This is a genomic window from Alteromonas sp. R7, from assembly GCF_055755235.1.
Window position 1 is genome coordinate 1 of record NZ_JBVTQX010000011.1, and the last position, 57,671, is coordinate 57,671.

Annotated in this window: 42 protein-coding genes and 1 pseudogene (1 of these 43 running past the window's edge); 20 read left to right on the forward strand and 23 right to left on the reverse strand. The window is 45.0% G+C overall.

The window, feature by feature from the left end:
* Nucleotides 1–367 precede the first annotated feature (367 nt).
* The 3 genes from AC0J2X_RS16400 to AC0J2X_RS16410 form a co-directional block, all read right to left on the reverse strand.
* Nucleotides 368–2,107 (reverse strand): AMP-binding protein, encoded by a 1,740-nt coding sequence (locus AC0J2X_RS16400; protein WP_069944957.1) that lies wholly within the window; start codon nucleotides 2,105–2,107, stop codon nucleotides 368–370.
* A gap of 368 nt (nucleotides 2,108–2,475) precedes the next feature.
* The gene (locus AC0J2X_RS16405; protein WP_069944956.1) at nucleotides 2,476–3,054 is read right to left on the reverse strand and encodes an EF-hand domain-containing protein; all 579 of its coding nucleotides are present in this window, start codon (nucleotides 3,052–3,054) and stop codon (nucleotides 2,476–2,478) included.
* Between the two features lie 302 nt (nucleotides 3,055–3,356).
* Entirely contained in the window at nucleotides 3,357–5,726 is a 2,370-nt protein-coding gene (locus AC0J2X_RS16410; RefSeq protein WP_069944955.1) for a DNA polymerase II, read from the reverse strand.
* Between the two features lie 301 nt (nucleotides 5,727–6,027).
* Between AC0J2X_RS16410 and AC0J2X_RS16415 the strand changes: the two genes are divergently transcribed.
* On the forward strand, nucleotides 6,028–7,059 hold the full coding sequence (locus tag AC0J2X_RS16415) for an MBL fold metallo-hydrolase (RefSeq protein ID WP_069944954.1): 1,032 nt from the start codon (nucleotides 6,028–6,030) through the stop codon (nucleotides 7,057–7,059).
* A gap of 69 nt (nucleotides 7,060–7,128) precedes the next feature.
* Here AC0J2X_RS16415 and AC0J2X_RS16420 read toward each other — a convergent pair whose 3' ends face one another.
* The 6 genes from AC0J2X_RS16420 to AC0J2X_RS16445 all read right to left on the reverse strand — a co-directional run bounded on the left by AC0J2X_RS16420 (nucleotide 7,129) and on the right by AC0J2X_RS16445 (nucleotide 14,452).
* Complete coding sequence (locus tag AC0J2X_RS16420) at nucleotides 7,129–8,457, reverse strand: sensor histidine kinase (RefSeq protein WP_278346037.1); 1,329 nt, start codon at nucleotides 8,455–8,457, stop codon at nucleotides 7,129–7,131.
* Entirely contained in the window at nucleotides 8,457–9,041 is a 585-nt protein-coding gene (locus AC0J2X_RS16425) for a chemotaxis protein CheX (protein WP_014949492.1), read from the reverse strand. The genes AC0J2X_RS16420 and AC0J2X_RS16425 overlap by 1 nt, the downstream gene beginning before the upstream one ends.
* A complete protein-coding gene (locus AC0J2X_RS16430) occupies nucleotides 9,038–9,403 on the reverse strand; it encodes a response regulator (protein ID WP_014949491.1) in 366 nt (121 codons plus the stop codon). Before AC0J2X_RS16430 ends, AC0J2X_RS16425 begins: the two co-directional genes overlap by 4 nt.
* 267 nt (nucleotides 9,404–9,670) lie before the next feature.
* Nucleotides 9,671–10,846, reverse strand: coding sequence for a pyridoxal phosphate-dependent aminotransferase (locus AC0J2X_RS16435; RefSeq protein WP_014949490.1), 1,176 nt, complete (start codon nucleotides 10,844–10,846; stop codon nucleotides 9,671–9,673).
* A gap of 19 nt (nucleotides 10,847–10,865) precedes the next feature.
* Nucleotides 10,866–11,687, reverse strand: a complete 822-nt coding sequence (locus AC0J2X_RS16440) for a sulfite exporter TauE/SafE family protein (RefSeq protein WP_269350568.1) — start codon at nucleotides 11,685–11,687, stop codon at nucleotides 10,866–10,868.
* Between the two features lie 116 nt (nucleotides 11,688–11,803).
* A complete protein-coding gene (locus AC0J2X_RS16445; protein ID WP_049588944.1) occupies nucleotides 11,804–14,452 on the reverse strand; it encodes a TonB-dependent receptor plug domain-containing protein in 2,649 nt (882 codons plus the stop codon).
* A gap of 401 nt (nucleotides 14,453–14,853) precedes the next feature.
* Here AC0J2X_RS16445 and AC0J2X_RS16450 point away from each other — a divergent pair, with 401 nt between their 5' ends.
* The gene (locus tag AC0J2X_RS16450) at nucleotides 14,854–15,834 is read left to right on the forward strand and encodes a LysR family transcriptional regulator (RefSeq protein ID WP_014977398.1); all 981 of its coding nucleotides are present in this window, start codon (nucleotides 14,854–14,856) and stop codon (nucleotides 15,832–15,834) included.
* A gap of 80 nt (nucleotides 15,835–15,914) precedes the next feature.
* Here the strand turns inward: AC0J2X_RS16450 and AC0J2X_RS16455 are convergent, their stop codons facing one another.
* The gene (locus tag AC0J2X_RS16455; protein WP_239300407.1) at nucleotides 15,915–16,625 is read right to left on the reverse strand and encodes an endonuclease/exonuclease/phosphatase family protein; all 711 of its coding nucleotides are present in this window, start codon (nucleotides 16,623–16,625) and stop codon (nucleotides 15,915–15,917) included.
* Nucleotides 16,613–18,829: a VTT domain-containing protein gene (locus AC0J2X_RS16460; protein ID WP_014977396.1), complete on the reverse strand. Its 2,217-nt coding sequence runs from the start codon at nucleotides 18,827–18,829 to the stop codon at nucleotides 16,613–16,615. Before AC0J2X_RS16460 ends, AC0J2X_RS16455 begins: the two co-directional genes overlap by 13 nt.
* A 240-nt stretch (nucleotides 18,830–19,069) precedes the next feature.
* On the opposite strand from AC0J2X_RS16460, the pseudogene AC0J2X_RS16465 reads away from it, so the two are divergent.
* Nucleotides 19,070–19,246 (forward strand): annotated as a pseudogene (locus AC0J2X_RS16465) (methyl-accepting chemotaxis protein); the annotation flags it as partial.
* 84 nt (nucleotides 19,247–19,330) lie between these two features.
* Here AC0J2X_RS16465 and AC0J2X_RS16470 read toward each other — a convergent pair.
* Complete coding sequence (locus AC0J2X_RS16470; RefSeq protein WP_014949483.1) at nucleotides 19,331–19,927, reverse strand: porin family protein; 597 nt, start codon at nucleotides 19,925–19,927, stop codon at nucleotides 19,331–19,333.
* 514 nt (nucleotides 19,928–20,441) lie between these two features.
* Between AC0J2X_RS16470 and katG the strand changes: the two genes are divergently transcribed.
* Together katG and AC0J2X_RS16480 are read left to right on the forward strand one after the other, a co-directional pair.
* On the forward strand, nucleotides 20,442–22,742 hold the full coding sequence (gene katG / locus AC0J2X_RS16475; protein ID WP_472996216.1) for a catalase/peroxidase HPI: 2,301 nt from the start codon (nucleotides 20,442–20,444) through the stop codon (nucleotides 22,740–22,742).
* A 212-nt stretch (nucleotides 22,743–22,954) separates the two neighbouring features.
* The gene (locus AC0J2X_RS16480) at nucleotides 22,955–23,440 is read left to right on the forward strand and encodes a hypothetical protein (RefSeq protein WP_014949481.1); all 486 of its coding nucleotides are present in this window, start codon (nucleotides 22,955–22,957) and stop codon (nucleotides 23,438–23,440) included.
* Between the two features lie 48 nt (nucleotides 23,441–23,488).
* Here AC0J2X_RS16480 and AC0J2X_RS16485 read toward each other — a convergent pair whose 3' ends face one another.
* Nucleotides 23,489–24,814 carry a mechanosensitive ion channel family protein gene (locus AC0J2X_RS16485; protein WP_156078821.1) on the reverse strand — a complete coding sequence of 442 codons (1,326 nt, stop codon included), beginning with the start codon at nucleotides 24,812–24,814 and terminating at the stop codon, nucleotides 23,489–23,491.
* A 722-nt stretch (nucleotides 24,815–25,536) separates the two neighbouring features.
* On the opposite strand from AC0J2X_RS16485, the gene AC0J2X_RS16490 reads away from it, so the two are divergent.
* Nucleotides 25,537–26,988 carry a DEAD/DEAH box helicase gene (locus AC0J2X_RS16490; RefSeq protein WP_472996217.1) on the forward strand — a complete coding sequence of 484 codons (1,452 nt, stop codon included), beginning with the start codon at nucleotides 25,537–25,539 and terminating at the stop codon, nucleotides 26,986–26,988.
* 448 nt (nucleotides 26,989–27,436) lie between these two features.
* Here the strand turns inward: AC0J2X_RS16490 and AC0J2X_RS16495 are convergent, their stop codons facing one another.
* The 4 genes from AC0J2X_RS16495 to AC0J2X_RS16510 form a co-directional block, all read right to left on the reverse strand.
* The gene (locus tag AC0J2X_RS16495) at nucleotides 27,437–28,255 is read right to left on the reverse strand and encodes a thioredoxin family protein (protein WP_472996218.1); all 819 of its coding nucleotides are present in this window, start codon (nucleotides 28,253–28,255) and stop codon (nucleotides 27,437–27,439) included.
* A gap of 83 nt (nucleotides 28,256–28,338) precedes the next feature.
* A complete protein-coding gene (locus AC0J2X_RS16500) occupies nucleotides 28,339–29,904 on the reverse strand; it encodes an ATP-binding protein (RefSeq protein ID WP_472996219.1) in 1,566 nt (521 codons plus the stop codon).
* Nucleotides 29,904–30,560, reverse strand: coding sequence for a response regulator (locus AC0J2X_RS16505; protein WP_472996220.1), 657 nt, complete (start codon nucleotides 30,558–30,560; stop codon nucleotides 29,904–29,906). The genes AC0J2X_RS16500 and AC0J2X_RS16505 overlap by 1 nt, the downstream gene beginning before the upstream one ends.
* A 208-nt stretch (nucleotides 30,561–30,768) precedes the next feature.
* Nucleotides 30,769–33,288, reverse strand: coding sequence for a S8 family serine peptidase (locus AC0J2X_RS16510; protein ID WP_472996221.1), 2,520 nt, complete (start codon nucleotides 33,286–33,288; stop codon nucleotides 30,769–30,771).
* A 480-nt stretch (nucleotides 33,289–33,768) separates the two neighbouring features.
* Between AC0J2X_RS16510 and AC0J2X_RS16515 the strand changes: the two genes are divergently transcribed.
* The 5 genes from AC0J2X_RS16515 to AC0J2X_RS16535 are packed head-to-tail and all read left to right on the forward strand — an operon-like array spanning nucleotide 33,769 to nucleotide 37,423.
* On the forward strand, nucleotides 33,769–34,281 hold the full coding sequence (locus AC0J2X_RS16515) for a curlin subunit CsgB (RefSeq protein WP_472996222.1): 513 nt from the start codon (nucleotides 33,769–33,771) through the stop codon (nucleotides 34,279–34,281).
* 30 nt (nucleotides 34,282–34,311) lie between these two features.
* On the forward strand, nucleotides 34,312–35,757 hold the full coding sequence (locus tag AC0J2X_RS16520) for a curlin (protein ID WP_014950701.1): 1,446 nt from the start codon (nucleotides 34,312–34,314) through the stop codon (nucleotides 35,755–35,757).
* Between the two features lie 54 nt (nucleotides 35,758–35,811).
* Nucleotides 35,812–36,204, forward strand: a complete 393-nt coding sequence (locus tag AC0J2X_RS16525) for a CsgE family curli-type amyloid fiber assembly protein (RefSeq protein WP_014950700.1) — start codon at nucleotides 35,812–35,814, stop codon at nucleotides 36,202–36,204.
* Nucleotides 36,198–36,653, forward strand: a complete 456-nt coding sequence (locus AC0J2X_RS16530; RefSeq protein ID WP_014980266.1) for a curli assembly protein CsgF — start codon at nucleotides 36,198–36,200, stop codon at nucleotides 36,651–36,653. Before AC0J2X_RS16525 ends, AC0J2X_RS16530 begins: the two co-directional genes overlap by 7 nt.
* Before the next feature lie 8 nt (nucleotides 36,654–36,661).
* Entirely contained in the window at nucleotides 36,662–37,423 is a 762-nt protein-coding gene (locus AC0J2X_RS16535) for a CsgG/HfaB family protein (RefSeq protein ID WP_014950698.1), read from the forward strand.
* 35 nt (nucleotides 37,424–37,458) lie between these two features.
* On the opposite strand, the gene AC0J2X_RS16540 is transcribed toward AC0J2X_RS16535, so the two are convergent.
* The gene (locus AC0J2X_RS16540; RefSeq protein WP_039235555.1) at nucleotides 37,459–38,136 is read right to left on the reverse strand and encodes a helix-turn-helix transcriptional regulator; all 678 of its coding nucleotides are present in this window, start codon (nucleotides 38,134–38,136) and stop codon (nucleotides 37,459–37,461) included.
* A gap of 274 nt (nucleotides 38,137–38,410) precedes the next feature.
* Between AC0J2X_RS16540 and dld the strand changes: the two genes are divergently transcribed.
* Nucleotides 38,411–40,144: a D-lactate dehydrogenase gene (gene dld / locus AC0J2X_RS16545; protein WP_039235552.1), complete on the forward strand. Its 1,734-nt coding sequence runs from the start codon at nucleotides 38,411–38,413 to the stop codon at nucleotides 40,142–40,144.
* Between the two features lie 122 nt (nucleotides 40,145–40,266).
* Here the strand turns inward: dld and lldD are convergent, their stop codons facing one another.
* Nucleotides 40,267–41,400: an FMN-dependent L-lactate dehydrogenase LldD gene (lldD, locus tag AC0J2X_RS16550; protein ID WP_472996223.1), complete on the reverse strand. Its 1,134-nt coding sequence runs from the start codon at nucleotides 41,398–41,400 to the stop codon at nucleotides 40,267–40,269.
* A gap of 103 nt (nucleotides 41,401–41,503) precedes the next feature.
* Here lldD and AC0J2X_RS16555 point away from each other — a divergent pair, with 103 nt between their 5' ends.
* Both AC0J2X_RS16555 and AC0J2X_RS16560 read left to right on the forward strand, forming a co-directional pair.
* Complete coding sequence (locus AC0J2X_RS16555; protein ID WP_014950694.1) at nucleotides 41,504–42,403, forward strand: LysR family transcriptional regulator; 900 nt, start codon at nucleotides 41,504–41,506, stop codon at nucleotides 42,401–42,403.
* Nucleotides 42,404–42,618: 215 nt separating this feature from the next.
* Nucleotides 42,619–44,649, forward strand: coding sequence for a BCCT family transporter (locus AC0J2X_RS16560; RefSeq protein ID WP_342318053.1), 2,031 nt, complete (start codon nucleotides 42,619–42,621; stop codon nucleotides 44,647–44,649).
* Between the two features lie 74 nt (nucleotides 44,650–44,723).
* On the opposite strand, the gene AC0J2X_RS16565 is transcribed toward AC0J2X_RS16560, so the two are convergent.
* The 4 genes from AC0J2X_RS16565 to AC0J2X_RS16580 all read right to left on the reverse strand — a co-directional run bounded on the left by AC0J2X_RS16565 (nucleotide 44,724) and on the right by AC0J2X_RS16580 (nucleotide 49,201).
* Entirely contained in the window at nucleotides 44,724–45,488 is a 765-nt protein-coding gene (locus AC0J2X_RS16565; RefSeq protein ID WP_014950692.1) for a zinc-dependent metalloprotease family protein, read from the reverse strand.
* Between the two features lie 70 nt (nucleotides 45,489–45,558).
* The gene (locus tag AC0J2X_RS16570; RefSeq protein ID WP_171338531.1) at nucleotides 45,559–46,281 is read right to left on the reverse strand and encodes a lipocalin/fatty-acid binding family protein; all 723 of its coding nucleotides are present in this window, start codon (nucleotides 46,279–46,281) and stop codon (nucleotides 45,559–45,561) included.
* Between the two features lie 530 nt (nucleotides 46,282–46,811).
* On the reverse strand, nucleotides 46,812–47,687 hold the full coding sequence (gene mmsB / locus AC0J2X_RS16575; RefSeq protein WP_216600855.1) for a 3-hydroxyisobutyrate dehydrogenase: 876 nt from the start codon (nucleotides 47,685–47,687) through the stop codon (nucleotides 46,812–46,814).
* A 14-nt stretch (nucleotides 47,688–47,701) separates the two neighbouring features.
* Complete coding sequence (locus AC0J2X_RS16580) at nucleotides 47,702–49,201, reverse strand: CoA-acylating methylmalonate-semialdehyde dehydrogenase (protein WP_171338530.1); 1,500 nt, start codon at nucleotides 49,199–49,201, stop codon at nucleotides 47,702–47,704.
* A gap of 98 nt (nucleotides 49,202–49,299) precedes the next feature.
* Between AC0J2X_RS16580 and AC0J2X_RS16585 the strand changes: the two genes are divergently transcribed.
* The 6 genes from AC0J2X_RS16585 to AC0J2X_RS16610 form a co-directional block, all read left to right on the forward strand.
* Nucleotides 49,300–50,184, forward strand: a complete 885-nt coding sequence (locus AC0J2X_RS16585; RefSeq protein WP_014950688.1) for a LysR family transcriptional regulator — start codon at nucleotides 49,300–49,302, stop codon at nucleotides 50,182–50,184.
* Nucleotides 50,185–50,716: 532 nt separating this feature from the next.
* A complete protein-coding gene (locus tag AC0J2X_RS16590; protein ID WP_342318054.1) occupies nucleotides 50,717–52,033 on the forward strand; it encodes a methyl-accepting chemotaxis protein in 1,317 nt (438 codons plus the stop codon).
* Between the two features lie 180 nt (nucleotides 52,034–52,213).
* Nucleotides 52,214–53,473, forward strand: coding sequence for a sensor histidine kinase (locus AC0J2X_RS16595; protein WP_342318055.1), 1,260 nt, complete (start codon nucleotides 52,214–52,216; stop codon nucleotides 53,471–53,473).
* Complete coding sequence (locus tag AC0J2X_RS16600; protein ID WP_014950685.1) at nucleotides 53,470–54,147, forward strand: response regulator transcription factor; 678 nt, start codon at nucleotides 53,470–53,472, stop codon at nucleotides 54,145–54,147. The genes AC0J2X_RS16595 and AC0J2X_RS16600 overlap by 4 nt, the downstream gene beginning before the upstream one ends.
* 142 nt (nucleotides 54,148–54,289) lie before the next feature.
* Nucleotides 54,290–55,807 carry an acetaldehyde dehydrogenase ExaC gene (exaC, locus tag AC0J2X_RS16605; protein ID WP_014950684.1) on the forward strand — a complete coding sequence of 506 codons (1,518 nt, stop codon included), beginning with the start codon at nucleotides 54,290–54,292 and terminating at the stop codon, nucleotides 55,805–55,807.
* Nucleotides 55,808–55,847: 40 nt separating this feature from the next.
* A protein-coding gene (locus tag AC0J2X_RS16610; RefSeq protein WP_342318056.1) for a 4Fe-4S binding protein crosses the window boundary here: on the forward strand, nucleotides 55,848–57,671 show its 5' portion. The gene runs 273 nt beyond the window's last position; only the first 1,824 of its 2,097 coding nucleotides appear in the window; it begins with the start codon at nucleotides 55,848–55,850; the stop codon falls past the right edge of the window.

A 57,671-nucleotide genomic window follows, 5' to 3' on the forward strand; every position in this document is an offset into this window, starting at 1 on the left:
AAAGAAACCCGCCTAACGGCGGGTTTTTTGCGTTTGGAAGAAAGAAAAATAATGGGGTCAGAGTACATTAATCCCCAATCCCCTCAGCAAAACCGCAAATTTGGGGCAGAATACTTTTTGGCTCTCACTCTCGTTAAAAAAAGAAATGTACTCTGACCCCATTATTGTGGGCTAACTAAATAATCCGAGCTCTTTAACTCTCTAGGGTATATAACAGGCAGTTTGAAAATACGGTAGATAGGTACAGACTGTAGGTGCAAGCGTTGGAAATACGAATGTAGGGTTAGTGTACTTTAAAGCGCTATCTTTTAAAAAGTACTCTGACCCCAATTTTCGAAATGTACTCTGACCCCACTATTTGCTGGGATTATGCTTCGGTTTGTAGGGCTTGCTTCTTCAGTGTTTCTATCATGTATTCGCGCATTTTAAACTTCTGAAGCTTCCCTGTTACCGTCATGGGGTACTCTTTCACTACGCTGATGTATTTGGGTACTTTAAAGTAGGCTAGTTTGGATTTCAGGTAGTCGCGTATCTGATCTTCGTCTATATGTCGATTTTCCTTTGCCTTAATCCATAGGCATACTTGCTCGCCATATTTGTTGTCAGGAATACCAAAGACAGCGGCGTCTGACACATCCGCATGTTGATACAAGACTTCTTCAATTTCTCGTGGATAAATGTTTTCGCCGCCGCGAATAATCATGTCCTTTATTCTACCAACTATTGTGACGTAGCCTTCTTCATCCATTTCTCCGAGATCACCAGAATGGAGCCAACCTTCATCGTCTATGGTGGCTTTTGTCTTAACCTCATCACCCCAATAACCTTTCATTACACAGTAGCCTCTCGCGCAAATCTCACCCGGCTCTCCAATAGGCACCGTATTGCCTTGGGGATCTATGATCTTCACTTCTGTATGGGGCATAGCGCGTCCAACAGTTTTGACCTGCTTTTCAAATGGCGAGTCAATGTCAGTAATATGATTGATAGGGCTACACTCTGTCTGACCATAACCTATGACGACTTCTGTCATATGAAATTCACTATGGACCTTTCGCATGAGCTCTTCTGGACAGGTACTACCTGCCATAACGCCGGTTCTTAGTGTTGATAGATCAAAGCTCTTAAAGTTGGATAGTTCGAGTTCGGCAATAAACATGGTTGGTACGCCATGTAATCCCGTGCACTTTTCTTTTTCTACTGTACGGAGTGTTGTCTCAGGGTCGAATGACTCCCCGGGGAATACTGCGCATGCACCTGATGCTAAGCAAACTAAGTTGCCCAATACCATTCCAAAGCAGTGGTAAAGCGGAACGGGAATACAAAGTTTGTCTTTGTGTGTGAACCTCATTGCTTGTGATACTAATAGCCCATTATTTAGAATGTTTCGGTGCGTTAACGTTGCGCCTTTCGGATTTCCCGTCGTGCCAGAGGTAAACTGAATATTGATGTTATCATCCGCGCTAAGGTTCGATTCAACGGCCTCCAACTGAGATTTAAGCGCTTCCGTTGGTTCTATTTGTAATGCAGAAAAAGCCTGTAATCCTTCTACAGGCTTATCGCCAATAGTGTATACATATTTAAGTGAAGGCAACTTAGAAAGCGTTAGAGGACGCCTTGGTGTGTTCTTAACTTGGCTGTCTATTTCTGGCGCAAGCTCTTTCAACATGGCGACGTAATTTGACTGCTTGAATGACTGCGCCATGACTAAGTATTTTACGGAAACGTTATTAATAGCAAACGCTAATTCAGCAGGACGATAAGCAGGGTTCAGGCATACCATGATCGCCCCGATCCGCGCAGTGGCCATCTGTACGATCGACCATTCGATATTGTTCGGAGACCATATACCCACACGGTCGCCAGGTTCTACACCGTTTGCAAGTAAGCCGCAAGCAACACGTTCTACTTCATACCAATACTGCTGATAGGTCCAGCTAACGTCTTGATGTTTTACAATAATCGCTGGGTTATCGCCATAATTGTCGACAACATTTTTGAAATACTGACCGATAGTGAGCGACGTCAGCTCAGCGTCATCAGAGCCAGTAAACTCACTTTTCTGAAGAGGGAGTAGTGAGTTCGGTGTAAATTTTGATTCCATCATATCTTGCCTCCATGCGCGTACGCATCTGATTTATATATAAATAATAGAGTTGGCTGTTTCGGCTTTTGGTTCCAAATAACCAATGGCAACAATTGCAGTAAATGCTGAATACGCAACGAATAAAACAAATAATTCAATCTTTATTAACAATATTGTTGCAAACGGGTTTTGTCGACAAGATGTTAGTCGTATATGGGGTTATTCAACGATGAATTTGTGTGACTCGTCGTACACGCTGAAAGGAGAGTAATAACCAAAAGTGACAATGTATTTGATGTCTAAAGAAAATTTTCTCGACTTTAATGAAACAAAAAAGCCTCCGACGAAGGAGGCTTCCTAAAAATTTTTACTTTACGAGAGGTGAGCGTCTATTCAGACTCAATACCTTCGAAGTAGGCACGATATTCCATACGGGTAACGTAAGAATCGCCATTTTCGTCCATCATCTCAAAGTCACCTTCGACATGTGCAACCTTTAACTCCTCGGCTGTAAGCTTACCGTCGCTGTCTACATCGATTTCAGTAAACTTATTGTCGGCTGTGGCTGACATTTCAGTACGAAGCTCCTTATTCTTCTCTGATATCATTTCACTGTCTGCTTTAGAGAATAATTCAGGGTTGCCCTTTTCCGAGAGTAGAGCGTCATTGGTGCCTTCAGTTTTCACCTGAGTAATGATGTCGTCGCTAAACATTGATGGTTTTTCATCAACAAACTTGTTGAATTCAACACGGCTAATCATGCTGTCACCATCGGTATCCATTTTTGCGAGAAGCTTACTGTCAATAACGCCAGAAGACTCAGAACCGACGATATAGCCGTTTCCATCCTTATCCATTGCGTTAAATCCCATCGAGATCTTCTCTTCGTGGTGGCCTGCTACTGCTGAAGCAGATAGTGTTGCAGCAATAACAGCACTGGTAATCATACTTAGTTTTGTGATCTTCATAATCAAATTCCTTCTGGCTTTTACAGTGAACTTGGGCGCTCAATTGCCCTAACCACTAGGTCCACAGACCTCAACATAGGTGCAGATTGGAAGTAAGTTTCAATCTGACACCGCTAATGACTTACGTAATTCATTATTCATTGAATGTGCCAAATGCATAACTAACTGATTTAGTGAGGTAATAAAAATTTAAGGCAAGGATTTCAATGTTATTGCTATGTTAAATTGTCGCAGTGTTTGCAAGATCTTCATACGTCAAACTTAAGCTGATCTCAGATATAGATAGAACCCCATTAATGAGATTAAAACAGCGAGAGTTGATCGTTCGCTATTGTCTCAAAATTCAGGCCAATAAGAGGCAAGATACTATCGGCAATGGGTTGGACTTGCTTTTCAATATAGTGGTCATATTGAAGGGGGGCCGTGGCGGTTTCTGCGGTTTGAGGGCCCTGTACTGTAATAACATAAGCAATGGTAGTATGAAACTGATAGCGAAGTGGCAACCCCTGTTCTTTATAGTACTCGTCGGCTAATCGCGCTGCCCTTACGTGGGGAGGCAGCGACTTGGTATACGACGACAAAGGCTTTCGCAGCCGCTTTTTATAGACCAAAGCGTGATCCATTTCACCGGACTTTATCGCTGCTATCGTGCTATTTATGTAGTCTTCAACAGGCTGTCCAGTAAACACTTTTTTGTACAGCTCGTACTGGAAGGTTTTAGCTAGTACCGTCCAATCAGAGCGGACATTTTCTAAGCCTTTAAAGACAAGTTCACCGCCCTTCATTCCTGCGTAACGTTTTTTGCTGCCTTCGGAAGAGCCTCGGATCGTCGGCATAAAAAACGTAGAAAAGTGAGATTCAAACTCAATTTCTAAGTGGCAATCAATGTCGAACTCACTTTTTAGTAACTCTGTCCACTTTCGATTAATAATGCTAGCGAGCTCAAGTCCAGTCTCTGGGGGCGTACCCAGTGCATCATTCCCTTCTACATGAACAAATGTTGAGTCGGTATCGCCGTAAATAACCGTATAGCCTAGTTCTTCAATCCAACCCGCAGTGGTTTGCATAATCTCGTGACCCCTTAATGTGATTGAGCTAGCCAGGCGAGGATCGTAGAAAGGGCAACCTCCACTACCAAGCACACCATAGAAGGAGTTCATTAATATTTTGATGGCCTGAGAGCGCGGTGCGTCATTCTGTTTTTTGGCTTCGTCGCGCTGCAGCCATAGGTTTTCAATGATGGAAGGTAGAAAATGAGATTCGCGGCTAAATACTGCGCCTTTAAAACCTTCTATCGCCGTGTCAGGAGACTTAAGCCCTTCTGCAAGTCCTAACGGGTCGATTTTAAATGTACGAATGATGGAAGGATATAGGCTCTTAAAATCGAGGACTAAAACGTCTTTATATAAACCTGGCTGGGAACGCATGACATAACCACCCGGACTAGCCAAGCCTCCATTTTCAGGTCTTACCCCCGCGACATAAGACTTGCGGTGAAGCTTAGGCAAGTACACATTTAAAAACGCGGCCACTGACCCTCCGGGGCGACTCATATCTAGGCCGGTAAGAATACTGCGCAGCGCCAGAAAATCGATAAATTGGGTTTTATCCTGAATGCGATTGACCAGTTCCGTGTCTTTAAAGTTATAGTTAGCGAGTGCAACAGGGTCGCTATGATAAAGACGCTTTATCGCTTCAAGCTTGTCGGCAGCCTGAATAAGCTTATTTTCGCCAAGCAGTTCTTCAGATACGTGATCGAGCGAGAACGACTCGAATTGATAAGTCATTGTTTTTAGTGCTTCGATACCATCAATGACGCATCGTCCTGGCACATCAACGAGGGTTTGATCTTCCCACTGTCTTACAGAAGCCTCTCTGCCATGGCGGCCGATAGCATACTTTAGCGAGTTAGCCCTAGCGCGGCGTTCAAGTACCGCCATATCGAACTGTTTAACGTTCCAGCCTAAAATGATATCTGGGTCGTAGGATGTAAGATAAGAAAAAAATGCTTCAAGCAGTACTTTTTCTGATTCAACGGTAATGAGCTCGTACGCGCTGTCTTCTTGTCCCTGCAATGTTTGCCCAACAAAGCGTGGCGGGCATAAAAGCAGCACAACGTTGAGTCCTTCACCGGCTAACGCAATGCTAAAGAGTTCTTCATGCTCATTGCATTCGATGTCTATGCTTAGCGATGTAAATGTGGTTCTGAATTGACAGGGTCTGATTTGCGCATTTTCTATAACGATCTGAGGCGTATCGTCGAAATCTTGCGGGGCCAGGAATTCCACCGCGCCATACACAAAGCGCTCCATTAAGTAGCGATCGGCAACGCGAATATCGGCTTCGTACAATACAATACTGCTTTCCTGCGCATGCTGGCGAAGCTGATGCATGTGTGATTCGGTTGCGGTTTTTACCGTCGCAACAGGAACTTGTTCCAGCGTGTGAAACCCGTCATCTGAAATACTGATCTTTGCAGAAATACGCTCGGCGATATTGCGTAAATCATTGGCGTGATCAACAGATACAAAGCAAGTGGGGTATTGGGGTGAAGAAATTAACCTAGCGGTGCTACTGGGCGTTTTAACCCATAGCTCAACATACACCTTGCCTCGCCGGGTAAACGTACTTTTATTGAGTATGAACCCTTGTTGTATTGTTGAGGCTGACATGAATCTAATTTACTAACCGGCTTTGTTGACGTTAATTTCTTTAAATAGCCTCATGGGCGTGTACGTTTTATAAACTCGCATTACCGTTATCTGTTCAATAACTGGCGCAAAGGTGCAATAAAAATGCGCTACCACTGTGCACGAGAAACGGCAGTAGGCTTAGTATAACGTTTGTTATCACCTACTCCTATAGATCTCTATTCGACAGATATGTTTGTTTTTGTAAGCAGCGCGAGTTAAAACGAAAACGTACAGTCTTTGTGCACGTTAGACCATGCACGATAGAAAAGGTGAGGGCGATATGGAATATCTATTCGATAAACAGGTAGAGCCGGGCGAGCTAATAGAAGTGGCCGATGGTGTTCTTTGGCTAACAATGCCGCTCCCATTTGAACTTGACCACATAAATTTGTATCTGATCCGCGGTGAAGGCGGTTGGGTGGTCATTGATACTGGCATAGGAACGTCCACCACCAAAGCGCTGTGGGAGCGTATATTCAAGCAATTAGACGGGCCAATAGTTGGTGTCATCGTTACGCACTTACATCCTGATCATGTAGGGTTAGCGGGCTGGATAGCCGACACGTATAACGTCCCCTTTTATATGTCTCAAATTGAGTACTTTACTGCCAGAGCGTTTGCGGCAGGAAGAAATGGCGCAACGAATGAGCGGGATGTGCAATATTACCAGCGAGCAGGTTTAGACGAATCCATGATCGCAAAGCTTACTTCTGGTGAAGGCAATGGCTACAGCAGCGTTGTTTCACCACTACCCATTAGCTACACCCGTCTAAAACATGGTATGACGCTGTCGCTTGGCGGTAATGAATGGCAGATCATCATTGGCCGCGGCCACTCTCCTGAGCATGCGTGCCTTTACAATAAGCAAAAAAATATTCTCATATCAGGCGATCATATTTTGCCGATTATCACGCCAAACATTGGCGCCTACTCAACAGAGCCTGATGCCAACACCTTAGACGACTACCTTTCTACGCTGCCGCAATTCAAGAATTTGCCCAAAGATGCGACAGTATTACCTGCTCACAAGCTACCCTTTATCGGCCTGCATGAGCGAGTAGATTCGCTTATTGCTCATCATCACGAGCACCTAAAAGCACTGTTAAATGCTTGCGAGCAACCTCAAACGGTCGTAGAGTTATTACCGGTTATGTTTAAGCGCAAGCTCTCTAGTCGCAACATGGTGTTTGCAGTAGCAGAGTGTTTGTCTCACCTTAATTACTTGCTTAATGAAGGAGTCATTTCGCGGACGTTAAACAGCAAGGGTGTGTATACATTTAAAGCCTGTGAAGTAAAAAAGCTTGCTTGTTAGTTCAGTCAGAGGACATACAAACAGAGTGAGGATTAACAACGTCCTACTCTGTACTGGGCTATCTGTTTTCTAGGCCGTTTGAGAGTTTTCCGTTTCGTTTTCTTTATTCTCTTCATTATCTTCACTGGACGGGGGCTGTGCTGCAGGCTGTTTCGGAATGGTGATCTCTACCACGGTTCCTTTTGCCTCTTTGCTGCTAATAGATATTTTACCTTGATGTTGTTCGATGGCGGTGTAAGCCACAGAAAGGCCCAGCCCTTGGCCTTGCCCTTCGGGCTTTGTAGTAAAGAAGGGTTCAAAGACTCGCTTTAGATGTTTCGTAGGAATACCGCAACCCGAGTCCAGTATTTTGATGGTCACCAACGTAGGTGAATCGAGCACAGTAAGTTTAATGAAGCCCCTATCTTCTATGGCCTGCGCTGCATTTATCATGACGTTCATTAGCGCCTGTTTCAGCGGCCCAGGGTTTCCCATTACCTCCACTTTCTCTAATTCACATTCAAATTTATATTGGGGCGTGCTGTACTGGGCGGAAATAAGCGTGATCAGCTGGTGACACACGGCGCAGATATCTACTATCTGCACACCTTCGGTAGTCTCCAGCGAAAAGTTCTTAAGGTTTTCGACGATGTCTTTTACGCGGGTAAGACCATCTGTCGATTCGGCAATTAGCTCAGTAATATCGTCCTTTAACAAGTCGTAGTGATTAGACTCAAACAGTGCGTCGACCTGCTCTTTAAGTTCGTCGGTGAAGTGTTCGAGTTGCTCCTGAACGCCATCACAGATCGCAATAAGGTGAGTTGCGTATTGCTCAAGTGTATTGAGGTTAGCGCTCACAAAACCAATAGGGTTATTAATTTCGTGGGCGATCCCCGCCGCTAGCTGACCAGTAGAAGCCATTTTCTCAGCCTGAATTAGCTGGCTCTGTGCGGTATCGAGTTTGCGAATTAACTTTTTTTGCGCTTCGTGTTCTTTCTTCAAAGCTTCAGAAAGCTTTTGCTGGGCTCTAAAATAGCTAGCTTGGGCGGTCACATCTTGCAGAAAAATACACGCCAATTTTTGCCCTGTGTTTTTGTCTTTAATGGGCAAGATTTCCATGTTTTGATACATCTGTGTTTCTTCACCCGTTATAGGGCGAGAGCTCTTAAACGGAAAGATGTGGGGGCGTTGTTCCCAATAGCTAAAGCTAGGATGCTGCAGTACAAAAACTGACTTTAGTCTACGTTTTAGAAACTTACCTTGTCCTTGAAATAACTCAACAACTGGCGTTTCTTTATAGCAGTCGCGCATATTGTGAGGAAGTCGATCTAAAAAGAAGTCGTTTAGATAAACAACCTTAAAGCTCTCATCGACTATACCAATTCCGACAGGTAATTTACCTACCAGTTGTTCAAACATTATGCGAGTAACTCATCCAATGTGTCTTTCATGCGTGCAAGAGATTCATCGTCTAAGCAGAAAACAACGCGCATGCTAAACGACGAGATCGCGATAATAAACTGCACTTCCATCACTAAGCTGTGCTGCCATTGCAACTCATCGAAGTTCGCTTTATCGGGCAAGAATAACGTGGGCATGTTTAAGTTAGTGGTAAGCTCCAACTGGTCGGAAAGACCAGCCAAACACGCACCTGCCAAAATGTTACAAAGCTCCAAGATAATCTCTTGAATGTCTTCTTTGCTTAATGGTTCATCGTAATCCATTAACGTTGCGACCTCACTCAATCCAGCTTGAGATAGCACAGACATCACTTCGCCGTGTACGTCGCCTAAAAAAGACTGACGGGTATAGAAAGCGTCTTCGGTTTCAAATAAGAGACTGTAAAGCTGGGTGGGAGTAACCGCTGAGATTTTTGGGATAGAAATATCAATTTTGGTTTCAATTAACTGCGCAAGAGAGTTAGCCGCTTGCCCCATGGAAATATTTAGGAGTTCTTGAAGGGCATCTCTTTGCTCTTCGTCTAGTGGTAGTACAATGCTCATAGATACCCCAACTCAAACAACGACATTGCTAATTCTTCTTTATCAAGCGGTTTGCGTAAAAAGCGCTTTGCCCCCAGAGACATGACAATTTTCTGTTTTTCTGGCTGAAAGTCAGCGCTAATCACAATTACATTTGGGGCGTCGGGCCTTTGGTGCAAGAATTCCAACACACCAACGCCGTCAACTTCTGGCATGGTTAGGTCTAAAAGTACCAATGCAAATTCACTTTCTGACAGCGCATTTATGGCTTCTTGCCCGTTTGTTGCTTCGGTGATGTCATACTCTAAATCTTGCGGAAGTGAGCGAATCACACTACGCCTCGACAACTTAGAATCATCAGCTACTAATACAGAAATTGACATTTACAGCCTCCTAGAGCGGCATTTAATGCGATGCCTTTTTAGTAAAGTATGTGCAACTTTAGCGTTACTGCAACAATACCGTAAAAATTTTCCAATCAGCGTATTCTTTGAGCAGTGGCGCTTTAAAATGAGTATATGACAGAAGTGACTTTTATGCGTATTAGACTTTTAGTTGAAAATGACTAGGAGAGTAAACGAGGAAGTCGCAGAAAATTTAAGTCTATAAGTAGCGAGGTGTGCATTGGCCGACAATGCACACCCTTGCAGCTAAGTATTTTGCATAGTGTACATTTTTTCAAGTGCACTGGGCATGGCATCAACATAGCGTTTTACATCGCCAATTTTTCCCATACTTACGCGAGACCAGTTGTCGTACGTACGGTAGATTCCTCTAATCAGCACGTCCTGTTCAGCCATGGCTTGGCGGAAGTACTCTGCGTTGCCGTCACCTAAGTTAACAAAAATAAAGTTAGTACTAGAAGGTAGCGCTGTCAATCCATTTGCTTTTACTGCGTCCATAACCATAGATTTACCTTCATAAATTTTCTCTTTAGAGAAAGTTAAAAAGGCATCGTCATTGTAGCTGGCGATAGCCGCGGCAAGGCCTGCTTGATTCAATGTATAGCCGCCCATGCCATAGCGATTGATCCACTCAGTGTTTTCCTCTGATGCGATTAAATAGCCCACGCGCATACCTGCTAAGCCATAAATCTTTGAGAAGGTTCTCGCTACAATGACATTATGACCAGCTTTAACGAGCGGAATCATTGAATGCTTAGGAGGCTCATCGATAAGCTCGTTATATGCCTCGTCGACCAACACCAGTGTTTTTTTAGATGCTTTTATGCAGAATTCGCGAAGCTTATTCGGATCGAGCACTTTTCCCGTTGGATTGTTCGGGTTACAAATGTGCACCATACCAATAGAGTCGTCTATTGCGGCGTACATGGCATCAAGGTCAATATCAAGCTCTGCCGTATTAGCAACTCTCACTATTTCTGGCGCACCTTGTTTTTCAGGTGCTTTAGACGTGGTGTCCCAAAAAAGGTCCGGGCCCAGAATTTTTCCGTTCTTGCTGGCCGCAAGGGCGGCGTAGGAAAGAATAGGGCTTGAACCGGCGCTCAAAGAAATGTGCTTTCGAGTAATACCATAGCGCTCGGCAATCATATCCAATAGTGTCATGGCGGCAGGATAAGCATAGTAGGCTCCACCTTCCGCCGATGCTTTTGCGATAGCGTCTAGCGCTTTCGGGCTCGGCCCAAACGGGTTTTCATTGGCATTGAGCTTTGCAACCCCAGGCTTTGGTCCATACATAACAGACGATGGGGAAGCGCTTGCGCTAACAGATTGGGCGCTCACAAGGTGACTTATGCCACTCGCACCTATTGCTGACGCTGCAACTGTGCCACCAATAAACAAGCGTCTTGAACGGTTATAACTCACGGGTTGTCTCCTTCTTCTTTTAAATGGCTTTATAGAACATTGCGCTAGAAACCATGACGAGATAGATGCCAAATAAGCGCTTTAGCTTCTTTTCACTGAAGTTGTGCGCCATTTTGGCTCCGATTGGAGCGGTAAAGATTGCCCCAATACTGATAGCAATAAGCGCAGGTATATTGATGTAGCCAATAGTGCCTACCGGCAACGAGGCGGTTTCAGGGTGCTTCATAAACAAAAAGCCAATGGCACCTGGAAGCCCGATAAGAAAGCCGACGCCTGCGGCGGTCGCGACAGCCTGTTGAATGGTGCGCTGGCACATCACCATAGTGATTACGGTTGGCGTGCCACCACCTATGCCAAGCAGAGCAGAGAAACCACCCAGAACAAACGCCAAAACCGCTTTGCCTATGCCTTTAGGCATATCGAAAACAAGCCCGGGTCTTACAACGAACTCAGGGAAAAGGAAGTATACGGAGTAAAGTAGAACACCAGCGGCGAACACGACCGTTAAACCATTGGCGCTGGAGTTGTTTGCGATGAGCAGCCCGCCACCAACGCCAAGAATAAGCCAAATACTCCACGAGCGAAGAATGTCAAAATCCACCGCACCTTTAGCGCGATGCGCCATCACTGACCGAGCGCTTGATACCACAATGGATGCCAATGATGTTCCGATGGCTACCTTAACGAGGGCTTCTGATGGAGGAGTAAAAAACGGAAAAACAGCGAGAAGAGCTGGCACGACAACAAATCCCCCGCCATTACCAAACAGACCTGCCGTGATACCTGCAATGGCACCAGTTATACACAAAGTAACTACAAACCACAGTAGCTCTATTTCCATTTGCTTTTTACTCCGCATGAAACAGCTTTAAACATGAATGACCTTTTAAGTTTTTCTTATATACAGTTAACTACATACACAAACACCGACTTATGTCGGTGTTTGCAAGGAGCCAGTTAAAAACGGGCTGCAAGTCGGGTGTAGTAATATCCTCCCTGCCAATCAACCACCGAGGCAGAGTCATAGACTTCACCGCAACAGGCGTCGCCGTTAGTACTCACATCTGGGTAATTGTCGAAGAGATTTCTTACCCCCACTGACAGGGTGAGGTTTTCGTTAATAAGGTAGGAGCCCTCTATATCGAACATATATTCGTCACCGAAGGTTTGAATATTCGTGGCGTTTACCCCGTCATCGCTTCCCGCATTTTCGTATTCGCCAAAATAGCTAAGACGTGCAACGGCAGACCACACGTCGTAACTGTGGGTAACTGAGAAGACACCACGCATTTCGGGACGGCCATTTTCAAAGTCGAACTGATCCTCAGCGTTCAAGTATTCACTCGGATCAGAATCGAATTCTGTTTTGTTGTAATTCACAGAGCCGGTTAGCACGGTTGCGCCATACCTCGATTCCATCTTGTAAGTAGCAACAACGTCCACGCCTTCGGTTACGGTATCGAAAGCGTTTTGGAAGAAGAACACACCACCAATGGACTCGGCGCCAGAAACATTGGCACCTGATAGGGCTAGATAGTTTTGGTATGCGTCATAACCGTCTGCTTGAGGGTCGGTAACGACAGTGGTGGAAACATCTCGGGTAGACACAGAGTAAAGGCGGTCTTCAAGCTTGATGTTGTAGTAATCAACAGTGAGCGTTAAATCGCCATAGTTCGCAGTCATGCCCAGCGTAAAGTTGGTCGATTTTTCGGGTGAAAGCTCGTTGGCACCAAGCGCCTGCGCTACTTCGCCGCCGGCTGGGAACAAACCTGTTGCTACTGGGAAGCCATCGGGCAGACGTGTAGATACGTTGGTGGTGCCTTGCTGACCTGGAGTAGGGGCTCTAAAGCCAGTGCCAAAAGACGACCTAAAGCCTACTTCATCACTAAACTGATAGAACCCTGCTACTTTGTATACTACTTCTGAGCCAAAGTCAGAATAGTCTTCATAACGCAGCGCAGCCTGAGCAAACAACTCGTCTGTAATGTCACCAGAGATATCCGTGTATACCGCATATGAGTCACGCTCGTATGAGCCCGAATAGTCTGGTGAATAGCCAGGAAAGCCGTTGGAGCCAACGCCTACAACGGTATAAACGGCGTCTACTCCAGCGAATCCATCATCTTCAACCCCATCGTCGTTACTGTCAGCACTGGTGTAGTTGGCACAATTCAGAGTTGAACCGTTAGCAATGACAGCAGCGCCCAGTGCCGTAGTGGTGTAGTCGTCGTTACAAAACTCCCAAGGGTCGGATGTGGCGTAAGAGCCTGCAAAATAGGAACTTAGCTCGCCTTCAGAGATTTCGTATGACTCGTCTAAGTAACTTGCACCGAAGGCAAGAACATACTGGTTCAAGTCATAGGTGAAGTCAGCTTGAATCTGTGTTTCTTCGTTGGTTAAGTCACCCGGCTTAAATGAAGTAGGTGACTCGTTACCCAGTGACGGGTTAATGGTATTGGCTAGTGTGTAAGAGATTTCATTATTGCCGTAACGACCACTGATATCATAAGTAAGGTCGCCCGACATGCCCTTAACACCACCAACAAATGAGTAGTCAGTCACATCACCGAAGAAACGAGGCGTGAAGCCACCAGGGAAGAACTCTAGCGGGTTCCAGATTGAACCGTCCTCAAGTCGAATGTCTTCAATGGTGCCATTGCCTGGATAGCGATAATAGAATGAACCGTCACCTTCACTTTCTGAATAGTTACCGAATGCGTAGAGTTCAAGTTCACTGGATAGTGCGTAACCGGCGTTAAAGAAAACACGCGTCCCGCTTGTATTTGGTTGCCCCCATGGTTGGACTACGTCTGAACCATGAACGCTGTTGGCCATGGCCGTAGCATCAGCGATGTATTGATCTGACTGGTCATCCACACAAAACCATGGCTCACAATATTGCTCACCGCGAAAGGTGGCCTCGCTGTCAGAGTATTCGGCTGAAATACTGAAAAAGCCATCGTCGCCTAACGCGAAACCTTTATTCCCAGTAACGGTAATTTGATCGCCATCTCCTTCGTAGTAGCTGCCGTAGTCGGCAGTGAACGAGCCGCCTTCGGTGTTATTTTTTAATTGAAAGTTGATAACACCTGCAATGGCATCTGAGCCATATTGCGCAGCTGCACCGTCGCGCAACACTTCAACACTTTGAATTGCTGCGGTTGGAATAGTTGCGATGTCTGGCCCCTGTGTGCCAGAACCGCCAATTGAAACAAGTGCGGCCCTGTGACGACGTTTAGAGTTAACCAAAACAAGCGTTTTATCGGTGGGCATACCTCGAAGCGTTGCTGGACGGATAAAGGTTCCGCCGTCGGAAATGGGTTGACGGCCTACGGAATAAGAGGGAACGAGTGTCATAAGAACATTGTTCATATCGGTAAACGCAACGGCTTCAACGTCTTCGGCGGTGAGTACATCAACCGGTACAGGAGAGCTGGTTACCGAACGCGGTGCACCGCGGGCACCAACAACGGCAATGCGTTCTAGGTCTTTGGCTTCTGTGGTTTCTTCAGTCACTTCTTGCGCCTGTACAAGCAATGAAGTAGTGAAAAGTGTTAATCCGGTAAGTGCGTAACGTACTGCAGTGTGGAGCTTTTTCTGTTTCATTTGTGTTCCCAATCGTGCTTATTGCTACTTAGTTTTGTGGGTGTGGATTATTAAAATCTGCACTCTTTTTAGGCACGCACGAGCACTACTTTGATGCGAGAAGCATCTTGTTATTGTTGTCTAGCCACTCGTGTACAAGAACAAGGCTAAAAACTCTTTGGCTTTGCAGGAAGAAAGAAGATTATTCAGGGGTATAAGAAAAATATTGAGCCGTCTCACAGGGCGCTAATTTAATGCTATTAGACTTAAGTATGGGGGAAGACAAGATTTTCATGCCCCACTGCTTTTAGCTCATTTTTACAATTTTGCTTCATATAACTTAATGGAATGGCATATTCGTTGCTGCCATCTTCGTTAAACCGTTCCCGTTCTAGAACTCACCACCTTTGTAAGGAGAGCAAGTGCATTCAAAACAGCTGCATTATTTTGTTATGACGGTGCGTAAGGGGAGTATTGCTGCGGCGGCGAGAGCATTGGATATCGCTCAACCCGCCATTAGTCAGCAGTTGGCAAGTTTAGAAAGAGAGATGAAAGCGACGCTGCTTGAAAGAAGTTTTTCGGGAGTAAACCTAACATCGGCGGGCGAAGTTTTTTATAAACATGCATTAAAGCTGCTAACCGAAATAGACAACGTTAAGGCCGCATTGGAAGCCTTTCAAACTGGACAAAAGAAGGTAGTAAAAATAGGAATGCTACCATCAATCGGCAATGTGCTTTCTTTACCGCTGCTCACGGAAATAACGGCGAACCATAAAGGGCTCAAAGTCGAAATCAGCACTGGACCGTCTTACACCATTAATGATTGGCTTGAGTCAAAGCAGGTGGATGTTGCGCTTACTTATCAGCAAGCTGTCGACCCTAAATTCATGCGAGTCACACCGCTAATTCAAGAAGATCTTCATTTGGTTTTTTCTGCTTCCTCATCGTGTGAACAATACGCCAAGCTTCGAGATAGAACGACGATCCGTTTTTGGGAAATCAGTGAATTACCTTTGCTGTCACCGGGTAACAAAGATGCATTGGGTCAACTAATTGCTGACTATGAAAAAGCAACGGGCGTTAGTTTGCAGCACGATTTGGCTTATTCTGGACAACTCATGACTGGCCTTAGGCAAGTTATGCAGGGAGAAGGCGTGATGATCCTTCCTACATCAGCTATTTTTCATTTAAAGGAGTCTGGCCTAGTTTCATCACTGAAAATAACACAGCCAGAAATGCAGCGTACTGTACTCGCTGCGACAAACAAAAGTGCCAAGACGCTGCTAGATAGCAGTCCGATCATTGATATTCTCAGAAAAGTAGTGGCTCAAGAAAACGCACTGAAACACTGGTGCGGTACGTTAGAATTTGCCGCTTCATCGTTCATAGCGCAACCTGCATAGCACTGTGCCAACACAAGATGAGGCTAAATCTCGCGTACGACGAGAATAATGCAACCCGTTAAGTGCAAAAGAGCACTGGGTTAGTCGTTCTGGGGCAGTTCAATATCAACAAGCACAGGTAAATGATCTGACAAGATTCGAGTTTTCGCATTTTTTAATTTTCTGCACGCTTTTACCTTGATGTCGTCAGACACCCATACTCTATCAAGTGCAAATACAGGAAAGTGGCTTGGAAATGTTGCCCCCACTTTTTGCTGTAATAGCAATTCGTTAAGTGCTTTAAACGCTTTTGAGAAAAACTGCCACTCGTTGAAATCACCGGCTAGAACTAGAGGGATTTGCTTCTCTTTCATCTTCAAAGAAAGGTGCTCATGAAGCAAAGAAAACTGTGAGCGACGTTCTAGCTTCTTAAGCCCCTTATGGGTATTCACCACCGTAAGGGGGGTCTTCTCTGTCTTGAGCTCTACAATCTGAACATTTCTAGGCTGTCGCCCGTTTTGGCTGACATCCAGTGTATCGTGCGCTAATACGTCAAAGCGAGTTAGGATGGCGTTGCCATACCAGCCATCAGATTCCCTAATGGCTGGTGATGGAATGAGCTTAAACGTGTTTTCAGCGCAGATATCTTTAACGTCCTGTGCTGTATTTCGCTCAGAGGGACGAGTATCCATTTCTTGCAGCAGCACCACGTCGGCGCCACTGTTTGCCAAAAATTGCCCTATGCGTTTGTAATCGTGCTTTTTGTCTCTACCTATTCCGCTGTGAATGTTGTATGTCACTATGCGGCACATTTCTCTACCTCATCTTTGTCACTATTATCACTGGCAGTATCTTGATTACCCGACTCCTTTCGAGCTTGGTAGTATCGGGCAAATTTTTGCGAGCCCCAAATCATAAGGCCCCATAAAACGATACCGCCAACTAAATAGCTAATGGTTTCCACAGAAGGGTTTTGCCAAATTTGTGCTATCGAATCACCCACAAGCCCTTTCGCAATCATGGGCGGGAACATGCCTAAAAATGTCCCTACTAAAAACTGGAAAATGCCAATAGATGAGATACCCGCTACCAAATTCACCAAACTAAAGGGCGCTACAGGCAACATTCGAATGGCCGCGACGCCAACGATACCGCTACGCTTTAGTTTTTCATCAACGGCAGCTACCTTTGGACCACCAATTTTTCTAAGCCCCGCGTTGCCTGATAGCTTGCCTATTCCAAACATAATTGCAGAGCTCATTAGTGCTCCCATGATGCCGTAGATGGGCCCCCATATAGGGCCAAAAATAGCAGCCACAGCAAGTGACAGTACAGTGACCGGGAAGAATAAAACGCCGCCGACCACATAGACCAGCAACACGGTAGGCAGAGCAAAGTACGTACCACGACTTTTCTCTAGAAAGGCGTTAATGCTGTCGGAACTTAACCATGGTATGGACTGGCTAGCCCAAAACATAAGCCCGCCAAGAACAGCAATGATGGCAAGACCAATCAAAATCATAATACTGCGACGTCTTGGGTTGCGTGCAGGCATAGCAGCTCCATCAAAGGTTGGCACCGAAATAAGGGGTTCTTCAGGGTCAGATAACGCTCTGAACACATTCTTAACGGATTGTTCGGTAAACACCTCATCGCGAACTTCGGTAAGTACGTAGCCGTGTGCTATCTGATCCTGCATTAATGCTTCAACCGGATATTCATTGTTGAATAACGCCGGCATTGCATCAATATCACGCCCCGTGTGCTCTGCGAGTAAGTCGTTTCTCACTTGCTCAATACACGCCTGATTGTCTTTTGTGTTACCAAACAGCACCGTGTCGATTTCGGTGTCTAGCGTCATTGAGCGATTACTCAAGTTTGATGACCCGATAACAAGGTATTTGTTATCGATGGTCATCACTTTGGAGTGGATGCGCTTGTATGCCTTGCGGCCTTGCATGTCTTCAATTGAAGAATAAGTCAGTTTTACTCGCTTAGGGTCAATCCCTTTTTCTAAAATTTCCTTGAATTCTATGCGGCTTGCCCAAAATGCTTCGCACTCAAACTTACCTTTTGGCTCGTAGGAACTTACGATAATGACCGAAAGATTAGGTTTCAGTTTGAGCTGCTTATTCAGCGCTTCAGCGATCTCCTGACGCGTTGTAAATTGATTCTCAATGTAGATTACAGACTCTGCTTCACCGATAAGATCAAGCAGCATATGACGTACCTCTTGAGCAGGCTCGACCTCATCCATAAATGGAATTGTTCTGGCAAGTGCACACTCTACGTCTTCAAAAAGGGGAGGATAATCTTGTGGCCAAGCATCAGGCAACGGGGCATTTTCATCAATGCGCGCGTCCTCGCGGATATCAATAGGTGAAGAGTCAGCAACACGCTGCCACCTCCATCGAACTAATTTTGAAAAGTCGGCTACTACGGGTCCACTTGATACCATTTGCACATCATGAAGAGGACCATACTCCCCATCAGGCCCATCACGCTCTTCTGAAACTACGGGATGGTCACGGGTATCCCAGCGGTTAGTGGATACATCCATTCCACCTGAGAATACGAGTTCATCATCGATAACCACAATTTTTTGGTGCTGACTTCCGCCCATCGGAATCGTGTCATCGAGCTCGGTTTGCACATTGTCTGGAGTTTTTTCTTCCCACACTTCCTTTGCCCACATTTCGCGCTGCGCGAAAAAGGCTAGCGATGAGTCCCAACGTAGCAGGTAAATTTTAATGTCAGGATTTTGCTCAGCTTTCCACTTAAGTAAATCACTTATTACGCTCGGTGCTTCACTGTTCGCTTCGTCGTCGCCTCTCAGCAAGCGAATGCGGCTATCTATATCCCATCCCACAATGAAGATACTGTGCTTAGCTTTAACGATAGAGCTGTGCAAGGCTTTATAATAGTTTCCGCAATCTATCAAAGGTGTAGAAAAACGAGCCTTGCTCTCTACCCAACAGTTTTGACCGGGTTGAAATACACTCTTTCCTGATTGCATGTGACGTTTCCTATTTATTCACTTTTCACTATTTGTATTCTGTTGCAGAATTTGTACCTCTATAAAACGAAAGAACGATAAATATAAGTAAATGATTTTTATAGATAATTAGAGTTTTTGAGCTCGTGTGTAAGATGTGTCAGTTCGCAATGTGTAATATTTTCACTGTAAAACGAGTTTAATATTCACAGTTGGAAAAACAGGCGCTAGATAAATTAAGTTTTATCCGAAGACTATTAAGCGATAGAAGCGGCACGAGCAGGTGAAATGGGAAGAGGGTTTGCTGTTGTGGCTGATGAAGTACGAACGTTAGCAGGTAACTCCCAGTCCTCATCCAATGAAATTGACAACTTAGTTAAAACGACAGTGTCAAAAATTGAGGAACTGGCGCAGCTCATCCAGAAAATAGATGGGTAGCAAAAAGTAAAAAGCCTTGGCAGTGTTGCCAAGGCTTTAGCATTCTCACTAAGTCACGTTGTTAAACGTGAGGCAACAAATGTCTTAGAAACGATACTCAACACCAATACTGGCTTGCTTAAGATCGGTTTCAAAATCGGTGTCGTCGATGTCATCAAACGCTTCGTCTGCATCAAGCTCTGTATCATAAACAGTGTACTCGGCGTTTACTAAAAAGTTACTAGTAATCGCGTAGCTTAGACCTGCGCCTACAAACAAGCTTTCGTCATCGTTATCACGTGAAACGCCAGCAAAGTTATACTCGGTTTCTGACCAAAGTTGACCTGCTTTCGCGTAGAGAGAAAAACGCTCGGTTAATGGAAGAATACCCTTGATCGCCGCTGTGTAGCCGTCTGTTTCAGCACCTGCAAGGTCGTTACCGTAATCACCAAAATCGATGTAACCACCTTCAATTGCAATCCACTCATTGAATTTATATCCAACAAGGCCTTGCCAAACATCTTTGTCATCGTCAAAGTCATCTTCACCTTCAACGCGTAGGTAACCGTAATTACCACCTACATAAAAACCACTGTCTTTTGCTTCAATTTGATTTGATTGAGCATGCGCACCGAATGAAGCCATAGCACTGATAGAGGCAACAGCTGCAAGTCCGGTAAGTGTCTTAAGTGTGTTTTTCATAAGTTCATCCTCATTACTTCTTTAACATTCCATCGACTTCTTATCTGAAGTTAATGCGTCTTTAATTGCATCATCTCTGTATCAATTGCTGTGCCATGGTAGAAATTGCAGAATGTATTTCAATTAGATGAAAACTTTACATAAACCGACACTTTTTAGTTGGTTATTTAGCCGCTTATAGAAAGTATGGAAAAGTTTCACTCTTCAAGAAGCGAAAAAATTTCCCAATCTCTGAAAGAGATTCACAGATCTAGCTCATTTTCCGCATTACATAGTTCTACTGAGCGACAGTCGTTTACGTTATAAAGTGAACTGGGTTTTTAAGGTATTGAAATTAATGAACTTTTCATTGATTGGATTTTCTAATCAGTTGAATTCATTTTATCAACTGTAAATATTCTCTAAGCCTGTCTATCTTTTAACTGCTTATGAGGTAAACAAAATGTTAACAAATTAGTGGTGTGATTCGCACTCACGCTTTGGTAACTACAACAAACTCAGACGGGAAAAGACCATGACTATAAACAGGTTTAAAAAAACCACAGTATCAGTACTTGTTGCCCTATCGCTTGGTGCAACAGGGGCTATTGCCAACGATCAAATTAGTAAGCCTGCGGGTGCTAAAGGCACGGGCACTGCTAAAGCTTTTCAAGCGAAAAATAATCAATTTTGGTGGCCTGATCAGCTCGATCTCTCTCCGTTAAGAGATCACGATAATCGCTCAAACCCACTAGGTGATGATTTCAGTTATGCAAAGGCATTCGCTAAGCTAGATCTCGACCAAGTAAAAAAAGATGTTAATGAGCTACTCACTACTTCTCAAGATTGGTGGCCGGCAGACTTCGGAAATTATGGTCCTTTCTTCATTCGACTTTCATGGCACAGTGCAGGTACCTATCGTACGCTAGATGGTCGTGGCGGTGGTGACGGTGGTCAAATGCGTTTTGATCCGCTGAACAGCTGGCCAGACAACGGAAACCTTGATAAAGCGCGTCGCTTGCTTTGGCCTATTAAGCAAAAGTACGGTGAAAGTTTATCTTGGGGCGACTTAATGATCCTTGCGGGTACCGTAGGCATGGAAAACATGGGCTTTGACACCTATGGATTTGCGGGTGGTCGTACCGACGATTGGGAACCTGACATGGTTTATTGGGGCCCAGAAGTGGAAATGCTTGCGAGCGATCGTGAAGAGCGCGACGGTAAGCTTCAGCGTCCGTTGGGGGCAACGCACATGGGCTTGATCTATGTTAACCCTGAAGGCCCTAAAGGTGTGCCTGATCCGATGGGATCTGCTAAAAATATTCGCACTGCATTTGGCCGTATGGCGATGAATGATGAAGAGACCGTTGCCCTAATAGCGGGTGGTCATACATTTGGAAAAATGCACGGCGCACACAAGCCTGCTGATTGTTTAGAAGCTGAGCCAGGCGGTGCAGGCTTAGAAGAGCAGGGACTAGGTTGGAAGAACAATTGCGGTAAAGGCAATGCAGAAGACACAGTAACGAGCGGTTTGGAAGGTGCTTGGACACAGCTACCTACTAAATGGACGAGCCTATATCTCCAAAACTTATTGGGCTTTGAGTGGAAGCAAACTCGCAGTCCTGCCGGCGCTATCCAGTGGATCCCTACCGATGAATCGCTTCATAAATCAGTACCAGATGCGCACGTAGAAGGTAAGAAAAATCCTCCTGTGATGACTACCGCTGACTTGGCGCTTAAGTACGATCCAGAGTATCGAAAAATTGCCGAGCGCTTCTTAGCGGCTCCCAAAGAGTATCAAACGGCATTTGCCAAAGCGTGGTTCAAGCTAACTCACCGCGATATGGGTCCTAAGGCACGTTACTTGGGTAACGATATCCCAGAAGAGAACTTCATCTGGCAAGATCCAGTGCCTAAAGCTGACTATAAAGCGATCTCAGATAAAGACGTTAAGAAACTTAAAGCTGACATCTTAGACAGTGGCTTAACCGTTCAGCAACTTGTGAAAACGGCATGGGCGGCAGCGTCTAGCTTCCGAGCATCTGATTTACGCGGTGGAGCGAACGGTGCTCGTATTGCCCTTGAACCGCAAATGAATTGGGAAGCCAACGAGCCTGAAACCGTTCAAGCCGTTGTTTCTAAGCTTAAAGAGATGCAAGAAGATTACAATTCACGCATGTTTTCTAAGAAGAAAGTATCTCTTGCTGACCTCATTGTGATTGGCGGCGCGGCAGCAATTGAAAAAGCGGCGGCAGATGCTGGCGTCAAGGTTACTGTGCCAGTGGTTCCGGGTCGAACTGATGCTACGCAAGAGCAAACAGACGTTAATTCGTTTTCATTGTTAGAGCCAACAGCCGATGCGTTTAGAAACTATTACAACGCAGAAGCTAGCTATCGTTCGCCAACCGACATGCTGGTAGACAAAGCCGATCAGCTTAATCTAACGGTACCAGAAATGACTGTTTTGCTTGGTGGTCTGCGTTCATTGGGAGCAAATACAGGTGGCACTAGCCACGGTGTATTTACTGACAAAGTAGGCACGCTTAACAACGATTTCTTCGTAACGCTTCTTGATATGGGCGTTAAGTGGAGAAAAACAGATAACCCGTCGGTATATGAAGGTGTAAACAGAACTACTGGTGAAGTTATGTATACAGGTACGCCTGTAGACTTGGTCTTTGGATCAAACAGTGAGCTGCGTGCAGTGGCCGAAGTTTATGCCTACGACAACGCGAAAAGCCGTTTTGTTAAAGACTTCGTCGACGCTTGGACCAAAGTGATGACGCTAGACCGTTTCGATTTACGTCACGATCTAAACGCCAGCTTGGGTAAATAGATGCGGTATAACTGCTATCGCGAATTAGCTTAACAACTAATTTTCAATAGACATAAAAACTAAAAGGGCGCTTCCGCGCCCTTTTTAATTGATTTCTATAAGTTGTGTTATGAATTCTTAATGTGATTAAAACGCCCGTGAGACCATCGCAAACCCACCTTTAATTCGATACACTGAACCTTTATTTTTCGCTTCTATAGACAATTACCACAATGGCTAGTCTTCAACGAACGTTGGTCAATTTAGAAATGCTAAGCGACGATATTAATGCACTTCACGTCGACGCACTTAATACGCACGCCCACATTAAGCTTTTACACAATGTGTTGAATGAGCTAAAGAACGCCGAGCAATTTGTTGCCTTAGAAACAGAGGCCAGTTTCCAAAAGTCGTTATCCGGCTCACTGTTTGAAAACATATTTGAGCGAAAGCGTATGGTAGGTGTTTACATAAAGCTGGTGGGCTATGTTATTACAGCGTGGGAAGCGACCAATAAAGCGAATGCAATCATCAGTGAAAACTTCGATTCAAGTGCCGATAAACGATTGGAGTTACTGCAGGTAAAAGCAATCAAAGCCAAATCTCAATTAAAAACTGTAGCGTCAGCGATGGGCAAAGAAGACTATGCAAAGTTTGTCCAGACGTTAGGTCTGTCTGCCCAAGAGTGGCAATGGGATACGCTTCGCGCTAGGTTTTAGCCAGCGCGAAGGTATGACTGAAAGCGCTCATGTCATGAGCGACTTTAGCTACGGTGTGGTATTTCGAATACCAATGCCTTGTTCGTTGATAACCCTTACTTCGCGTTGAGGGAACGGTATTTCAATGTTGTGCTCGCGCAATGTTTCAAACACAGTAAGCAGCAAATCGCCACCCACGCGGTTTTTACCATCGTCCACCCCTTCCATCCAAAACTCAACGAACATGTTAACGCCAGAGTCGCCAAAGCTATCTATTTCACAGTCAGGAAGCTCTTCAAATGGAACATCATCGCCACTGATCACCTGCGGGTGTTCCGATACCGCCTCTTTAATAATCTCTACCATCGCGCGGATATCAGTTTTATAGGCGACAGAAAAGTCGATGCGGTAACGTTGTTTTTGGTTTTTGTGTGTCCAATTTATTAGCAAGGAGCTGATAAACTTTTCGTTAGGCACCAGTACATCTTTACCGTCATATGTCTCTAATACGGCATAGCGCATTTTAAATTCTCTGACGATACCTTTCTGCCCGTCTTCCAATTCAACGTAATCGCCTACGGTCAACGATTTATCCAATAAAATAATGATGCCCGAAATGAAGTTTGATGCGATGGACTGCAGACCTAAGCCTAAACCCACACCTACTGCACCACCGAACACGGCTAATGCGGTAAGATTAATTCCCATGACGTTAAGCAATAAAAGAAAGACCACACAGAACAGGGCAACTTCAAACAGCTTTGCGAACACTTCTTTGGTAGAAACGTCGAGCGACTTATGGTTTCGAATAATATCTTGACCAATGGCGTTCGAGCTGCGGCCTAGCCAGAACAGCAAGCCACCAAACAACAGTACTCTTGTTACGCCATACGCTGAAATTTCAACATTGCCGATTGATATTGCCATTGACTCCAATGCTGAAGTTATCAGCGGAAGCACGCCAACTAAGTGTAAAAATAGGATGGGTAAACCCACCCATCGCATAAACGCTGCAATGGTGTTGTTTTCGACAAAACCAGTAATCAAGGAATTAACAAACAGCATTAGTGCTACAACAACGGCTATTTCCAATAGCCATGCATCAAACTGAAATTGCGCCCCCAACACGGTAGTAAGCTTTAGCATACTGATGGTGATAAGCGGGAATAGTGCCTCACCCAGATTGTATAAAAAGCCGTGCATAGTATGTGCGCCTTGCTGCGGCTTTTCTCGGGTAAACTTAAATGGCTTTTTTACTTGTCGTGCAAGCAAAAACGCAACGCAATAAATAATTGCGATTGTTGTAAGCTGGATAACAAAGCTATCAGACATCACCGATGCTTTAACTAAAGCCAACTTTTCCTCAAAGTGCTGGGTTAAACTATCAACATTCATGTTTTCTACTTCACTTGTTTACCACACTGCAGCAGCGTGGATGTAATTTGAGCGTGGAATAACTGCGCGCTTTTTATCTGTTATAACAAATATGGTAAAGCTTTTTTTATCTATCCAACAGAAATTGGCTATCAAGTTGTCTTTAATTTCAAAGGTTTTGAGGTGTTTTTACGTAGAAGAGCCCTGTTTAACTTGTTTTTTTAATGCACACTTTTAAAAGCTAAATGTCTTAAGGTGTTGATAAATATAATTAAACTCTGTTACTTGAAAAGTTTACGTTTCTAGGTCGCAAAATTCGTACTAAATAGATATTTATCGTTTTGATAGAAATATAAATATAACAATATCTCTCCTAAAAATGAGGGAAGACGGTACGGTTCAAGACCATTCTCTTAGTGCGAAAAGCCGATAAAACTTCCCATGCTCTTAAGCTATGTAAATCGGAACTTATTAAGTGAAACGTCAGACGAGCTTAACTAGATTTTGAACAAAAAATGCGCTGGTGGCTTTCGGCTTTTAGTGGTAGACTCCGCGCGCAATTTGTAAGAGTAAACACCTACGTTCTTTTCTTGATGTCAAACACCAATAAGCCAAGTTGGCAATGGCGTATCTCTTTAGGTTTTCCCAGTAATCTATAACCCCCACGGTTAGCAATAAAGCACTAACGCTTATACCTTTGCGGTATGCAATTTTTTATAAATACCTATGACAGGAGTTTATTAATGTCATTTACCCAATTAGGGCTCGCTGAACCCTTGTTAAAAGCTATTGAAAAACGAGGGTTTAGTACACCATCACCAATCCAGGAAAAGGCAATACCAGAAGTATTGCAAGGAAAGGATGTGTTGGCAGCTGCGCAAACGGGAACAGGGAAAACTGCAGGATTTGGACTTCCTATTTTACAGAGATTGATGGAAGGACAACCTGTATCTGGCAACAATGTTCGGGCACTTATCTTAACACCCACGCGAGAACTTGCTGCTCAGGTAGAAGAGAGCATCAGAGCGTTCAGTGAGTTTTTGCCGTTAAAAACTGCCGTGGTATTTGGTGGTGTAGGGATTAATCCTCAAATGATGAAGCTGCGTAAAGGTGTGGATGTGTTAATTGCTACGCCTGGACGACTGCTTGACCTCTACCAGCAAAACGCTGTTAAGTTTTCTCAGCTTGAAGTGTTGGTATTGGATGAAGCCGACAGAATGCTTGATATGGGCTTTATTCACGACATTAAGAGAGTACTGAAGCTATTGCCACAAGAGCGTCAAAGCTTACTGTTTTCAGCCACGTTTTCTGATGAAATCACTGCGCTGGCGAAAACAATAACGCGCAACCCTGTGAGTATTTCAACCGCGCCAGCGAATACCACGGTAGAAGCGGTTCAGCAGCACTTAGTGACCATTGATAAATCTAAAAAGACGACCGCGCTTATTTGTCTGATCAAACAGCAGAAGTGGGAGCAGGTGTTAGTGTTTAGCCGCACGAAACACGGTGCTAACCGTATTGCAGAAAAGCTAACTCGGTCAAAAATTCCAAGTGCCGCTATTCACGGTAATAAAAGCCAAGGAGCGAGAACTAAAGCGCTTGCTGACTTTAAAAATGGCGCAATTAAAGTGCTGGTAGCCACCGATATCGCAGCACGCGGTATCGACATTAGTGAATTGCCTATCGTTGTAAACCTAGACTTACCCAATACGGCAGCTGATTATGTTCACCGAATTGGTCGTACAGGGCGCGCAGGCGCTAGTGGACAGGCGTGGTCATTTGTATGTGCTGAAGAACTGCAAAACCTGAAAGATATTGAGACGCTGATTCAAAAGCTGCTTCCTCGTGAAACGTTGGAAGGTTTCGAGCCTCAGCAAGCCGTGCCTGTTACCACGCTGTCTAAGCCTAAAAAGCCCAAGAAGCCGAAAAAGCCGAAAGCACCACAAGGTGAGAGCGGCAGCGAAAGTAAACGAAGTGGCGAGAATAAAAAGCCGGGTCAACGCCAAGGCAACCGTAGCGGAAACGGTAATCCGCGCGCAGGTAAACCGGATTCGCGCAACAATAGCGGTGGAAAGCCTGCAGGTCGAAGACGCTCAGGAAGTGAAGGAAGTGCCGCTAAACGACCAGCTAAGCGCAGAAGTAATCCGTCAAATAGCACCACTAATAATACGGCGTCAAACAGGGCAAAAGCGTAAACAGTTGAACTGCGCTTCATAAAACCGAGTTTATTAAAAAAGGGCCGTTGGAAAGGCCCTTTTTAATGTCCGTATTCTTTGTTGCGTCACCTTGATATAGAAACACTATACTTGCGATAACACGCCGCGATTACGAACATCTTAAATCTCGCTGAGTGGGTAATAAATTATGTGGACTGGTATTAGGGCCTATTGATCTTTGTTGTACATTTTTGCAGCGGTCTGTGTGCCATCTAGACAAGGCGAATGTTTGACGGTTTAGTGGTTCTAAATCGAGAACATTCAACGCAGTATAGATGGCACAAAGGCGCTGCCCGAAGGGGTCGTTATGGAAGCCTTTTACTCTTTGTCACAGTCCTTTAACTTAGCCCGCTAGGCTTGCAGGACTGTTTCGCGATTAAAAGGCTTCCATTTAGACCAAAATTCGTACACCAAAGGTCAACAGGCCCTAATTATGTTCCCACGAAAACGGATTGTAGTGTCGCAATGCTGGCGTGGTGTTGACTCCGTTGCCATTCTCAGAATCTAACGTAAGCTCGGCGCGCTTTATCAGCGTTTTTTGCAGTTCAGTGCGAAACCCTTTGGTCTCTTTCCATAGCTCGTTAAGCCCTTGTGGGGTATTACCTTGTAAATCTAGCGCAAGTAGCGGACCCAGTTTGTCATAAGCGCTTTGTAATCTGAGTGCTTGCTCTTTATTGTAAGCTTCTTCTTCATCTGTCGCTTCCCAGTTAATAAACGGGGCTTTTTGCGCAGTTGTCATTGCAGGAAAGCGAGAGAAATACTGAATATACTCCGATAAGGGAATGCTGTCAGCGCGCCCCCATATATCCATTGTCGTTCTGTTTAACAATGCGCTGGTTTTAGGTTCAACCACCATTACCGTTGGTGTGGCGTAATAAATGGGGTAGTCAAATCGCTCGGTTATATTTCTTCTGTCTTCAAGTGTTCCCACATCAACAAATACGGTTTCATAATGAGCGCGTAGAATAAGGTCCATTTCCTTTGTCGCAAAACGCTCAGCTAAGCCAGTACTGTCGTGGCACCACTGAGCACCCAGTACAACCAAAAGTAATTTGCTTTGTTCCACAGCTCGCTGCTGTGCATTGACCACATCTTGATAGGGTGATGCAGACGGAGCGTAAGTGTAAGGACTTTCATTTTGAGTACTTACACAGCCATTTAACGTGGTGAAAGTGGCAATTAGGACAGCAATGTTCAGGCACTGTCTAAAAAAACGGGCTCGGCGAGTAATGAAATTTTTTTGCATACGGTTATCAAAATAGTAGTTAAATCAACAGCAATGTAGCATAAAAAGGATGCAGCGACGCACCTAAAACGCAGTAGAGTAACTTAAGCACTGTAGGACAAAGTCAGGCAAACTCGGGTGCCTGTTGGTTTGTTCTGGGAAATATCAAACTCACCATTTATCAACTTTGCGCGTTCTCTCATCGACAGCAGGCCGAGTGTGGGTTCAGCGTTTGCTAGTTGGGCAATATGCTCAGGGATGCCGCCGCCGTCGTCAGTAACGATAAATACGGCACTGTGTTGCGCATAGTTGATATCAATACTGAGCGACGTCGCATTGGCATATTTTATACTGTTTGTCACCGCTTCCTGCACAATGCGATAGATATGTATTTTCTGGTCTGAATCGAACGGTACTGGCGTGCCGCTAACGTTAAACGAATAGTCTATGTTTGCGCGCTTGAGCGTGGTAATGATCTCTGAACGTTGGATCACGCTTTCAATGGGAAGTGTATCAATACCGGACGGACGTAATCCTCCTAAGCTTTTCTTCATTGCGTGGTATAGAGCATCTATCTTATTGAGCATCATGTCGTTGTCGCTTTCTCTGCTATCTAGCGACAGTTGAAGTTTCAAATCGACTATGCGGTGACCAAAGTCGTCGTGTAAATCCCGCGATAAGCGCTTTCGTTCATCTTCTTGCACTACCACTAATTGACTGGCCAGTGCCTGAGCGCTTTGCACCGATAGTTCAAGAGCCTCGTTTTTCTTCGCAAGCTTCATATTCAACAAGGTAGATTGGTTAATTGAAGCACCTAAAATGAGGCAACTTGTACATGATGCTAAGATGTAAAACTGATGCTCAATGGGAGGAAGTGCGCTCTGGCTTGCCACCACGAACGCAGTAATACCTATGAGTAAACACGAAAACGCACTGCCAACTATGGCATAGCGATACGATAAAAACAGCGCGGGGAAAACCGCTAGATACTTAACCTGATAGCTGATGTTAATTTGTTGGGAGTAGGCATAGCTGCTCAGCACCAGCAAAACCAGCCAAGCGATTGTTGTAAGGTACAGTACTAAGTGACTCTTAGGGATAGATGGCCGTTTATATAATGCGAAAAGAAAAGGACAAAGAACAACAATTCCTACAAAGTCACCTAATGAAAAATCAAACAAAATAGAAAGAAAAACATCTATGCCTGTTTGCAGTTCAATAGCCCTTCTGCCCAGAAATACCGCCCCAAGAGCAACACTTATAAGAACACCAAAAGCCAACGTGGCAAGGGTGCTGGAAACATTGTCTATATAAGGTGCGCTAAAGCGACGTCTGAATAAATAAACGCATGTACAAATTACCGCGGGTGACAGCACTAAATGGACTAAATACCAACCTATGGTTCCACTTAAAAACGCCGTATTGTCGAGAATGCCACCGGGGTGAAATAAAATGAAGTGGGTTGATTTTTCTGCGATGAGTAGCAGTGGCCAGCTGTAAATTGGCAGTAGTAAAAACGCCGCCAGGCGAACTCCAGCAGGCAAATACCAGCTCACCGTACCTGAAATAATTTCAAATTGGGTGCTGAACAACCACACGCCGTGAAATAGCGCGGTATAACCTAATCCCATTAGTAAATAGGTAACGTTGAAATACCGCGTTAAATTCATCAATTTGCTTTGACTAGCGTGTCGTCGTAGATAACGTCAGAAACGTCGAGGTACCCAGTTTCTAACGCAATTCTAAGTAAACCAAATTGGGAGGTTACATTGAGTTTCTTGTAAATATTAGTTCTGTGAACCATCACTGTTTTCGGGGCAGTATCTATGTAGTAAGCAATCTGTTTTGGCTGGAATCCTTTTGCTAACAGTAAGAAAATTTCCTTTTCCCTTTCAGTAAGGATAGAGGTTAGCTGTTTATCACCGAAAGCTAACTTTTTACTAATATCTGTGCTTAGATAATTCTCGCCCTTCTCTAGAGACTCCAACGCGTCCATCAATTCTTTAGTGGCGGCATTCTTTGTAACGTAGCCATCGGCGCCGAGCTCAAGCGCTTTACTGATATAGCCAACATGATCATACATGCTCAGCATTAAGCACTTTATAAACGGCGCGTCTTTCTTGATTTTTACTAGCGTATCGAAACCACTTTCCTGTGCTAATGAGATATCTAGAATGGCAACGTCAATATCGTCTAACGTAGCGAAGGAGGGAAGAGCATCCAGAGAGCTTACTGCGTAAGAAACATGCCAGCCATACTCTTGCTCGATGAGTGTTTTAATGCCATCCCTTACAATTTCGTGATCGTCAATAATGAGTATGTGCATGAAAAAATGCTTATTATTTCTTAATGCATCAAGTGTACGTTGTATTTGGCTTATAGTGAATAAGCCGATGGCTTAGAGTGGCGCTCTCTTTAATTCTCAGAATAAAAAAAGCCGGCCTATCCTTGGCCGGCAATTGCTTAACTCTTAACTGTTCAGCGTATCATTCGCCAACTGTCACGAAGAGGGCGTCAGCGATACGCAAACTACATTAAAGATTTACAGACACTGGTGCAGAGCATGCAGAGGTTTCGTCACAAACCATATAAGTATACTCACCAGGTTGAACGCCTCTGCTTCTATCGCGATAACGTCCAGTGTTGCTTACTTCTTCAAGTAGCTCACCGTTGCGATAAATCATTACAGTATCGGCCATCGAGCCACTATATGATAAATCTACGCGTAACGAACCGAATCGAGACAGCATAGCGCGGTCAATCTCGGCAACAATGTTGCTATCTGAAACTGATACGGTTTCTGTTGATACGCCAGTTTGGCCTTCAGAGTCGGTAACCGTAAGGGTTACGTCATAGGCACCTGTGCTCGCGTAAACATGCGTTGGGTTCTCTTCCGTTGAAGTAGAGCCATCGCCAAAGTCCCAGCTATAGCTGACAATGTCGTCATTAACGTCGTTACTGTTATTAGTAAAGCTTACTGATAATCCTGAAGCGTCATAGGTAAACGCAGAGTTAGGCGGTGTTGGGCCTACTTCACCAATACCGGTCACCACAAGGCTCCATGTGTTAACAGTGCCGTTGTCACCGTTGAACGTATCAAGCACGTTCAAGGTCCAATCGCCTGTTGCTACTTCGCCGTTAAAGGCATCAGAGTTATAGCTCTCAACGATATCATCTGTAGCGCCACCTTGATTCTGACGAAGAACGGTGGTCGTACCCTGAGGAGAGGTCAGTGATATTACGAGATCTCCGCTATAGGTGTGTGTGATATTTACCGACGCCTGCATACCGAATACGGTTAAGTCGTCAGGAACGTTAATCACTAGATCCACGCCGACATCGTCTGGATCTTCTTCATTCGGTAACGTAGGTACAGCATCACCAGAATACGCGTAAGGGAATTCGTTTAGCCCTTGAGGGTAAACATAAAGATTCGCTGATTTAGATTTCTCAATATCACCGCTTACACCGTTCACCGTAAAGCTGTACGGACCCCAAGGCGTGTCTTCAGATGTCTCTACGGTCAGTGTTACCGTATCGCCAGGCATTGCCGAGCTTGCACTTAAAGATGCGATATCACTTGGCTCTGCAAGCGATAGCTGTACTTCTTCTTCGTAGCCAGCAATTGAACCAACTTCAATAGTGAAGGTGTAGGTCTCACCCGCTTCAATTTCAGCTGAACCAGGTGTAATGCCCAGTTTAAAACCTGGAGTTGGATCAGCTTCTTCAAGTGCGTTAAGTACATTTAGGCGGTTGCCAGATACGGTGCGACCATCAGCCCATAGGCTAGTTTCACCTGTAGACATTAACAGCTCTTTCATTTCAGATGGCGTAAGTTCTGGGTTTAGCGACCACACAAGTGCTGCTGCACCCGCAACATGTGGCGTTGCCATTGATGTGCCTGAGTATGCCGCATAGCCGTTACCTGGTACTGTAGATAGGATAGCTGTACCCGGCGCCGCGATGTCTACGGTTTCAATACCGTATGAGTAGCCGCTGTCTCCGTCAGTACGAGTGTGGCTAGCAACTGCAAGCAGACTGTTTGTTGTAGTGACATAGTTAGACGGGTAGTTATCTACGTTGTCGTTGTTTGAACCGGAGTTACCTGCCGCAGCAACAAACAAAATACCCGCTTGGCCAGCTTCTTCAATAGCAGTTTCTAGCGCTTCACTATAGCCGCCGCCACCCCAGCTGTTGTTGGTAGCTTTAATATTGATGCCGCGGTTCTCTTTAAGGTCGGTGAAGTAATCGATACATTCAATAGCGCCAGCGGTTGAACCGCCGTCAGGACCTAAGAATTTACATGCAGCGATTGACACGTCATGGTTTACACCGACTACGCCAATTCCGTTTCCGCCCACAGCGCCAATTGTCCCGGCCACATGCGTACCGTGAGAATCATCGTCCATAGGATCAGAATCGCCGTTAAAGGCATCGATACCGTAAACATCGTCAATATAACCGTTGCCATCATCATCAATACCGTTTCCAGCAATTTCACCTGGGTTAACCCATGCGTTATCTGCAAGATCTTCATGATTGTAGTCAACACCCGTATCGATAACGCCGATGACCACATCGCTATCACCGGTTGTAATATCCCATGCTTCTGGTGCGTCAATATCCACATCTGCAGTACCGCCGGCTTGACCGGTGTTATTCAAACCCCATAGGTCACCATAAGAAGGATCGTTAGGTACCAAGGCTTTGCGGTACAAGAAGTTTGGCTCGGCGATTTTAACCGCAGGATTTTTCTTTAAGATTTCTATGGCGTCTTTTACAGACTTGCCACGAAGTTCCAGTTTGGCAATGCGACCATTTAAAAGGTTAGAGAAGCGATCATCTACCTCATCACGGTTTGCGTCACTAATTCGTGCACCTACCGAAGAGCGAGCGCGCATCTTTTCCGCTTTGCTTACATTTTCTTTGTACACAACGATAACGCTATCGTCGAAAATTTCGGCTTTTGCGGCGTGTGCATGACTAGATACCATTAGCGGTAGAAGGGCTAATGACAGTGCTGAAAGGCCTGTTTTAAAAGGCTTTGTTTTCATAATTAGATTCCATAATTAGCAATAATGCTTTAATCACAGAACCTTCTCGTTCGGTCTGATATAACTAACGGTTAAAACTTATAACGCAAATTTAAAAACCTGCCACCCCTAACAGTAAAATTTGCTCAAAAATACTACTTAACCACTAGGAAAAAGTGAGAAGAGAAGCCCAAAGTGGTACTTAATTACTATGACTTTTGACAGGTAGTTAAGATCTCTATGTCTTAGGGGCGCGCTGTAGCAATACCCGTTAAAAGACCCTACAAAAACTAGGTGGTCTTACCAATAATTACTCGGTGCGTGAATTTTCGTCAAATCTAGCACTATGGTATTACCCATAATAAATAACTTGCTGATTTAACGTGTGCTAACTGTATTTGACCTGTAATAAATACAACTTATTGGTGATGGATTCTCGCCGTCTTAAGGAGTGTTATAGAGGGGTCACCTTTGTTGTTAATCAAGGAAGCAGTCGTTCTCATGGACAAGAAGCTAAAGGTTAAAAAGAGCCAATTTGCTAATAACGCTCAGGCATGTAGAGCCGTTGCGTTGGCAGCCATTACGGGGTGCAGTCTTCTAACCGTAAATCTTCCTGCTTATGCTCAACAGTCCGACTTATCAACAAGCTCAGACATGGTGGAATCTTCTCTTTCAATGAGTCTGAATGCTCAAGCTATAACGATAGACGATGAAACGGTCTTCATCGCTGTTAGTCAGTTTGGGCTAAATAACATAACTAACATTATCCAAAGCGGCAACGGCGCCAACCTATCGAATGTTGTTCAAAACGGCAGTAATAACGAAGCTCTTATCACTCAGCTAGGTGAGGGGAACGTCGTTAATTTATTGCAGCAAAACAACAATAACTATTTCGAGATTATTCAAGATGGGTTCGACAATGTGGCCAATGTTAATCAATTGGGTGAACAGTCTTTTACTGTTTACCAGATAGGGAACGAAATGGTGATTAACATCACACAATATCAAGAATGATGTGATTGCCATAGGGAGACAAATGTGAAAATGAAAAAAACAAAAATAGCGAGTGCATTGCTTTTAGTAGCAGCGACAGGGTGGGCATCGGCTCAGGAAGTTCCAGCGAGTAAGACAGTTGATTTCAGTGCTTCCGCAGATTTTATTGCTGCAGCTGAAGGCAATGAAATTACGCTAACCCAAACGGCACCAGAGGGGAATGAGGTAGGTAATGAATCTATTTTAAGTCAGGAAGGTGACTTAAATGCAATTTTTGTAGAAGTAACGGGTGACGCAAACGAAGTACTAGCTTCGCAAATGCAGTCAGGTAATACCTTCTTTGCAAGTGTCACAGGTAACGGCAACTTCTTAGAATCTGAGCAAGATAGTTTAAATAGTACAGCCGATGTCGTTGTCGAAGGTGACGATAACACGGTTTCACTTGTTCAATTAGGTGATGGCGGCCCTATCGGTTTTATTTTTAATCGCTCAATAAATAGCATTTCGGGCAGTGGAAACACGTTGTCAGTGTATCAGGGTGACGGTGGTAACTGGGCCAATAATGCCATTGCGGGTAACGACAATACGGTATTTGTTGATCAAAGTGGTGACTGGCACGAATCGTATGTTCGCGAGCTAAGCGGTGATGCAAACGTTATCGATGTTATTCAAGACGGCTATTACAACGTGTCTGACTTAACCGTTGTCGGTTCAGAAAACGAAGTTGAAATTGACCAAGATGGCGACCAGAACGCTGTGGGTTGGAGCATGGTTGGCGACGGTAATGTGCTAGAGTTTGAACAAGATGGTGATGGCAACGAGATTACCACAGGAGTATTTGAAGGCTCTGGCAATGAAGTTAATATCGATCAAATCGGTGACGTTAACTTAGCTACCGTAGAAACTATCGGCGGACAAGCGAATACGTTCGAAATTAACCAAGTGGGCGAAGGCAACACGGCTTATGCCGGCGTAATTGGCTTATTCAACGAGTTTGATTTAACTCAGGTAGGTGATGCCAATGAAATCAGCACAGTTAATTTCGATGGCCTGTTTAACACCGTTGAAATTGAGCAAGATGGCGATGCCAACTTGGCGTTAGCACAAGCTGGTATTGGTGATGCAACTTACTACGCTGATGGCAACATCATTGAAATGTCTCAAGAGGGTGTTGAAAATACGGCATCAGTTGAGTTGGCAAGCAACGTTACATCAAGCTACAACGAAATTATGGTTTCGCAAACGGGCGAGCTTAACTTACTAGACCTATTGGTTAACGGTGACGACAATATTGTTAGTGTTATGCAAGAAGGCGTAGGAAACTGGGTAACAGACGACGCAGGTGGTCAGTTTGTTATTTCTGGTGATATGAATACATTTGAAGTTACGCAAATGGGTAACGATAACTTAGTTACAGGTAGTATTACTGGCAACGGCGGCACAGTAAGTGTTACGCAGGTTGGTGACTACAACGTAGCTACCGTTGTTCAGATGTAAACCTACAGATGTAAAAGTGAGTAGCCGGGCGTTTGCCCGGCTATATTCAGTAAAATGAAGTACTTGTATTGTTTCTCTCTTATCACACTGCTTTTTAGTGTGTTCTTTTCTCCGATTCACGCAGAAGAAATTCGGCTAGGTGGACTGTTGCTCGATAACAGTATTAGCCGCCAAGGCCACGAGTTTGCCTCTCGCATTAGCCAATACTGGCGAGAAGTCCCAGACAGTTCGGGTAAGAACCTTGTAGTTAAAGAAATTATTGTGCCACAAGCAGGTACTCTTCTTTCGGTGATTTACGACAATAGAGTGGTTTATCAAACGTACATGGGGCGTAGACAAGTACCGTTAGATGAAAAAGTACAGCAAGCCATCATGTTAGTTTTAGACGCGGTGGCAAACGCGAGTATAGACAGTAGAAGCCCAGATTTAGCAGGGGACGAATGGTAATGAAAAAAGGGATATTGATAGCAGCCTTAATCGCGACTGGCTCGTGGACTTCAGCTAGTGTGAAAGCAACAGAGTTGGTGTATGAACCGATCAACCCGTCATTCGGTGGTAATCCACTTAACGGATCATTTCTATTAAGCAAGGCGAATTCACAAAACGCTCATACAGCGCCTTACAGTGAGCGCTCCTATGACGAACGCCTTCAAGAATCACTCGAACGCGCCTATATCAATCGTATAGTCCGTGAAATCACAGACATCGCATTCGGTGAACAAGAATATGATGAAGATGGAAACCCGATAGACAGCATATTCAATCAGGATAGTATTTTTGTTAGTGGTGACTTTCAGGTAGAACTAATAACGAGTAATCCTGACAGCATTGTTGTGAACATTACTAACTTACTGACAGGTGAGGTTACTGTCGTTGAAATTCCACGGTTTGGGTAGGGAAACACATGAGAAGTACCGTTTTTTTAATAGTCGCCATGGCGCTTGCAGGATGCCAGTCCATCACTAATACGCTGCCGCCTGATACAACGGCCGCTGATGTAATTAAAGACAGTGCCACATTGTCTGAAGTAAAAAGCTTGCCAGCGCCTATGGGACAAATTCCGGTTTCTGTATATGCGTTTAGAGACCAGACCGGACAATATAAACCTAGCACTGGGGCAAGTTCGTTTTCTACTGCGGTGACTCAAGGCGCAACCTCTATTCTTGTTCAGACCTTAAGCGAGACATCGTGGTTTTTACCTGTGGAGCGTGAAGGGCTGCAGAACATTCTTACCGAACGCAAAATAATTAGAGCCGACGAAAGCAGCGGAGGTGATTTGCCGCCACTCACGACAGCGAGAATTATTATAGAAGGTGGGATAATTAGCTACGATACCAACATTCGTACCGGCGGCGCTGGTGTAGAGTACTTTGGCATTGGAGCGAGTGAGCTGTTTAGGGAAGATCAAATTTCCATTTACATGCGTGCAGTTGACGTGAGAACAGGTCAAGTATTGGTGTCGGTCTCAACATCTAAGAAAGTACTAAGCCAGGAGGTGAGAGCAGGCCTGTTTAGGTATGTTTCGCTTAAGCGCTTGCTTGAAGCAGAAACGGGCTACACGACTAATGAACCCATGTTCGAGTGCGTTAAACAAAGCATAGAAAAAGCGGTGACTGAGTTGGTGCTACAAGGAATGGAGAAAGGAGTATGGCGCGCAAAAGCGTAAGCGCCATACGCAATTAAATTCAATGGATTATCAGTTTAGATGCTTACTTGTTGTGTTTGGCTAAACTGATGATCGAACCACTTTATAAGTTCAACGCGATTTCGGCAGTCCGTTTTCCTAAATATGCTGTAAACGTGAGTTTTCACCGTATTTACGCTGATGTGTAAGCAGTCTGCAATCTCCTGATTTTGGGCTCCATCTGCAATTTTGCGTGTGATGGCCAATTCCCTCTTGGTCAGCACAGTATGTGACGATTGAAGTGCAGCAACGGGTTTTGCTTTAGACACTAAATTGGCATCAATATAGCGACTCATAATCTCGCGACTGAACCATTTGTTGCCCGCCTGAACTTGTTGAACACCGCGAACCAGAAGTTCTAAGCTATCTTCAATATGGAAAATACCATTAATACCATGTTGCAGTGCCGCATAATGAAAATCGACGTCAGACTCTGGCACGTTGAAAATGACTTTGTTCAACTCTGGGTTATCGTTGACTACAGGCAAGTTGAGCATAGCGGCAGAGTCACAATACTGCGCATCGATAAAGAAGGTATAGGTGTTATTAAGCACGCTTCGAGGTGGATGAATCGCACCGGTTGTGACGACAAATCCACATGACGGCAAAATACTTAGGAATCGTTCGTAAGCCCCATCCCTTCTAGTATTTTCTGAAAAACTTTTTCTTGTTAAAACGAACGCTTGATGTGACATGAAAGCTCCTTTTCGTGTCTATCAACCTTACGAACTATACATTGGCTTTACAATACTCCTCTGGTCTAACTTGCTCCTCCAAAGCGTAACAAAATGTAACAGTGAAAAACGCCTGTAAGTTTTGCTTAAATGCTAGAGCCTCTAAGTGTTCAACGAATTAAATATAAGTAAATTATCTCGATAAAAGCGGCTTGCCCCCTTTGTTAATAATGGTGTTAGTGTATAGTTCAACACCAAGTCATTCCTTCCATTATTTCAACACACAGAGAGAACCATGACCGTAAACGTTGACACTCAGTCTTTGATTGCATCAATGCGCGATGTAGTAGGGCAGGCCTATTTGTTAACTGATAAAGCGAAGAAGCAGCCTTACACTAAAGGGTTTCGTTTTGGTGCGGGCGAAGCGCTTGCGGTAGTGCGCCCAGGAACGCTTGTCGAAATTTGGCGCGTGCTTAAGCTGTGTGTTGAAGCCGACGTTGCGGTTATTATGCAGGCGGCCAATACAGGGTTAACGGGCGGCTCTACGCCAGATGGTAAAGATTACGACAGGCCTCTCGTTATTATCAGTACTATGCGTATTGATGATATTCAGTTAGTTGACAACGGAAAGCAGATCGTTGGCTTAGCGGGGAGCACCTTGTTTGGATTGGAAGAGACGCTTGCGCCTTATGGTCGCGAACCTCACTCTGTGATTGGTTCTTCATGTATTGGCGCATCGATCGTGGGGGGAATATGTAACAATTCAGGTGGTGCTTTGGTCAAGCGAGGCCCTGCCTATACTGAATTAGCGCTTTTTGCCCAAATCGACGCTAATGGCAATCTATCTTTGGTAAACAATCTGGGGATTAACCTAGGTAGTGAGCCAGAAGAAATTCTGAATAATCTTGAGAACAAACGTTACAAAGAAGCTGACGTTCAGCACCCTGACGCTCGTGCATCAGACAACGAGTATGATGAACGAGTTCGAGACGTTGATTCAGACACACCTTCGCGCTTCAACAATGACGGCAGAAGACTTCATGAAGCTTCAGGCTGTGCGGGTAAGCTTGCCGTGTTCGCAGTGAGGCTAGACACCTTTCCTATTCCTGAGAAAAAACAGGTATTTTATGTGGGGTCTAACGACGCCGCTGTGTTTACCCAAGTGCGTCGCGACATACTCTCTACTTTCAAGAACTTGCCTGACTCGGGTGAGTACCTTCACCGTGACTGCTACGACGTATCAAAGAAATACGGTAAAGATATGTTTATCGTTATCAGCAAGCTTGGCGCCAAATTTATTCCTAAGCTGTTTGCATTTAAGCGCAAATTTGACGCATTTACTGACAAGCTGGGCTTCTTACCCAACAAAATGTCAGATCGCGTTATGCAGTATATGAGCTACGTTTTTCCTAACCACTTGCCTACGCGAATGGAAGAGTACAGAGACAAGTATCAGCATCATTGGATATTGGAGATGAGCAACGACGGGGTAGATGAGGCCAAAGCCTACCTTGATGCTTTCTTTAAAACCAATGAAGGTAGTTATTTTGAGTGTACAGAAGAAGAAGCTGATAAGGCTATTTTGCATCGCTTTGTTGCTGGTGGCGCGATAGGTCGTTACCACGTGATGCACAGCAAAGACGTGGGCGCTATGATGACCATCGATGTTGCACTTCGCCGTAACGATCCTGACTGGTTTGAAGTGTTGCCTAAAGAAATAGACGACCAGATAGACACGAAACTGTATTACGGCCATTTATTCTGCCACGTAATGCACCAGAATTACGTGTTGAAAAAAGGGGCGGATGCCAAATTGTTAAAGGGTAAAATTCTGGAAACTTTTGATGCGAGAAGCGCTGAATACCCTGCAGAGCACAATGTGGGACACGAGTACTTTGCAAAAGATGCGCTGAAAAACTTTTACCGAGAATTAGACCCAACCAATAGTTTTAACCCGGGAATAGGCAAAACCACCAAACTTAAAAATTGGGCTGAGCATGATGGAAGTTGTTGTGGTGGGCATCATTAAGCGCAAACAACGCTTCCAGCCACTTGTGCATTGGTAAAAGAGCCATAAAAAATGCAGTGACCCCCAATAGTTGGACTATGCAATTACTGGGGGTCTTTTTAGTGGCCTTGGTGCCAGCGATACTAAAAAGCGAGAGAGTCGAGGTTAAGTTCACTGACTGATTTTGCACCACATAGTGTCATCGCGACATGCATTTCCTGTTTGTACAGGTCGAGTAAGTTCTCTACCCCTTGTTGGCCTTCAGCAGCAAGTGCATAAATAAAAGAGCGCCCTAGTAAAGTACAGTCGGCACCTAGTGCAAGCATTCTCACCACGTCCAAGCCGTTACGAATACCTGAGTCTACGAAAATACTTAGATCGCCTTTCACCGCGCTAGCAATCGCTGGAAGAGCCTTAGCGGTAGAAAGCACGCCATCTAGCTGACGACCGCCGTGATTGGATACTACAATGCCTTCTGCGCCAAAACTCAGCGCATCTTTGGCATCTTGTTCAGTTAAAATGCCTTTTATAATCATTGGGCCGTCCCAAAACTCTCTGATCCATTCTAAGTCTTTCCAACTGATAGACGGATCGAAATTGGCGCCCAACCAGCCAATATAGTCTTCCAACTGGGTCGGTTCGCCACGATAAGTAGAAATATTGCCAAGATCATGAGGCTTACCGAATACGCCTACATCAAATGCCCAACGAGGATGAGTCATCGCTTGCAGTACGCGACGGCTTGCAGCAAATGGCCCACTCATACCGGAGTGTTTATCGCGATAACGAGCCCCTGGTACAGGCATATCTACGGTAAAAACCAACGTTGTTACACCCGCTGCTTTGGCGCGCTCCAGAACATTCTTCATAAAGCCGCGATCGCGAAGCACATAGAGCTGAAACCACATTGGACGTTCAATGGCTGGTGCGACTTCTTCAATAGGACATACTGACACCGTCGACATGGTAAACGGGATGCCTTTGTTTGCTGCCGCTTTAGCGGCTTGCACTTCACCACGTCGCGCATACATTCCGGTTAATCCCACGGGAGCAAGGGCAATAGGTAAAGCCAATTGTTCACCAAAGACCATTGTAGAAAGGTCAAGCGACGACATATTTCTCAGCACTTGCTGCTTTAATGCAATGTCAGCCAAGTCAGTTTCATTGCGTTTAAGTGTATGCTCTCGATAGGCACCACCATCAATGTAGTGAAATAGGAACGGCGGTAATATTTTTTGCGCAGCGCGTCGATAATCAGTCGGCGATGAAATAATCATGTCTTTAATCGATTGTAATTAACTTGATAAAAATATAACGTTTCTCGCCTTAGGGATATACGGCAACAATGAAATTTATCTTTTCCAAAAGTGAAGTAATAACGTGAGAGCAGACGATTTAATTCTCTTTGCACAAATTGCGGAGATGGGCAGTTTTAGCAAAGTGGCAGAGGCGAACAACATTACCAACTCGGTAGTCAGTAAGCGAATAGCAAAGCTTGAAAAAGAGCTGGGAACGCAGCTTTTGTATCGCACTACTCGCAAACTCACGCTTACCGAAGCGGGTCAAGCTTTGAAGCAAGGCGCCATGAATGTAAAGGCGTCCACGCAGGAAGCTATCGACACAATTTCTGGATACAGTGAACAAATATCCGGACACATTAAAATGTCGGTTCCAACGATTTCGGGCGATTTACTGTTAGCCGATGCGGTAGCTGAGTTTTGTACCCTTCATCCAGGGCTAAGCGTTGATATGTCTCTAGATAATCGATTTGTAAATCTAGTCGAGGAAGGGTTTGATCTTGTTATTCGAACGGGATATTTGGAAGACTCAAGTCTGATCGCACGGCACTTTTTAGATTCCCATTGGGTGGTTTGCACATCGCCGGATTACATTAGACGAAAGGGCAGGCCTAAAGCACCAGAGGATTTGAGCTTTCACAACTGTTTGTTGTATTCCTACCACACATCCGGCGCAAGGGAGTGGGAGTTTACGTCGTCTCAAGGCAGTTACACCATCACCGTAGATGGCGCATTTTCAAGTGACAATGCAGGGGCGCTTCGCAAAGCAGCCCTTGCTGGTAGAGGTATTGCCTACGTACCTAAATGTTTGGTATTCGAAGATTTATGTAATGGAACACTGGTCGATTTGTTTCCAGAGCGGGTAGGTAAGGTGTTAGGCGTTTATGCCGTTTATCCTTACAGCCGCCAGCCATCTCGAAAAATTAAGCTGTTAATTGAACATATCAGGCAGCGCTATCTATCTATGTCTGATTATTTTTGATAAGCCAGAGGCAATCACGCCCGTTAATCTCTTTTTTCAGAGCAGGTTCTTGCCGCTTAGAGCACCTTATTTAATTGAAATCACGGTCTGTAGCGCCAAGAAAAGAATATATCTGGGTAATTATCTGAACCAAAGCAAATCCTCACTAGTAGAAAAAAGCAGCTTTTAAGTTTTCGCAGGGTTTCAACTTACCTGTCAGTGAAAAGGGATTTGCTATGAAAGGCCAAGTAAACAACTCCACCATTCTTCTTCCTGTATTTCTCCCCGCCGTCGTCATTATTTTGCTTCTGGTGATCGGAACCATCAGCAACCCCGAACTTGCCGGCGACGCCTTCGACAGTACATTGGCATGGATTACAGAAACCTTTGGTTGGTTTTACATGTTGTCGGTCGCTATTTTTTTGGTATTCATTGTATCGGTAGCATCATCTAGCTGGGGAAACATAAAGTTGGGGCCCGATCATGCAGAGCCTCAATATAGCTTTCCTGAATGGTTTTCTATGTTGTTCTCAGCAGGCTACGGCGTAGCGCTGCTCTACTTTGGCGTAGCAGAGCCTGTTCTACACTATTCTTCACCGCCTGCAGGAGCAGCTGAAACTGTTGATGCGGCGAAACAAGCCATGCAAATCGCATTTTTTCATTGGGGCTTTCACATCTGGGCGATCTACGGGCTAGTCGGTTTGGTTCTTGCCTATTTTGCTTTTCGACATGGCTTGCCCTTGTCTATCCGTTCGGCTTTGTATCCGCTGATAGGGGATAAAATTTATGGCCCTATAGGTCATGCGGTAGATGTATTCGCCATTCTCGGTACATTATTTGGTATCGCCACTACACTCGGACTATCCGTTACACAGATCAATGCGGGGCTTAACTATCTTTCTGGCGATATCCCCATTGATATCATGGTGCAGGTAGGCACCATTGCTATCGTAACCATGGCCGCAACAATATCGGTCATCGCGGGCATGGATAAGGGCATTAAAAGGCTATCAATTCTTAATATGGTTCTGGCTGTATCGCTTATGAGTACCGTTTTTATCTTCGGAGAAACGGTTCATATTTTAGAAACCTTTTTACAGAACACAGGAAGTTATATCAACGGCATCATTGAGCGCACCTTTAATCTTCAGGCCTACAGTCGCAGCGATTGGATTGGCAACTGGACGCTGTTTATTTTTGGCTGGACCATCGCTTGGGCGCCGTTTGTAGGCATGTTTATCGCCAAAATAAGTCGAGGCAGAACCATTAGGCAGTTTGTTTTTGGTGTAATGCTTGTGCCTACCATGTTCACCTTCCTTTGGTTTTCCGTGTTTGGCGACACCGCGCTAAATGCCATTATGAACCAAGGTGTTATTACACTCATTAGCGATGTGCAGGAAAACGAAGCGGTTGCCTTATTTAAGCTCTATGACTTGCTACCTAGCGCGTCAATCATGTCAGGCTTGACCGTGTTATTGATCATTACGTTTTTTGTGACGTCATCAGATTCAGGGTCGCTGGTTATCGATTCTCTTGCTTCTGGTGGTAAAGAAGAAAGCCCGGTTTGGCAGCGTATCTTCTGGGCGTGTCTGGAAGGAACTGTTGCTGCAGTGTTGCTGTTGGCTGGCGGGCTGAATGCTCTGCAAACGATGACCATTGCGAGCGCCTTACCATTCGCCTTCATTATGCTAGCGTCTGCAGCAGGTCTATGGCGTGCGCTTGTCATTGAAGGCTACCGAAACAACAGTTTGAAGGCGAATACGCTTAATAGAAACCACGGTCGCTCGACTAGCCTAAAAGGCCGACTCGCAGCAATGGTCGATTACCCAAGCCGAAATGAGGTTCATGAGTTTATTGATAAAACTGTGATTGCAGCGATGAAAGACGTACAAGCTGCTTTGAAAGCGAGAGAGTGGGAGGCGTTTGTTAAGCTTGATGAGGAAACGGGAAGGGCCACCTTCACTGTTGAGCGTCACGATCACATGGATTTTATCTACGATATTCGTATGACTGAATATTTAGTGCCAGGGTTTAGCTACGCAGAGCTGCGTTCAGAAGAAGACGAGTCGGAAAAATATTTTCGCGCTGAAGTATTCCTTCGCCGCGGAGGGCAAGCTTACGATATTTACGGATATGACAAAGAGAGTATTACTAAGGACATCTTAGATCAGTTCGAAAGTTATCTGCACTTCCTCGATACCAGCCCAGGCGAACTGCCTTGGGAAATGGATGCGTATGATGACATGTTGACGCAGCCTAAAGAGTAAACAATCCGCAGGGGTTTAGGTTGAAGGGAAAGCAAGGCTGCTTTCCCTTATTTATCCCCTAATTAATTACTTACTTAGAAGTAGTTAGCAATTTGGTTAATAACCGCATTTACTGCGCGGTAAGCATTAGATTCGTTTTCAACGCCACAGGCTTGGCCATTACAGCCTGACCAATAAGGGTCAGAGAAATAGTCGAGCTGGGTGGCACTACCGAATGCCTGAGGATAGGCCATGATAGTTGAGAAGTTATTATCAACGCCGTGACCGATACCATCATTATATACACCGCCTACTGAGCCTTGGCGAACAGAGTGGCCTAAGCCCATGTTGTGACCGAGTTCATGAACAAATGTGGACAGACCGCAATCAACGGCGCTAATGCTGTACATGCGGCTTTGCGAGCTAGAGTACAGTGTACCGTTGTTGCCTTGACCTACCCAGCCAATGCCGCACACGTAACCCACTAGCTGGCCGCCTTCATAAATGTTTTCACGATTACCTAAAAGCACAACCATGTCTGCGCCGTTTGAAGATCGTGCGTTTTGCACACCACTGCTATCAGTTAACAAGTCTAGCGCACTTTCGGTAGGTTGAAGGTCGCTAGATGTAGCAGCAGAAGACTGAGCGCCCACTAAACGCAACTGTAAATCTACCGCATTATTTTGATAAACACGGTTGGCGTGTGAGATGTATTGGTTAATTTTAGTGTCGATATTAGACACATTATTTGCAGCAGGTTGGGTGTAAAGCACCATTACATCGATGGTGGCTGCTGTTACTGATGTTGCACAAAGCAGTGAAACTGCCATTGCCGTTAAACACTTAAATGTGTGTTTCATTTTTATTTCCTTCTTGTTGTTTTATTTGAGCTTGTTGAATTTCCTGTGAAGCTCAACAGGCACTAGGGGATTAGTTTTGGCCGAGATCGAAGACTTCTTCAGCGTTGTCGTCGCTAAGCGGGCGTTCGCTGTCGGGTTCACGTTCGATGTGGTTTTGCATCATTGAAGACTTTGGTGCGATCCACGCGTATTTATCATTGCCTTCAAGCACAAACACGTCGCGAGGCGTGGCTAAGTTTCCGTAGGTGGCGTTTTCGCCAAGCGTTATAACAGCGGCGTAGAGAGAGCCCGCACCTGGGATGTGGGCCTCTACGGTACGATCGCCGTTTGGATGAGTGACAACGTGGTCAACTTCACCGGTGTAACTGCCACCGAACTGTGGGATGTATAAATCGAGATACTCGCCAACTTCTACCGTCATTAATTCTTCACGATCAAGCTCAATGTAAGCTTCATCGGTTACATCAGCGGGAATATAGCCTTCTGCTTCAAGTACCTTTTTGCCATCTTCTGATGTTGTCCAGACGATGGTGTCTTTCTCTGATTTACCGTTAGTAGTAGTTGTAGCCTGAGCTTTTAGCTCGGCTTCATTTTTTGGTTTGAAGTTATCGACACCTGTCGATAACACTTTGCCGTTTCGTTGCCTTTCAACAGCGCTTTCTTTACCAACAGGTTTTGTCTCAGCATTCGCCGCTGCTACCTCTTTTTTGCCCGAGGGGGCTGTATCGATAAAGGCGAAAATACAACCAATAGCTACAATTGCCGTCGAAGCGGCAACAATACGCTTTTTCATAGTGTGTTCCTTTTATTTTTACTTACTGAATTTAGGAAATTAAACGTTAGAAATTAGCGACACTCTGCTTCTCAAAGCGCGCTCTAAGTGAGCGATATAGAGAACCAATGTGTTTAGTGAAATTGCTTAGTGAATTAAGTAAGTCATTAAAACGTATAATATTTTCACGGTTATAAAAGTATCGCTTTGCATAGGGGTGTATAAAATTTAGCCCTTTAATGCAGTGTAAATTTCTTAGGCTAAATACGGGATTGCAAGATGTAGACCGAACGCCGAATTGGCTCGTTTTGACCATGTGAGTGAGAACGAATAAGCCACCTAAAAATGGCTTCTGGATGATGAAAAGGGAACACCAAATAACAAAGGAACAATTCCACTTAATAAGGGAGCTTGCGAGGTAACAACAGCGCAAAAACAAGCGAGATAGGTAGGGAAATGATAAAAAAGAGCGAGTAAAATCCTTTACTCGCTCAGTAAGAAGGCCACCTTTTCTGAGGGAAAGTAGCCGTCGGAGAACTGTTGGTTTTCTCTTACGCTAATCGGTTGATTATTGAAGAGAAATCCATCCCTGCATTGCCTTCTTCGCAATGCATTTCAAACCACTTTGCAGCAAGCTCACCCATAGGTACTTGCGCGTTGACGCCCTTCGCGCCCTGCATGGCCAGCCCCAAGTCTTTGAGCATAAGCGCAGAAGCGAAACCGCCAGCAAAATCGTTATCAGCAGGGCTTTGTGGCCCCACACCTTTTACAGGGCAGTAGGTGGTCATTGACCATGTCTGTCCCGAGGCATTTGACGCGATATCGAAGAACACTTGCGCATCTAAGCCTAGTTTTTGTGCCAGCTGGAAGCTTTCACACGTCGCAATCATGGTCGCGCCAAGTAACATGTTGTTACAAATCTTTGCTGCTTGTCCCGCACCATGGCCGCCCGCATGAACGATTTTTTTGCCCATTGCGCTAAGTACACCATGGGCTTTGTCAAATGCATCAGCGTCGCCACCCACCATAAACGTGAGTGTGCCGCCCGCAGCCGCTGCAACACCACCAGAAACCGGCGCATCCAGCATTTTAAGGCCTTTTTTCTCTGCCAGTTCCGACACACTCTTCGCCGTTTCTACGTCGATGGTGGAGCAATCAATAAGCAAGGTGCCTTCGCGGACAGAAGCCAAGATCTGATTTGAATAGATATCTTTTACGTGCTTGCCTGCTGGTAACATAGTGATAACGATGTCGGCCTCAGCAGCAGCTTGCTCGGTACTTTGCGCAATAGTACACCCTGCTTCTTTGGCTTTGGCCAGTGCCGCTTCGCTTAAGTCAAAAGCCAATACGTTGTAGTCGTTCTGAACCAGGTTATCTGCCATCCCTGAGCCCATATTACCTAGGCCAATAAATGCAACTGTGGTCATAATAGTCTCCTCACTTAGCCCATGGTTGGAATAACAAAGGCGTTGTCGTTCGTATCTGAGCCATCAGGCCAGCGCTGCGTAATGGTCTTAACCTTGGTCCAGAATTTCACCCCTTCCATACCGTGCTGGTTGGTATCACCAAATGCAGAGCGCTTCCAGCCCCCAAAGGTGTGGTAAGCAACTGGCACAGGAATAGGTACATTAATCCCTACCATGCCCACGTTTACACGTTGCGCAAATTCGCGCGCCGCATGGCCGTTACGGGTGTACATAGCTACACCGTTACCGTATTGATGGTCACTTGCTAAGTTAACTGCTTCGTTGAAATCTTTCGCGCGCACCATTTGAAGCACTGGACCGAAAATCTCTTCTTGGTATGAACGCATGTCTTTGGTCACGTGGTCAAAGAACGTTGGGCCGATGAAGTAGCCTTGACTGTCGTCTGGGATCTGACTGGTTCTGCCGTCGTAAACAAGCTCAGCACCTTCTTCTATGCAAAGGTCGATATAGCCTTCAACGCGCTCTTTGTGAGCAGCAGTAACCACAGGGCCATAATGAGCGTTAGGATCTTCACTATGACTTACCATAATGTCTTTAATAGCCGGAATAAGCTTGGCTTTCAGTTTCTCAGCGGTTTCATCGCCCACCGGAACGACAATCGGTAGCGCCATACAGCGTTCCCCGGCACTGCCGTATGCAGCACCAACTAAGTCGGTTACCACCTGATCTAGATCTGCATCAGGCATTACGATGCCGTGGTTTTTCGCGCCGCCCATGGCTTGAACGCGCTTACCTGCACGAGCGCCACGCTCGTACACGTAATTAGCGATATCAGAAGAGCCTACAAAGCTCACCGCCTTAATAGTTTGATGATCTAAAATACCATCAACTACTTCTTTGTTACCGTGTACAACGTTAAGTACACCTGCAGGAAGGCCTGCTTCGATCATAAGCTTTGCCAGTTCAACAGGTACTGACGGATCGCGCTCTGATGGCTTTAAAATGAACGCGTTACCGCAGGCAATTGCCACACCGAACATCCACATTGGGATCATGGCCGGGAAGTTAAATGGCGTAATACCTGCCACTACACCAAGTGCTTGGCGCATGGAGTACACATCGATTCCTGGGCCTGCGCCTTCGGTATATTCACCTTTTTGCGCATGAGGGATTCCACAGGCAAACTCGATAACTTCAAGGCCACGCTGAATATCACCTTGCGCATCAACCAACACTTTACCGTGCTCGCTTGATAATAGTGCCGCTAAGCGATCGCGGTTTGCTTCAACCAACTCTTTAAACTTGAACATAACACGAGCGCGTCGTTGAGGGTTTGTTGCTGCCCACTCAACCTGTGCAGCTTGAGCTGTTTCAATTGCATAGGCCAAAGTTGAAGTGTTAGCCAAGCTTACTTCAGCCTGTACTTCACCGGTGTTAGGCGCAAATACCGACGCGGTATTTTCGCTGCTATCCTCAAAATCTTTACCTGCAATAAAGTGAACAATCTTTCTCATGACATAGCTCCTGTAATTTTTAACAATATTGAAACCTTGTGTTTGCAAAGACAATACATATACTTGCAGTATGGTGCTGTAAAAATGCAGGTGTTTAAGTGAATTGGGACGACATGCGTTTGTTTCTTGGTTTGGCAAGAAATGGTCGTGTAGCTATTGCAGCTAAAGGCTTGAAAGTAGACCCTACGACATTAATTCGTCGTGTAAAAAAACTGGAGGACTCATTAAATTGCAAGTTGTTCGAGCTAACTAAAAAGGGGTATGTGCTTACCACCCATGGCAGTGAGCTAGTTACGTATATTGAAAAAGCAGAGCATTACTTTCTAGAGGCACAAAATGAATTAGGTGATGAACGCTCGCATTTGGCAGGTACGATCAGAGTGAGTGTTTCTGAAGGTTTCGGTAGCTGGTTTTTAGCGCCTTTACTACCCGATTTTAAAAAGCAGTATCCGGGGATCAGTATTGAGCTTGTGGCAACCAGCGGCTTTTTAAACCTGAACAAACGAGAAGCCGATATGGCTATCTTGTTAGAAAAGCCCAGTAAAGGCTTGCTGGTTACACAAAAATTAACTGACTATAACCTTTATCTTTATACCCACCAGTCCCTTATCAGCGACAACGAACCACGAACATTACAAGAGCTCACCGCCTTCAATTTAGTGAGTTACGTGCCCGATTTGGTGTATGCGCCTCAATTAAAGTTCATTGAAGAGACAGCTTTGTCACAATTAAGTGCGCTGCGCAGCACCAGTATTAATGCGCAGTATCAAATGCTTGTAAATGGCGCAGGAGTAGGCATTTTGCCTAAATTTATGGCTGAAACTCAGCCAGGCTTAGTTCGACTCATTGAAAACGAGATTCACATTAAGCGTACATTCTGGCTGGCCACACACAAAGAAACTCATTCTCAAGCACGCTTTCAGGTATTTACAAAATGGCTTACAGATAAAGTTACGCAATACCATTCAAAATTTCTCGACTAAAAAATTAGACGTTTATCTACTGTCTCTTGCAGGGTAAATATGTAAAAAATAGCGTAGCAGCGTCGAAAAACTCGCCACGCATTAATACAAGTGGCTGAATGTGGTCTAGGCTTTAATAAATTAGGCCGACACGTCTTAGGGCCTGTTGACCTTTGGTGTACGAATTTTGGTCTAAATGGAAGCCTTTTAATCGCGAAACAGTCCTGCAAGCCTAGCGGGCTAAGTTAAAGGACTGTGACAAAGAGTAAAAGGCTTCCATAACGACCCCTTCGGGCAGCGCCTTTGTGCCATCTATACTGCGTTGAATGTTCTCGATTTAGAACCACTAAACCGTCAAACATTCGCCTTGTCTAGATGGCACACAGACTGCTGCAAAAATGTACAACAAAGGTCAACAGGCCCTAGTTAAAAGGACATTGTCTAGCGAACCGTTTGCTAAACCTTGTGTAGATTAATCAAATTATCGTTAAGGCAAGGTTAGTTACTGCCGATAAACGGCATATTACTGTAATTCTCTGTCAGGGAAGGCCCTATGTTCAATAAACACTTAGTGAAAGAAAACGAAGCGCTTCGCGAGGAGCTACATATACTCAAGCAAGTGCGAGATGGCCTGCGCGAAGAAATGATCTTTCTCAATCTTAATGAGCGTGGTGAAATTGAAGCCGTCAACGAGATGTTCGAGAAAGAGCTAGGTTACTCACTCTCTCAAGTGAAAGGGCATTGCTTCTTTGAATTTGTTCCCGAGATTGCCAGAAACACGCCTCACTTTAAAAAGCTGAAAGATTCTTTAGAGCAGCGTGTTCATTACTGGGGGGCGATTGAGTTTCTTCGTGAAAATGGTGAAGAAGCGTGGTTAAGGGGCGTGGTTGAACCTATTTTTGACGGAAAAGGGAATATTCACAAATTCTCAGTCAACCTCAACGACCTCACGCGCACAATAGCCAACTCGAAAGAGCACGAAGATTTGGTGGCCGCGTTACACAAGTCAAATGCGGTGATTGAATTCGATTTAAACGGAGATATTCAGGACGCAAACGAAGCTTTCCTAAAAGCCGTTAAGTACAGCCTTAACGACATTAAAGGTCAGCATCATAGAATCTTCTGTGATACCGAGTATGCAAATTCGCGCGAATATAAAACGTTTTGGGAACGACTTGCTCAGGGTGAATTCGTCGCAGGTAGATTCGAACGCTTCGACGCTCACGGCAACACTATTTGGCTGGAAGCCACCTATAACCCGATTTGTGATTCTCACGGTCGTATGTATAAAGTGGTTAAGCTGGCTACTGATATTACTGAGCAGGTGGCACGAGAAAATGCCGTGTCCAGTGCTGCTGATATCGCCTACCGTTCTTCAAACACTACGGATCAAATCGCCACGCGAGGAAAGGAAGTCATTAGCGAACTGCTTTCTGAAATGTCTTCGCTGTCGCAGCAAATGGATAGGGCAAAAGAGGGGATTAATGCGTTGGACGCTCAGTCTCAACAAATTGCCACTATTATCGGAAGTATCAGTGCTATTGCCGAACAAACCAACTTGCTTGCTCTAAATGCTGCGATTGAGGCGGCACGTGCTGGCGATCAGGGGCGAGGTTTCGCTGTAGTTGCTGACGAGGTGCGTCAGTTAGCATCGCGTACAACCGAAGCCACAGAAGAAATCATCAATGTGGTTAAACACAACCAGACATTGGCCACCGACGCAGTAAATTTGGTTAATGAAGGTGATGAAAAGGCGCAATCAGGGCTCAACTACGCCAGAGAGGCGGGTGAAGTTATCGAACAAATTCAAGACGGTGCAAAAGAAGTCGTTGATGCAGTAGGCCAATTCAGCAGTCGACTGGGAAGCTAGTAGCACAGAGAAACAGGCTTACCGATAAGTGTAAACTGTCTAAGTTCTTACCAAATAAAACATCGCTCAAAACAGAATTCATCCTACCTTGGTAGGATGAATTCGCCCCTATTGCAGGATGTGCTTTTTAACGTAGCCTGTATAGCATAACCCTGTAATAAAAGGCTTGCAGGGGCGGTTATGTCAGGTTTTACGAAAATATCTACAGCTATAGTGGCCGTATTCATTGGCTGCTTTTTGGTTTTTACCTGTCTGGTCTACTTCCACATACAAGATAACATTGAGGAAGAGATGACGGGCGCGCTTAATCAAGTGCGAGAAATGGTCAACCTCAATATCCCTGTTGCTGATATCGAAGCGATTGTAGAGCCTAGCCCTCACTTATCCGCCCATTATTTCACGGGGCGCCTTCAGGCAGAGCAGACCTCAGTGATGCCGACTACCGAACGTACTGCACTCACTCCTGTAATCATCCCAATTCAGGAAAATCAGTATCTTATTGTTACGCCTTTTGATGCTACTGAACTCACCCAGAATCTCACTTTTTTTGCCTTGGTGGCGGGACTGTTTTTCGCAACCTTTGTCCTGTTGCTGTTTACGTTAAAAGTGGCGGTTAAGCAAAGGTTAGTGCCGCTAAATCAGCTCGCTGACGCGTTATCTGAGCTACGAGAAGGCAAGGAATCACAGCCCCTGTCACATTCAGATATCACCGAAATGAACAGGGTGTTAGACCAGTTTAAGCATCTGCAAAATGCACTTAAATCAAAAGAAAAGCAGCTCATAAAAATAGACAAGCAGCTAGCGCTTCTCCAAGAGCAAGAGCGTAATTACCTCGCCAGAGAGCTCCACGATAATGTTGGGCAGTTGCTGACCACGATAAAAGCCCACGCCTATATTTTGGTTAACGCGAAAGAGCGATCTGTTGTTGAACTGTCGGCGCAGAAGGTTCAAGTGATGTCACATCAAATAAGCGATGCAATTAGAAAACTCACTGCTCACCTACACCCGCTTGTTTTAGATAGAGTCTCTCTTCAGTCGTCGCTTGAGCGGCTGGTGTACGAACAAGAAGTAGCACAGCCCGATACGCAGTGGGACGTGTCAATTAATCTAAAGCGCTATCAAGAAGATAATGAGCGAGATATTCATCTTTACCGATTTGCTCAAGAAGCCATTAACAACGTGATTAAGCATGCGAAGGCCACCAAGGTTAGCATTCAAATTTATGGCGATACTCATCGTGTTTCTGTGATGGTCAAAGACAACGGTCGGGGATTAGGGAACCACATTGTAGAAAATATTGGCATGTCTTCAATGCGCAGCCGAGCACGTTGTATAGGAGCAAATTGCAGTGTGACTTCACCCGATGATGGCGGCGTTGCTGTATCGCTGTCCCTTACCCTTAAAAAAATGCCTCCTCTTATGGGCGCTAACGTCGCATGAATATTCTAATTGTCGACGACCACGCTGTGGTGCGTGAAGGATATAAGGCTTTACTCAATGCGATGATGCCCGATTGCCGTATTTTTGATGCTGAAAACGGCGCGCAAACCCATCGTTTATTAGCCAGTAGTGACATTGAGATCTTAATCCTAGACATAAACCTTTCAAATGAAAGTGGCCTTGTTTTAGCCAAGATTTTTTTGAAGCGACATCCAGATTTAAAAATTATCTTTTTCAGTATGTTCGAAGACAGCGTCATATTGCACCGCGCCATGCAGACCGGTGCTATGGGGTACATCAGTAAAAGTAGTTCGCCTGAAATATTGATCTCGGCAATTAAGGTCGTCGCAAAAGGGCAAAAGTATATTGAGCGAGGCCTGGCGGTAAATTTAGCCAATCAACTTCTCGATACCAATGTGGACATTGCTGCCAAATTAACAAAACGTGAGTTCGAAATATTTATTGCGATAGCAATGAATAAATCCCGCTTCGATATTGCTGATGAGTTGGGACTATCGGCTAAGACTGTCTCTAACGCGCTCACAGTCATTAAGCGAAAGCTCGACGCGGTGCCCTCCCAGTTTTCAGCCATTGCGGCTAAACACGGTTATATCGGTGATGCAGAGCTTTCAGCGTCTCAATCGGTGTCTTTTGTCGAGAAGAGTGAGAAGTAGCCATAGGTTTCCCCTCCTAAAGTAGGAGTCAAATCGGTCTATCGCATCATGGTAGGTACAACGTAAAAGTACCATTATCAAACTACACAACAAACCAAGTTAGTGCGCGTGGTACGCGCAAAGTTATCAAAAGGTACTTCTTATGATTTATGCAAAGCCAGGTAGTGAAGGTTCGGTCGTAAGCTTCAAAGAAAGCTACGGTAATTTTATCAATGGCGAATGGGTAGCACCGGTTAAAGGTGAGTACTTCACCGCAACATCTCCAGTAGACGGCAGCGACATCGCACAAATCCCACGCTCAACATCTGAAGACATTGAGCTTGCGTTAGATGCCGCTCACGCTGCGAAAAAGGGCTGGGCAGATACGTCAGTAGCTGAGCGTTCTAACATTCTTCTGAAAATTGCCGATCGTATTGAAGAAAATCTAGAGCTACTTGCCGTTGCGGAAACATGGGACAATGGTAAAGCCGTTCGCGAAACGCTTAATGCAGACATTCCGCTGTGCGCAGACCACTTCCGTTATTACGCAGGCTGTATTCGAAGCCAAGAAGGCACCATTGGTGAAATCGATAAAAACACGGTGGCGTATCACTTCCACGAACCTTATGGTGTTGTTGGGCAAATCATTCCATGGAACTTCCCGCTACTTATGGCTGCATGGAAACTTGCGCCAGCACTTGTTACCGGTAACGTAGTGGTGCTAAAGCCAGCAGAACAAACGCCAGTATCTATCTTATTGTTCGCCGAACTAATCCAAGACCTACTACCACCGGGTGTACTAAACATCGTTAACGGGTTCGGGGCAGAAGCCGGACAGGCTCTTGCAACAAGCACAAGAATCGCAAAAATTGCGTTTACTGGCTCTACACCTGTTGGCGGACATATCCTTCGCTGTGCTGCTGAAAACCTTATTCCATCTACCGTTGAGCTTGGCGGCAAGTCGCCAAACTTATTCTTCCCAGACATCATGAATCACGAGCCTGAATTTATTGATAAGTGTGCGGAAGGTTTAGTGCTTGGATACTTCAACCAAGGTGAAGTATGTACGTGTCCTTCTCGAGCGATTATTCACGAAGACATCTATGATGCATTCATGGAAAAAGTGTTGGAAAAAATTCAGAAGATCAAACGTGGCAACCCACTAGACACAGACACCATGGTAGGTGCACAGGCATCTAATGAGCAGTTCGAAAAGATCCTTAAATACATCGATATCGGTAAGTCAGAAGGGGCTCAGGTTGTCACTGGTGGTGAGAAAGAGCAGCTACCTGGCTTTGATGGAGGCTACTACATTCAGCCGACTATCTTGAAGGGTGAAAACCACATGCGTGTGTTCCAGGAAGAGATTTTTGGTCCGGTAATCGCTGTTCAAACCTTCAAAACCGAAGAAGAGGCGATTGAGATTGCTAATAATACAAGCTTCGGACTTGGCGCTGGTGTATGGAGCCGCGATGCGAATGTAGCATTCCGCGTGGGTCGAGCGATTGAAGCGGGTCGCGTATGGACGAACTGTTATCACTTGTATCCAGCTCACGCTGCGTTTGGCGGCTACAAGAAATCGGGCATTGGCCGCGAAACCCACAAGATGATGCTAGATCACTACCAGCAGACAAAAAATCTATTGGTAAGCTACGACATCAACCCACTTGGTTTCTTCTAAGTAAACCTGAGGGCGGCGCCTACCGCCGCCCGCTACTTTTATGCGCATCGCATTTTCCTCAATCATTTTCTTTCTGTTTCTCAGCACCAATGTGTTGGCGCAGTCTGACGCGACAGACATTCCACAAGACATTTACAAAATATTTCCCAACGCTACACGCGTGGGGGAGATGCACACTGACATCAAGGTAACCCCGGTCTATCAGCTTCAGCAACTACTCGGATATGTTTTTGAGTCGAATGACTTTGTCGACTTCATAGGCTTTTCAGGCAAACCAGTTAATGTAGTGATTGGGCTAGACACACAAGGCAATGTGGTCGATCTTTTCGTCAAGCAGCATAGCGAGCCGATTTTTTTGCACGGGCTTGGCGAGAAATCCATGTTTGATTTCGTTGCTCAATATCAAGGGCACAGTGTCAAAGAACGTTTTATCATTGGTGGTAAAAGCAATGTAGGCAAAGACGCTACCTACTTTGATGGGGTTACGAAGGCCACCGTATCGGTGCTGGTTATCAACGATACCATCGTGACATCTGCATTAGCCGTTGCCAGAGCTAAGCTCGATGGCTTTGTTGCGCCTAGCAACAATATTATCAATCCAGACTTTTACGAACCTCTTACTTTTAGCGAATTGGTGGACAAGGGCTACATTCAAAAGCACCAGATTACTCAGCAAAATACCGAAGGGCTTTCGAGAGAAGTGGTTCGGGCGGTTGACGATATTCAAAGCGAGTTTGCTCTTGATGGTGACATCATTGCCGAACACTACTATGCGTTTTTAAGTCTTCCTGTTGTGGGGAAAAACCTGCTAGATGAAGAGGAATTTGCTCGGTTACAGGAAAATCTAAATCCGGGTGAAATGGCACTGATGGTACTGAATACGAAAGGGTTCAGTTTTATCAGCGATGAGTTTATTCCCCAAACCACACCTGAGCATTTACGGGTATCTCAAGGCGGCTTTCCCACAGCTATCCGCGATATCGATTTTTATAGCTTCTATGACCCCGCATTTTCACAAGCATTGCCCGACTACAACGAGATCAAAGTACTTCGAGTAAAATCGAAAGGTGGGCTGTCACTTGACCAAGAAATGGAAATAGCGATTAGTGTGCCGTTTAAGCCGAGTTTCTTCGAGCAAGATGAGCATCTGTTCCCTTTGAAAGTGACACTGCCTAGTGAACTATTTATGGAAAATCCTGAGGCTCAGTTAGCGAAGCCCATTCCGTTGTGGCAGAAAATTTGGAGGGACAGAACCTTAACGATAAGCATCACCGTTGTTTATCTTGTAGCGCTGTCGTTGTTTTTTGCATTCCAGCAAAGGCTGACGCCTTACACCAAGTTTGTGCATACAGTGCGGGCATTTTCCCTTGTGTTCGTGCTGTTTTTTATTGGCTTTTACGCTCAAGGGCAACTGTCTGTTGTCAACATATACACGCTGCTACTGGATATTGTCGACGGATTTTCCTTAGAGGTATATCTTCTCGACCCGGTCATTTTTATTTTGTGGAGCTTTGTATTTGTCTCGTTGTTTATCGTTGGGCGGGGACTATTTTGCGGCTGGCTTTGCCCCTTCGGAGCACTCCAGGAAATGATGGGAATACTGGCTGAAAAGCTCAGGATAAAACAAATTAGAATTAAGCCACAGCACCACAAACGGGCACAAAAAATTAAATATGGGTTGCTTATAGGGCTTGTTGCGTGCTCATTTTATTCGCTAAACCTTGCAGAGAAGCTCGCTGAGATAGAGCCGTTCAAAACGTCCATAACCCTACACTTTGTTCGATATTGGCCTTTTGTACTGTATTCGGTTTTATTGCTGCTACTTAGTTTAAAAATTCATAAAGTGTACTGCCGCTATTTATGT

Bases quoted from the DNA above. Each gene is read 5' to 3' on its own strand.
- katG (WP_472996216.1), top strand. From the start codon at position 20,442: ATGACTATAAACAGGTTTAAAAAAACCACAGTATCAGTACTTGTTGCC.
- lldD (WP_472996223.1), bottom strand. From the start codon at position 41,400: ATGATTATTTCATCGCCGACTGATTATCGACGCGCTGCGCAAAAAATA.
- AC0J2X_RS16560 (WP_342318053.1), top strand. From the start codon at position 42,619: ATGAAAGGCCAAGTAAACAACTCCACCATTCTTCTTCCTGTATTTCTC.
- AC0J2X_RS16445 (WP_049588944.1), bottom strand. From the start codon at position 14,452: ATGAAACAGAAAAAGCTCCACACTGCAGTACGTTACGCACTTACCGGA.
- dld (WP_039235552.1), top strand. From the start codon at position 38,411: ATGACCGTAAACGTTGACACTCAGTCTTTGATTGCATCAATGCGCGAT.
- AC0J2X_RS16400 (WP_069944957.1), bottom strand. From the start codon at position 2,107: ATGATGGAATCAAAATTTACACCGAACTCACTACTCCCTCTTCAGAAA.
- AC0J2X_RS16420 (WP_278346037.1), bottom strand. From the start codon at position 8,457: ATGTTTGAACAACTGGTAGGTAAATTACCTGTCGGAATTGGTATAGTC.
- AC0J2X_RS16405 (WP_069944956.1), bottom strand. From the start codon at position 3,054: ATGAAGATCACAAAACTAAGTATGATTACCAGTGCTGTTATTGCTGCA.
- AC0J2X_RS16535 (WP_014950698.1), top strand. From the start codon at position 36,662: ATGAGAAGTACCGTTTTTTTAATAGTCGCCATGGCGCTTGCAGGATGC.
- AC0J2X_RS16570 (WP_171338531.1), bottom strand. From the start codon at position 46,281: ATGAAAAAGCGTATTGTTGCCGCTTCGACGGCAATTGTAGCTATTGGT.
- AC0J2X_RS16540 (WP_039235555.1), bottom strand. From the start codon at position 38,136: ATGTCACATCAAGCGTTCGTTTTAACAAGAAAAAGTTTTTCAGAAAAT.
- AC0J2X_RS16530 (WP_014980266.1), top strand. From the start codon at position 36,198: ATGGTAATGAAAAAAGGGATATTGATAGCAGCCTTAATCGCGACTGGC.
- AC0J2X_RS16490 (WP_472996217.1), top strand. From the start codon at position 25,537: ATGTCATTTACCCAATTAGGGCTCGCTGAACCCTTGTTAAAAGCTATT.
- AC0J2X_RS16425 (WP_014949492.1), bottom strand. From the start codon at position 9,041: ATGAGCATTGTACTACCACTAGACGAAGAGCAAAGAGATGCCCTTCAA.
- AC0J2X_RS16480 (WP_014949481.1), top strand. From the start codon at position 22,955: ATGGCTAGTCTTCAACGAACGTTGGTCAATTTAGAAATGCTAAGCGAC.
- AC0J2X_RS16415 (WP_069944954.1), top strand. From the start codon at position 6,028: ATGGAATATCTATTCGATAAACAGGTAGAGCCGGGCGAGCTAATAGAA.
- AC0J2X_RS16595 (WP_342318055.1), top strand. From the start codon at position 52,214: ATGTCAGGTTTTACGAAAATATCTACAGCTATAGTGGCCGTATTCATT.
- AC0J2X_RS16455 (WP_239300407.1), bottom strand. From the start codon at position 16,625: ATGTGCCGCATAGTGACATACAACATTCACAGCGGAATAGGTAGAGAC.
- AC0J2X_RS16600 (WP_014950685.1), top strand. From the start codon at position 53,470: ATGAATATTCTAATTGTCGACGACCACGCTGTGGTGCGTGAAGGATAT.
- AC0J2X_RS16525 (WP_014950700.1), top strand. From the start codon at position 35,812: ATGAAGTACTTGTATTGTTTCTCTCTTATCACACTGCTTTTTAGTGTG.
- AC0J2X_RS16565 (WP_014950692.1), bottom strand. From the start codon at position 45,488: ATGAAACACACATTTAAGTGTTTAACGGCAATGGCAGTTTCACTGCTT.
- AC0J2X_RS16495 (WP_472996218.1), bottom strand. From the start codon at position 28,255: ATGCAAAAAAATTTCATTACTCGCCGAGCCCGTTTTTTTAGACAGTGC.
- AC0J2X_RS16485 (WP_156078821.1), bottom strand. From the start codon at position 24,814: ATGAATGTTGATAGTTTAACCCAGCACTTTGAGGAAAAGTTGGCTTTA.
- AC0J2X_RS16470 (WP_014949483.1), bottom strand. From the start codon at position 19,927: ATGAAAAACACACTTAAGACACTTACCGGACTTGCAGCTGTTGCCTCT.
- exaC (WP_014950684.1), top strand. From the start codon at position 54,290: ATGATTTATGCAAAGCCAGGTAGTGAAGGTTCGGTCGTAAGCTTCAAA.
- AC0J2X_RS16500 (WP_472996219.1), bottom strand. From the start codon at position 29,904: ATGAATTTAACGCGGTATTTCAACGTTACCTATTTACTAATGGGATTA.
- AC0J2X_RS16590 (WP_342318054.1), top strand. From the start codon at position 50,717: ATGTTCAATAAACACTTAGTGAAAGAAAACGAAGCGCTTCGCGAGGAG.
- AC0J2X_RS16515 (WP_472996222.1), top strand. From the start codon at position 33,769: ATGGACAAGAAGCTAAAGGTTAAAAAGAGCCAATTTGCTAATAACGCT.
- AC0J2X_RS16430 (WP_014949491.1), bottom strand. From the start codon at position 9,403: ATGTCAATTTCTGTATTAGTAGCTGATGATTCTAAGTTGTCGAGGCGT.
- AC0J2X_RS16505 (WP_472996220.1), bottom strand. From the start codon at position 30,560: ATGCACATACTCATTATTGACGATCACGAAATTGTAAGGGATGGCATT.
- AC0J2X_RS16410 (WP_069944955.1), bottom strand. From the start codon at position 5,726: ATGTCAGCCTCAACAATACAACAAGGGTTCATACTCAATAAAAGTACG.
- AC0J2X_RS16460 (WP_014977396.1), bottom strand. From the start codon at position 18,829: ATGCAATCAGGAAAGAGTGTATTTCAACCCGGTCAAAACTGTTGGGTA.
- AC0J2X_RS16510 (WP_472996221.1), bottom strand. From the start codon at position 33,288: ATGAAAACAAAGCCTTTTAAAACAGGCCTTTCAGCACTGTCATTAGCC.
- AC0J2X_RS16520 (WP_014950701.1), top strand. From the start codon at position 34,312: ATGAAAAAAACAAAAATAGCGAGTGCATTGCTTTTAGTAGCAGCGACA.
- AC0J2X_RS16440 (WP_269350568.1), bottom strand. From the start codon at position 11,687: ATGGAAATAGAGCTACTGTGGTTTGTAGTTACTTTGTGTATAACTGGT.
- mmsB (WP_216600855.1), bottom strand. From the start codon at position 47,687: ATGACCACAGTTGCATTTATTGGCCTAGGTAATATGGGCTCAGGGATG.
- AC0J2X_RS16580 (WP_171338530.1), bottom strand. From the start codon at position 49,201: ATGAGAAAGATTGTTCACTTTATTGCAGGTAAAGATTTTGAGGATAGC.